The 55,779-nt window shown below is 70.4% G+C and carries 56 protein-coding genes, 1 tRNA gene and 1 riboswitch (2 of these 58 only partly in view); of the genes, 21 read left to right on the top strand and 36 right to left on the bottom strand.

Annotated features, from left to right (window positions below; all coding sequences use genetic code 11):
* Positions 1-359, top strand: partial view of an acyltransferase family protein gene (locus ACWGDX_RS03315; protein WP_453621724.1) — the final stretch only. It extends 859 nt beyond the left edge of the window; only the last 359 of its 1,218 coding nucleotides appear in the window; its start codon lies beyond the left edge, outside the window; its stop codon occupies positions 357-359.
* Between the two features lie 238 nt (positions 360-597).
* Complete coding sequence (locus ACWGDX_RS03310; RefSeq protein WP_453621842.1) at positions 598-1,314, top strand: HNH endonuclease family protein; 717 nt, start codon at positions 598-600, stop codon at positions 1,312-1,314.
* A gap of 152 nt (positions 1,315-1,466) precedes the next feature.
* On the opposite strand, the gene ACWGDX_RS03305 is transcribed toward ACWGDX_RS03310, so the two are convergent.
* Together ACWGDX_RS03305 and ACWGDX_RS03300 are read right to left on the bottom strand one after the other, a co-directional pair.
* Positions 1,467-2,282, bottom strand: a complete 816-nt coding sequence (locus ACWGDX_RS03305) for a hypothetical protein (RefSeq protein ID WP_453621722.1) — start codon at positions 2,280-2,282, stop codon at positions 1,467-1,469.
* 115 nt (positions 2,283-2,397) lie between these two features.
* Positions 2,398-3,285 (bottom strand): DUF4352 domain-containing protein, encoded by an 888-nt coding sequence (locus tag ACWGDX_RS03300; RefSeq protein ID WP_453621721.1) that lies wholly within the window; start codon positions 3,283-3,285, stop codon positions 2,398-2,400.
* 286 nt (positions 3,286-3,571) lie between these two features.
* Between ACWGDX_RS03300 and ACWGDX_RS03295 the strand changes: the two genes are divergently transcribed.
* From ACWGDX_RS03295 to ACWGDX_RS03285, 3 genes are all read left to right on the top strand, one after another.
* Positions 3,572-5,857 carry an N-6 DNA methylase gene (locus tag ACWGDX_RS03295; protein WP_453621719.1) on the top strand — a complete coding sequence of 762 codons (2,286 nt, stop codon included), beginning with the start codon at positions 3,572-3,574 and terminating at the stop codon, positions 5,855-5,857.
* Positions 5,858-5,967: 110 nt separating this feature from the next.
* Positions 5,968-6,585 carry a hypothetical protein gene (locus tag ACWGDX_RS03290; protein ID WP_453621718.1) on the top strand — a complete coding sequence of 206 codons (618 nt, stop codon included), beginning with the start codon at positions 5,968-5,970 and terminating at the stop codon, positions 6,583-6,585.
* Positions 6,582-8,114, top strand: a complete 1,533-nt coding sequence (locus tag ACWGDX_RS03285; RefSeq protein WP_453621716.1) for a protein kinase domain-containing protein — start codon at positions 6,582-6,584, stop codon at positions 8,112-8,114. Before ACWGDX_RS03290 ends, ACWGDX_RS03285 begins: the two co-directional genes overlap by 4 nt.
* Before the next feature lie 146 nt (positions 8,115-8,260).
* Here ACWGDX_RS03285 and ACWGDX_RS03280 read toward each other — a convergent pair whose 3' ends face one another.
* Positions 8,261-9,316 carry a chitinase gene (locus tag ACWGDX_RS03280; protein WP_453621714.1) on the bottom strand — a complete coding sequence of 352 codons (1,056 nt, stop codon included), beginning with the start codon at positions 9,314-9,316 and terminating at the stop codon, positions 8,261-8,263.
* 357 nt (positions 9,317-9,673) lie between these two features.
* Between ACWGDX_RS03280 and ACWGDX_RS03275 the strand changes: the two genes are divergently transcribed.
* Positions 9,674-10,177: a GtrA family protein gene (locus ACWGDX_RS03275; RefSeq protein ID WP_453621712.1), complete on the top strand. Its 504-nt coding sequence runs from the start codon at positions 9,674-9,676 to the stop codon at positions 10,175-10,177.
* Positions 10,178-10,313: 136 nt separating this feature from the next.
* Here the strand turns inward: ACWGDX_RS03275 and ACWGDX_RS03270 are convergent, their stop codons facing one another.
* Complete coding sequence (locus ACWGDX_RS03270) at positions 10,314-11,495, bottom strand: acyltransferase family protein (protein ID WP_453621710.1); 1,182 nt, start codon at positions 11,493-11,495, stop codon at positions 10,314-10,316.
* A 627-nt stretch (positions 11,496-12,122) separates the two neighbouring features.
* Between ACWGDX_RS03270 and ACWGDX_RS03265 the strand changes: the two genes are divergently transcribed.
* The 11 genes from ACWGDX_RS03265 to ACWGDX_RS03215 all read left to right on the top strand — a co-directional run bounded on the left by ACWGDX_RS03265 (position 12,123) and on the right by ACWGDX_RS03215 (position 25,449).
* A complete protein-coding gene (locus ACWGDX_RS03265) occupies positions 12,123-12,779 on the top strand; it encodes a SurA N-terminal domain-containing protein (RefSeq protein ID WP_453621708.1) in 657 nt (218 codons plus the stop codon).
* Between the two features lie 127 nt (positions 12,780-12,906).
* The gene (locus tag ACWGDX_RS03260; RefSeq protein WP_453621706.1) at positions 12,907-13,962 is read left to right on the top strand and encodes a nucleoside triphosphate pyrophosphohydrolase; all 1,056 of its coding nucleotides are present in this window, start codon (positions 12,907-12,909) and stop codon (positions 13,960-13,962) included.
* A 111-nt stretch (positions 13,963-14,073) separates the two neighbouring features.
* Positions 14,074-15,426 (top strand): cytochrome P450, encoded by a 1,353-nt coding sequence (locus tag ACWGDX_RS03255; RefSeq protein ID WP_453621704.1) that lies wholly within the window; start codon positions 14,074-14,076, stop codon positions 15,424-15,426.
* 225 nt (positions 15,427-15,651) lie between these two features.
* On the top strand, positions 15,652-16,527 hold the full coding sequence (locus ACWGDX_RS03250; protein ID WP_453621702.1) for a transglycosylase family protein: 876 nt from the start codon (positions 15,652-15,654) through the stop codon (positions 16,525-16,527).
* 567 nt (positions 16,528-17,094) lie between these two features.
* A riboswitch (cyclic di-AMP (ydaO/yuaA leader) is annotated at positions 17,095-17,267 on the top strand.
* A gap of 2 nt (positions 17,268-17,269) precedes the next feature.
* The gene (locus tag ACWGDX_RS03245) at positions 17,270-18,043 is read left to right on the top strand and encodes a transglycosylase family protein (RefSeq protein WP_453621700.1); all 774 of its coding nucleotides are present in this window, start codon (positions 17,270-17,272) and stop codon (positions 18,041-18,043) included.
* A gap of 302 nt (positions 18,044-18,345) precedes the next feature.
* Positions 18,346-19,635, top strand: coding sequence for a phosphopyruvate hydratase (gene eno, locus ACWGDX_RS03240; protein WP_363079433.1), 1,290 nt, complete (start codon positions 18,346-18,348; stop codon positions 19,633-19,635).
* Between the two features lie 125 nt (positions 19,636-19,760).
* The gene (locus ACWGDX_RS03235) at positions 19,761-20,234 is read left to right on the top strand and encodes an FtsB family cell division protein (RefSeq protein WP_453621697.1); all 474 of its coding nucleotides are present in this window, start codon (positions 19,761-19,763) and stop codon (positions 20,232-20,234) included.
* 134 nt (positions 20,235-20,368) lie between these two features.
* A complete protein-coding gene (locus ACWGDX_RS03230) occupies positions 20,369-20,956 on the top strand; it encodes a DUF501 domain-containing protein (protein ID WP_453621695.1) in 588 nt (195 codons plus the stop codon).
* A complete protein-coding gene (locus tag ACWGDX_RS03225) occupies positions 20,953-21,915 on the top strand; it encodes a Ppx/GppA phosphatase family protein (RefSeq protein ID WP_453621693.1) in 963 nt (320 codons plus the stop codon). The genes ACWGDX_RS03230 and ACWGDX_RS03225 overlap by 4 nt, the downstream gene beginning before the upstream one ends.
* 427 nt (positions 21,916-22,342) lie before the next feature.
* Positions 22,343-23,731 (top strand): NAD(P)/FAD-dependent oxidoreductase, encoded by a 1,389-nt coding sequence (locus tag ACWGDX_RS03220; RefSeq protein ID WP_453621691.1) that lies wholly within the window; start codon positions 22,343-22,345, stop codon positions 23,729-23,731.
* Between the two features lie 419 nt (positions 23,732-24,150).
* Positions 24,151-25,449, top strand: a complete 1,299-nt coding sequence (locus ACWGDX_RS03215; RefSeq protein WP_453621689.1) for a class I SAM-dependent methyltransferase — start codon at positions 24,151-24,153, stop codon at positions 25,447-25,449.
* 125 nt (positions 25,450-25,574) lie between these two features.
* Here ACWGDX_RS03215 and ACWGDX_RS03210 read toward each other — a convergent pair whose 3' ends face one another.
* Together ACWGDX_RS03210 and ACWGDX_RS03205 are read right to left on the bottom strand one after the other, a co-directional pair.
* A complete protein-coding gene (locus ACWGDX_RS03210) occupies positions 25,575-28,121 on the bottom strand; it encodes an ABC transporter permease (RefSeq protein WP_453621687.1) in 2,547 nt (848 codons plus the stop codon).
* Positions 28,122-28,587: 466 nt separating this feature from the next.
* Positions 28,588-29,400, bottom strand: a complete 813-nt coding sequence (locus ACWGDX_RS03205; RefSeq protein ID WP_453621685.1) for an ABC transporter ATP-binding protein — start codon at positions 29,398-29,400, stop codon at positions 28,588-28,590.
* 353 nt (positions 29,401-29,753) lie between these two features.
* On the opposite strand from ACWGDX_RS03205, the gene ACWGDX_RS03200 reads away from it, so the two are divergent.
* Both ACWGDX_RS03200 and ACWGDX_RS03195 read left to right on the top strand, forming a co-directional pair.
* A tRNA-Leu gene (locus ACWGDX_RS03200) sits at positions 29,754-29,836 on the top strand.
* Between the two features lie 103 nt (positions 29,837-29,939).
* Complete coding sequence (locus ACWGDX_RS03195; protein WP_453621683.1) at positions 29,940-31,769, top strand: tyrosine-type recombinase/integrase; 1,830 nt, start codon at positions 29,940-29,942, stop codon at positions 31,767-31,769.
* A 75-nt stretch (positions 31,770-31,844) separates the two neighbouring features.
* Here the strand turns inward: ACWGDX_RS03195 and ACWGDX_RS03190 are convergent, their stop codons facing one another.
* Positions 31,845-32,033: a hypothetical protein gene (locus ACWGDX_RS03190; RefSeq protein WP_453621681.1), complete on the bottom strand. Its 189-nt coding sequence runs from the start codon at positions 32,031-32,033 to the stop codon at positions 31,845-31,847.
* 76 nt (positions 32,034-32,109) lie between these two features.
* A complete protein-coding gene (locus ACWGDX_RS03185; protein WP_453621679.1) occupies positions 32,110-32,283 on the bottom strand; it encodes a hypothetical protein in 174 nt (57 codons plus the stop codon).
* A 130-nt stretch (positions 32,284-32,413) separates the two neighbouring features.
* Between ACWGDX_RS03185 and ACWGDX_RS03180 the strand changes: the two genes are divergently transcribed.
* Together ACWGDX_RS03180 and ACWGDX_RS03175 are read left to right on the top strand one after the other, a co-directional pair.
* On the top strand, positions 32,414-33,376 hold the full coding sequence (locus ACWGDX_RS03180; protein WP_453621677.1) for a hypothetical protein: 963 nt from the start codon (positions 32,414-32,416) through the stop codon (positions 33,374-33,376).
* A 342-nt stretch (positions 33,377-33,718) separates the two neighbouring features.
* Positions 33,719-34,003, top strand: coding sequence for a helix-turn-helix transcriptional regulator (locus ACWGDX_RS03175; protein ID WP_453621675.1), 285 nt, complete (start codon positions 33,719-33,721; stop codon positions 34,001-34,003).
* A 277-nt stretch (positions 34,004-34,280) separates the two neighbouring features.
* On the opposite strand, the gene ACWGDX_RS03170 is transcribed toward ACWGDX_RS03175, so the two are convergent.
* The 28 genes from ACWGDX_RS03170 to ACWGDX_RS03035 all read right to left on the bottom strand — a co-directional run.
* On the bottom strand, positions 34,281-34,778 hold the full coding sequence (locus ACWGDX_RS03170) for a hypothetical protein (RefSeq protein ID WP_453621673.1): 498 nt from the start codon (positions 34,776-34,778) through the stop codon (positions 34,281-34,283).
* A gap of 128 nt (positions 34,779-34,906) precedes the next feature.
* A complete protein-coding gene (locus ACWGDX_RS03165; protein WP_453621671.1) occupies positions 34,907-35,098 on the bottom strand; it encodes a hypothetical protein in 192 nt (63 codons plus the stop codon).
* An 88-nt stretch (positions 35,099-35,186) separates the two neighbouring features.
* Positions 35,187-35,441 carry a hypothetical protein gene (locus ACWGDX_RS03160; protein WP_453621669.1) on the bottom strand — a complete coding sequence of 85 codons (255 nt, stop codon included), beginning with the start codon at positions 35,439-35,441 and terminating at the stop codon, positions 35,187-35,189.
* Between the two features lie 15 nt (positions 35,442-35,456).
* Complete coding sequence (locus ACWGDX_RS03155; RefSeq protein WP_453621667.1) at positions 35,457-35,618, bottom strand: hypothetical protein; 162 nt, start codon at positions 35,616-35,618, stop codon at positions 35,457-35,459.
* Positions 35,615-35,953, bottom strand: a complete 339-nt coding sequence (locus tag ACWGDX_RS03150; RefSeq protein WP_453621665.1) for a hypothetical protein — start codon at positions 35,951-35,953, stop codon at positions 35,615-35,617. The genes ACWGDX_RS03155 and ACWGDX_RS03150 overlap by 4 nt, the downstream gene beginning before the upstream one ends.
* Before the next feature lie 254 nt (positions 35,954-36,207).
* The gene (locus tag ACWGDX_RS03145) at positions 36,208-37,428 is read right to left on the bottom strand and encodes a helix-turn-helix domain-containing protein (RefSeq protein WP_453621663.1); all 1,221 of its coding nucleotides are present in this window, start codon (positions 37,426-37,428) and stop codon (positions 36,208-36,210) included.
* Between the two features lie 876 nt (positions 37,429-38,304).
* On the bottom strand, positions 38,305-38,670 hold the full coding sequence (locus ACWGDX_RS03140; protein WP_453621661.1) for a hypothetical protein: 366 nt from the start codon (positions 38,668-38,670) through the stop codon (positions 38,305-38,307).
* A complete protein-coding gene (locus ACWGDX_RS03135; protein WP_453621659.1) occupies positions 38,663-39,091 on the bottom strand; it encodes a hypothetical protein in 429 nt (142 codons plus the stop codon). Before ACWGDX_RS03135 ends, ACWGDX_RS03140 begins: the two co-directional genes overlap by 8 nt.
* Positions 39,091-39,273 (bottom strand): hypothetical protein, encoded by a 183-nt coding sequence (locus ACWGDX_RS03130; RefSeq protein ID WP_453621657.1) that lies wholly within the window; start codon positions 39,271-39,273, stop codon positions 39,091-39,093. The genes ACWGDX_RS03135 and ACWGDX_RS03130 overlap by 1 nt, the downstream gene beginning before the upstream one ends.
* A gap of 87 nt (positions 39,274-39,360) precedes the next feature.
* A complete protein-coding gene (locus ACWGDX_RS03125; RefSeq protein WP_453621655.1) occupies positions 39,361-40,170 on the bottom strand; it encodes a hypothetical protein in 810 nt (269 codons plus the stop codon).
* 63 nt (positions 40,171-40,233) lie between these two features.
* Positions 40,234-40,560 carry a hypothetical protein gene (locus ACWGDX_RS03120; protein WP_453621653.1) on the bottom strand — a complete coding sequence of 109 codons (327 nt, stop codon included), beginning with the start codon at positions 40,558-40,560 and terminating at the stop codon, positions 40,234-40,236.
* A 9-nt stretch (positions 40,561-40,569) separates the two neighbouring features.
* Positions 40,570-41,652 (bottom strand): hypothetical protein, encoded by a 1,083-nt coding sequence (locus ACWGDX_RS03115; protein WP_453621651.1) that lies wholly within the window; start codon positions 41,650-41,652, stop codon positions 40,570-40,572.
* A 1-nt stretch (position 41,653) separates the two neighbouring features.
* Positions 41,654-42,766 carry a hypothetical protein gene (locus tag ACWGDX_RS03110; protein ID WP_453621649.1) on the bottom strand — a complete coding sequence of 371 codons (1,113 nt, stop codon included), beginning with the start codon at positions 42,764-42,766 and terminating at the stop codon, positions 41,654-41,656.
* An 11-nt stretch (positions 42,767-42,777) separates the two neighbouring features.
* Positions 42,778-43,797 carry a hypothetical protein gene (locus ACWGDX_RS03105; RefSeq protein ID WP_453621647.1) on the bottom strand — a complete coding sequence of 340 codons (1,020 nt, stop codon included), beginning with the start codon at positions 43,795-43,797 and terminating at the stop codon, positions 42,778-42,780.
* A gap of 13 nt (positions 43,798-43,810) precedes the next feature.
* Positions 43,811-44,674: a phage distal tail protein gene (locus tag ACWGDX_RS03100; protein WP_453621645.1), complete on the bottom strand. Its 864-nt coding sequence runs from the start codon at positions 44,672-44,674 to the stop codon at positions 43,811-43,813.
* 16 nt (positions 44,675-44,690) lie between these two features.
* Positions 44,691-49,421: a phage tail tape measure protein gene (locus ACWGDX_RS03095; protein WP_453621643.1), complete on the bottom strand. Its 4,731-nt coding sequence runs from the start codon at positions 49,419-49,421 to the stop codon at positions 44,691-44,693.
* A 5-nt stretch (positions 49,422-49,426) separates the two neighbouring features.
* Positions 49,427-49,684, bottom strand: a complete 258-nt coding sequence (locus ACWGDX_RS03090; protein WP_453621641.1) for a hypothetical protein — start codon at positions 49,682-49,684, stop codon at positions 49,427-49,429.
* Positions 49,685-49,734: 50 nt separating this feature from the next.
* Positions 49,735-50,253 carry a hypothetical protein gene (locus ACWGDX_RS03085; protein ID WP_453621639.1) on the bottom strand — a complete coding sequence of 173 codons (519 nt, stop codon included), beginning with the start codon at positions 50,251-50,253 and terminating at the stop codon, positions 49,735-49,737.
* Positions 50,253-50,732 carry a phage tail tube protein gene (locus ACWGDX_RS03080; RefSeq protein WP_453621637.1) on the bottom strand — a complete coding sequence of 160 codons (480 nt, stop codon included), beginning with the start codon at positions 50,730-50,732 and terminating at the stop codon, positions 50,253-50,255. Before ACWGDX_RS03080 ends, ACWGDX_RS03085 begins: the two co-directional genes overlap by 1 nt.
* Positions 50,733-50,791: 59 nt before the next feature.
* Positions 50,792-51,121, bottom strand: coding sequence for a hypothetical protein (locus tag ACWGDX_RS03075; RefSeq protein ID WP_453621635.1), 330 nt, complete (start codon positions 51,119-51,121; stop codon positions 50,792-50,794).
* Between the two features lie 15 nt (positions 51,122-51,136).
* Positions 51,137-51,541 (bottom strand): hypothetical protein, encoded by a 405-nt coding sequence (locus tag ACWGDX_RS03070; protein ID WP_453621633.1) that lies wholly within the window; start codon positions 51,539-51,541, stop codon positions 51,137-51,139.
* On the bottom strand, positions 51,538-51,924 hold the full coding sequence (locus ACWGDX_RS03065; protein WP_453621631.1) for a hypothetical protein: 387 nt from the start codon (positions 51,922-51,924) through the stop codon (positions 51,538-51,540). Before ACWGDX_RS03065 ends, ACWGDX_RS03070 begins: the two co-directional genes overlap by 4 nt.
* Complete coding sequence (locus ACWGDX_RS03060; RefSeq protein WP_453621629.1) at positions 51,921-52,322, bottom strand: DUF6093 family protein; 402 nt, start codon at positions 52,320-52,322, stop codon at positions 51,921-51,923. Before ACWGDX_RS03060 ends, ACWGDX_RS03065 begins: the two co-directional genes overlap by 4 nt.
* Positions 52,322-52,702, bottom strand: coding sequence for a hypothetical protein (locus ACWGDX_RS03055; RefSeq protein ID WP_453621627.1), 381 nt, complete (start codon positions 52,700-52,702; stop codon positions 52,322-52,324). The genes ACWGDX_RS03060 and ACWGDX_RS03055 overlap by 1 nt, the downstream gene beginning before the upstream one ends.
* Positions 52,703-52,719: 17 nt before the next feature.
* A complete protein-coding gene (locus tag ACWGDX_RS03050) occupies positions 52,720-53,034 on the bottom strand; it encodes a hypothetical protein (RefSeq protein ID WP_453621625.1) in 315 nt (104 codons plus the stop codon).
* A gap of 10 nt (positions 53,035-53,044) precedes the next feature.
* Positions 53,045-54,022, bottom strand: a complete 978-nt coding sequence (locus ACWGDX_RS03045; protein WP_453621623.1) for an SU10 major capsid protein — start codon at positions 54,020-54,022, stop codon at positions 53,045-53,047.
* A gap of 52 nt (positions 54,023-54,074) precedes the next feature.
* Positions 54,075-54,743 carry a hypothetical protein gene (locus tag ACWGDX_RS03040; RefSeq protein ID WP_453621621.1) on the bottom strand — a complete coding sequence of 223 codons (669 nt, stop codon included), beginning with the start codon at positions 54,741-54,743 and terminating at the stop codon, positions 54,075-54,077.
* A gap of 46 nt (positions 54,744-54,789) precedes the next feature.
* Positions 54,790-55,779, bottom strand: partial view of a hypothetical protein gene (locus ACWGDX_RS03035; RefSeq protein ID WP_453621620.1) — the 3' portion only. It continues 12 nt past the right edge of the window; only the last 990 of its 1,002 coding nucleotides appear in the window; its start codon lies beyond the right edge, outside the window — the gene reads right to left on this strand; the stop codon is at positions 54,790-54,792.

The following is a 55,779-nucleotide window of genomic DNA, read 5'->3' as shown; positions in this document are numbered from 1 at the left end:
TCGAGGACGTGTCGACCTGGAAGGGCTCGCTGATCCTCTACACGCTCTTCCTGATCTTCATGGCGGGCGTCGCGCTGGGCCTGACCGACAGGATCCGGTGGAAGTGGCTGACCACGGCGGGCGCCCTGACGTATCCGCTCTATCTGATGCACTACGCGGCCGGCGTCGCGGTGATCCACCACCTGCGCGACCGCGTCGACGCGCGGCTGCTGGTGGCCGGGCTGATCGTCGGGATGCTGGTGCTGAGCTGGCTCGTCCACCGGTTCGTCGAGCGGCCCTTGTCCAAGTTCCTGAAGAAGGGACTGACCGGAGCGTTCTCCCGGCTGGGCACCCCACCCGAGCGCGCCACCCGGGGCTGAGCCGCGCGCCGGTACGAACCGGGGCGGAGCCGCGGACGACCGCCGTACCGGGTGCCGGTGTCCATGAGACGGTGTCTCCTGCGGATCAGGCGGATCGGGTGATCTGGCGGATCAGGCGGATCGGGCCGGAACTGCCTGCCCGGCGGAGCCGGTTGGCAGGAAGGCGGGCGAAGTGGGGGGTCGCGGAGTGCGTGCGTCTCGTGGACGGGCGGTCGGCGGTGTCGTGCTGGTGCTCGGGATGGTGCTGGCGGGCTGCGACGGGCAGCTGGGAGTGGACCCGTCGGCCACGGCCACCTCGGCACCGGGGGCACCGGGCGGCGGGAGCGGGGCCGGGCCGCTCGGGAATCCGGACGGTACGGAGCCGGGGCTCGCGCCGGTCGTGTCCGAGTCCGACCGGCGGACCGCGCGGCAGCTCATCGAGACCGTGCGCACCGCCGGGCGCGGCCCCAGGACGGGGTACGAGCGGGACAAGTTCGGCTACGCCTGGATGGACACGGCGGACGGGGTGCCCCTGGCGCGGAACGGCTGCGACACCAGGAACGACCTCCTGGCCAGGGACGGACAGGAGGTCCGTCTCCGCTCCGGGTCCGACTGCGTCGTGGTGTCGATGACGCTGAGCGACCCGTACACCGGCAAGGACATCGACTGGAAGAAGCAGAAGGCGACGGCCGTCCAGATAGACCACATGGTGCCGCTCTCGTACGCCTGGCAGCTGGGCGCCGCCCGGTGGAACGAGGAGAAGCGCGAGCGGCTCGCCAACGATCCGCTCAATCTGCTTCCGGTGGACGGTCCGGCCAACAGCTCCAAGGGCGACTCCGGTCCGGCGTCCTGGCTGCCTCCGGACAGAAAGATCCGGTGTGCCTACGCGGTGCGGTTCGCGCAGGTGGCGCTCAAGTACGAACTGCCCGTCACGGCCCCGGACAAGAGGACCATGCTCGCGCAGTGCGGCGGCTGACCGCTTGCTGACGCCGGGCTGACCGCCGACCGGCTGACCCGTCGGCAGCGGGGGAGGCCGAAGGGGAGTTGGGGGCATGCCGAGAGGGGGAGGCCACTCCCCTGTGGTGGCCTCCCCCCTCGTCCCCCTCCCCCGTACGACGAGCCGGTGTGTCAGCCGCCGATGCCGTCCAGGTCCACGATGTCCTTGTCGGCGGGGACCTTGGCGGGGACGGGCTTGTCGAAGTCCGTGAAGATCATGGTGCCCGCGTCCTTGCCCTTGACGACGATCTTCAGCAGATACGGCTCGCCCTCGGTGGCGACGTACATGGTGTAGTCGGACGTGCCGTCGGTCTCGGTGAGCGTGATCGCCTGCTGCCCGTCCACAGTGCTGAGCGGTCCCTTGCGCGCGAAACTGTCGCCGTTCTCGAATTCGCCGAGCAGCTCGTCGAGATCGCAGAAACCCACGAAGTCCTTGGCGTCCGGGGCCTTGGCGTCGGTCTTCACCCAGCGGTCGGCCAGCATGTCGACCACGGCGTCGGTCTCCGCCTTGGGCTGTCCCTTGCCCTGGGCCCGCAGCATCTTCTCGTCGAACTTCATATAGACGGTCGGGCCGAGCTTGGACACCGTCGCGGTGCCCTCGCCGTTCATCGACATCGTGCCCGCGCAGTCGCCCTTCCTGTTGAGGGCCATGTCGGTGAGGACGGTCCCCGTGTCCTCCTTCGTATCGGCATGGAGGGTCAGGGAGGAGGCGGCGCGGATGGCGGTGAAGGATTTCTCGACGATCTCGGGGCCCGAGAGATCCGCGAACGGCTCGGGCTTCCCGCTCGGGCGGTCGCTCCCCTCGGACGTGGAAGCGCCGGACTTCTTCGTGCCGGGGTCCTTGCCGTCCGAGCCCGTCGCTCCGCAGGCCGGGAGCGTCAGGACGGCGACGGTGCAGAGGGCGGCGAGGGCGCCACGACGGATTCGGGGAGCGGTGGTGACAGTCATAACGGTTCTCCGGTAGCTGCGACGAGCTGTGATCTGGCGACGAGCTGTGGTCTGGCGGAAGCGGGTAGCGGGCGCGGGCCGAGGGGAAGCGGGCGCGGACCGAGGGGGAGGGGGCTCAGAGCTTCAGGTCCCACTGGGACGAGTCGTGCAGAATGCCGGGGCTGACCTCGACCGTGAGCGTCTTGGCGGCGGCCGGTGTGTCGAACGCGAACAGGACCGTGGCCTTCTTGCCGGGCAGGACCGTGCCGCTGAAACCGATCCCGGTGGCGTCGTCGTAGATCGGCTCCGCGTCGACACCGTTCTCACCGGCCCGCGCCGTGACGGTCGCCAGTCCGGCGTCGAACTTCTTCTCGCCGGCGTTCTCGATCACCACCGTCACCTTGTAGGCCTTGTTGCCCTTGGTGTGGCCGACCGCGTACTCACCGGGTGTGTAGGCGCTGGGCTCCGAGACCGTGACGGTCAGATCGTCGTCGTAGACGGCGGAGTCGCCGCCCCCGAGCGTCTTGCCCTTGGCCCCGTCCTTCGCCTCGCCCGCCCCGGCGGCCGTGCCGTCGCCCGCGCCGTCGCCCTTCTTGCCGTCCGTACCGCCCGCGGTCTTGGGGGCGGCGCCGACCGAGGACGTCGCCTCGTCCAGTTCCTTCACCGCGTCACCCACGATCTTGAAGGTGAGGAACGCGCCGACCACCGCGAGGACCAGGGCGAGCAGACCGAGGACGACACCCGAGGTGGCCACCCCTCTGTTCGTCGCCTCGCCGCGTCTGGCCCTGCCCCGTCCGGCCAGCCCGAGGATCAGCCCGATCAGACCGAGGAGACCCGCCAGCCAGAAGAGGAACGGGATCACACCCGCGACGGCACCGATGATCCCGAGGACCAGCGAGGCGATGCCGAGACCGTTACGGGCGGCCACGGGAGCGCCGTGTCCCGGCGGTACCGGGGCCTGCGGATACGGCGACGCCTGCGGGTGCTGCGGGTACTGCTGCGAATCCTGCGAGGACTGCGACATGGGTTGCCTCCGGGTGCGGCGGGGTGAGGTACGGCGAGGTGGAGTACGGCGCCATCAGGTGCGTGGCGATGTGAAACGCGGCGAACCGGCACACGAGTGTGATCGGAACTTCGGTGCCCTCCTGTGTAGCGATGCGTCAATAACAGCAGAGCCTGTGAATCGAGTCAACACTGTTCACGGTGCTTGGGTCGGTCTACGCTGTGAATCGGATCGTCCGTCTACGCCGCCGCTATGCTCAGCGCTCAGCAGGACCACAGCGGAGCCGCAGGGTGAGGGAGGCAGCCAGGTGCCGGAGAACGCAGCAGAGGTGACGGCCGCGGGAATCGCCCGGCTCGCGGGGGTGGGACGCGCCGCCGTGAGCAACTGGCGCCGTCGGCACGCCGACTTCCCCCAGCCCGTCGGCGGCACCGAGACCAGCCCGTCCTTCGCCTTGAGCCAGGTCGAGCGGTGGCTGCGCGACCAGGGGAAACTCGCCGAGGTGCCGCTGCGTGAACGGGTCTGGCAGGAGCTGGCGAGCGACAGTGCCACCGCCGCCACCGCGCTTGTCCGCGCCGGCTGCGTCCTGCTGCTCGTACAGGACAGGCCGGCCCTGTGGCGGCAGCTGGCCGCCGCCCCGGACGCCCAGCTCGCGGAACTGCTGCCGGTGGTGCTCGGAGAGGTGCTCGCCCCGCACTTCGGCGCGCCGGTGGAGAGCGCCGTTCACCCCCCGGGCCCGCGTGAACTGCTTCCTTCCGTCCCGCTGTTGCGGGGCGTCGCCGAACTGGCGGCGGAGCTGGGTCCCCGTGACACCTTCGAGTTCCTGCTCGGCCGCCATCTCGACGCCAATCCGCGCCAGTACACGCCGACCCCGCCCGAAGCCGCCGCGCTGATGGCCGCGCTGGCGGCCCCGTCCGCCCCGGCCCCCTCCGATCCGGGCCCGGCCCCGTCCGCACCGGCTCCCTCCGCCGAGAACGTGACCGTCCTCGACCCCGCCTGCGGCACCGGCACGCTGCTGTGCGCCGTACCGCACCCGGCCGTCCTGTACGCCCAGGACGCCGCCCCCGAACTGGCCGCGCTCGCCGGACTGCGTCTCGCCCTCCACGCGGGCGCCACAGGCGCCACAGGCAGCGCAGGCGGAACAGGCAGCGCAGGCGGCACGGGGCACTCCGACCGTACGGATCACGCGGGCCGTACGGGTCACAGGGACGCCGAGGTCCGGGCGCGCGCCGGGGACACACTGCGCGCCGACGCCTTCCCCCGGCTCGCCGTCGACATCGTGCTCTGCCACCCGCCGTTCAACGAGCGCAACTGGGGCCATGACGAACTGGCCTACGATCCGCGCTGGGAGTACGGATTCCCGGCCCGCACGGAATCCGAACTGGCCTGGGCCCAGCACGCGCTGGCCCGGCTGCGCCCCGGCGGCACCGCCGTCCTGCTGATGCCGCCCGCTGTCGCGTCCCGCCGCTCCGGCCGTCGTGTCCGCGCCGATCTGCTGCGCCGCGGTGCCCTGCGCGCCGTGGTCGCCCTGCCCGCCGGAGCCGCGCCTCCCTATGGCATTCCGCTCCATCTCTGGGTCCTGCGCAAGCCCGTCGCGGGCGAACGCCCTTCCCCCGAGCTGCTGTTGGTCGACACCGCCGAACTCTCCGCGGCGGGCGGCCGGGACTCGGGCGGCGGCCGGGACAACGTCGACTGGACGACCGTCCACACCACCGTGCTCGACGCCTGGCACCCCTTCGACCGGCTGGGCACGGCCGAGGAGAGACCAGGTGTCAGCCGGGCGGTGCCGGTCGTCGAACTCCTCGACGACGACGTGGATCTGACCCCCGCCCGCCATCTCCCGCTCCCGGCCGCCGCGGGCGGTACGGCCGAACTGGCCCTCGTACGCGAGCGGCTGGCCGACACGCTCCGGCTGACGGCCGAACTCACCCCGCGGCCCCACGGCCGTGATGCCCATGACTCCCGCGATGCCCGCGACGCCCGCGGTGCCCGGCCGTCCGGAGCTGCGGAACCGGCCGCGCCCCTCCACCGGCCCACCACCACCGTCGGTGAACTCGCCCGCGCCGGCGCCCTCGTGCTGTACGCCGGAGGTTCGGGCGCCACCGCCGATGTCACGGCCGTCCCGGTGCTCACCGAGCACGACGTGCTCGCGGGCCGCGCCCCCTCCGGCGTACTTCCCGAGGGAGTGGCCGCCGAGGAGGCCGTACGGATCCAGGAGGGCGATGTGGTCGTACCCGTCCTCGGCGGCGGCGCGGTCGCCCGGGTCGTGGACGCCGCACTGGCGGGCGCGGCGCTCGGCCGCAACCTCCAGCTCCTGCGGCCCGACCCGGCCGCCCTCGACCCGTGGTTCCTGGCCGGATTCCTGCGCGGCACCGCCAACGCCCGCCGGGCCAGCAGCTATGCCTCCACCGCGACCCGGCTCGATGTGCGCAGGCTCCAGCTTCCCCGGCTGCCGCTCGCCGACCAGCGCCGGTACGGTGAACACTTCCGCGCGCTGGCCGCGTTCGAGGACGCGCTGAGGCTGGCGGGACAGCTGGGGGAGCAGCTCGTACAGGGGCTGTACGACGGTCTGGCGGACGGCAGCGTTCCGATGTGATCAGCTCGACAACGGTTCGGCGCAACCCGTAACCCGTTGTCCGTGTCGGTGTATACGCTCGGATCCGTATTCCTATGCGAGCCCAGTCCACCAGGCACCCAGGAGCAGTCATGTTCGGCCCCGGCTTCGCGCCGACGCCCCCGCGGCGACCGCACACCGCCGTGCTCATCCTCCTGCGGGTGCTGTTCGTGGCTCTCACGGTGCTGAGCTTCGGTTTTCTGAGCTGGGCGGCGATGCTGAGGATCGCGGTCGTGCGCAAGCGCCCGGTCGACTGGGTGCTGTTCTGCGCCACCGTGGTGGTGGCCTTCGGCTCGTTGATGTACATCGGTACGGGCCAGACGGAGGAACCGCGTTCCTCGGACATGGCCCTGCTGATCGTCCTCGTCCTGATGGCGGTCGGGATCACGACGTACTTCCTGGTCTTCGACATCAGGCACTTCTCCCGTGAGCGCCGGGCGGCGGCGGTCGCGTACGGGCCGTCGCCCGTGTCGCCGTCGCCCGTGTCGTCGACGCCGGTGCCGCAGCCGTACGGTTACGCCTATCCGCCCCCGTACGCCGTGCCGGCCCAGCCGCAGCCCCACCTCCAGCCCCCGATACGCCCGCAGTCGGCGCCGTCGCAGACTCCGCCCCGTATCGACCAGGTCCGCGCCGAGCTGGACGAGTTGAGCGACATCCTGCGCAAGGGGCAGGAAGGCCAGGAGGGCCGGGAAGGCCGGAACGACCGGTGAACGGACGTGTCATCGCCGGTCGTTACGAGCTGTCCACGCTCATCGGCCAGGGCGGAATGGGCCAGGTCTGGACGGGGTACGACCAGCGGCTCGACCGCCGGGTCGCGGTGAAGCTGCTCCGTCCCGACCGGATGGCCGCCGCGACGGCCGCCGAGGAGATGCGGCGGCGCTTCGTGCGCGAATGCCGGGTCACCGCCCGGGTCGACCATCCCGGGCTGGTCACCGTCCATGACGCGGGCAGCGACGACGAGGACCTCTATCTCGTCATGCAGTACGTCGAGGGCGCGGACCTCGCCGACCATCTCGCGGAGCACGATCCCTACCCCTGGCCCTGGGCGGCCTCGGTCGCCGCCCAGCTCTGTGCCGTACTGGCCGCCGTGCACGCCGTGCCGATCGTCCACCGCGACCTCAAGCCGCGCAATGTGATGGTCAGACCGGACGGCACGGTCACCGTCCTGGACCTGGGCGTCGCCTCCGTCATCGACAGCGACACCACCCGGCTCACCCACACCGGCTCGCCCATCGGCAGTCCCGCCTATATGGCCCCCGAGCAGGCCATGGGCGGCGCGGTCGGCCCGTACACCGATCTGTACGCACTCGGCGTGCTCCTCCATGAACTCCTCAGCGGGGGCGTCCCGTTCGCGGGCACCACCGCCCTCGGGGTGCTGCACCGCCATCTCTACGAGGCGCCGCTGCCGGTCCGCAGGATCAGACCCGAGATACCCGAGGCGCTGGAGGCGCTCGTACTGCGGCTGCTCGCCAAGGATCCGCAGCACCGGCCGACCGGGGCGCAGGAGGTGTACGAACAGCTCATCCCACTGCTGCCACTGCGCCACGGCTCGACGACGGGACCGCTCGATCCGACCCGCCCCTTTCTGCGGCCGCACGCCCCCTGGCCGGACCGTGTCAGCACACCGCCGACCGCGCCCGCGCCGCGCAGGCCTCCGGTCCCGGCGCGGCGGCCCGACATCGCCGCCGCGGTCGACGAGGTCAAACGGCTGCTCGGCGAGGGAAGCATCGCGCAGGCCGTGGACATCCTCGGCGACATCCTCCCGGCGGCGGCCGAGGAGCACGGCGAGCACTCCCCGGTCGTCCGTATCCTGCGCAAGCAGTACGCCTCGACGCTGATGGACGACGGCCAGTACCGCCGCGCGCTCCCCGAGCTGCGCAGACTCGCCGACGACCGTACGGCGGAGGCCGGCCCCGGCGATCCGCAGACGCTCCAGTTCCGTTACGACGCCGCGCAGTGTCTGGAGCAGCTCGGCGAGGCGTCCGCCGCGCTGGCCGAGTACCGCGCGGTCCTTCCGTACTACGAGAGCGGGCAGCCGGGCGCCGCCACCGACCCGGGCCGTGCCTTCGACATCCGGCACCGCGTCGCCAATCTGCTGCTCGCGGTGGGCGATCACACGGCGGCCCGGCAGCAGTTGCAGAATCTGCTCTGGGACACCGAGCGCGCCTACGGCGCCTATCACGCGCTCCCGTTGGAACTGCGGCGCACGCTGGAGCGCCAGCAGAAGTTCCGGGCGTAGGGCGGCGTCGGCCCAAGTACGGGCGGGGCCCCGGGCGTTGAACACCCGGGGCCCTTGACACCACCCATGACGATCGACGGGAGAAGGCCGACCGGAGAAGACCGACCCGACAGGACCGACCGGACAGGACCCAGCGGCCCTGGAGACTAGCGTCCCTGGAGCGACTTGACGTTGTTGCCGAACGTCCAGCCCTTCGAGCCGTCCCAGTTGACCGACCAGGTCATCAGACCCTTCAGGGCGCCGTTGTACCGGGTCCACGCCTGCGAGACGAGGTTCGGCGCCATATAGCCGCCCCCGGCGCCTGTCTGCGCCGGCAGCCCCGGGACCTGCTTGTCGTAGGGGACCTTGATCGTGGTGCCCTGGATGACCAGGCCCCTGTTCAGGCAGTCCGTCTGCGCGGTGAAGCCCGCGACCGTGCCGGCGGAGTACGAGTCGCCCGAGCAGCCGTACATGCTGCCGTTGTAGTACTGCATGTTCAGCCACCAGAGGCGGCCGTTGTCCGCGTACTTCTTCACGATGGGCAGATACGCGCCCCAGATCGAGCCGTACGCCACGCTGCCCCCGGTGACATACGCCGTCTCGGGCGCCATCGTCAGGCCGAAGTTCGAGGGCATCTGGGCGAGTACGCCGTCGATGATGCGGATGAGATTGGCCTGCGAGGGCGACAGTGTGGTGATGCTGCCGCTGCCGACGAGGCCGGTCTCGATGTCGATGTCGATCCCGTCGAAGTTGTACTTCTTCAGGATGGGCACCACCGTCGCCACGAACCGGTCGGCGACCGCGCTCGAACTGAGGTCGATACCGGCCGTGGCACCGCCGATCGACAGCAGTGTCGTGAGCCCGGAGGCCTTCGCCTGGCACATCTCGGCCGGGGTCGCGACCTTCACCGTCGAGTCCATCCCGTCCTCCCAGAGGACGGTGCCGTCCGAGCGGATGACCGGGAACGCCGCGTTGATCACGTTGTAGCCGTGCTCACGGATACGGCTGTCGGTGATCGGGATCCAGCCGAGCGGCGGATGCACACCGTTGGCGGCGCCGTCCCAGTTCTCCCAGTACCCCTGGAGCACCTTGCCCGTGGGCTTCGACTTGACCGCGCAGGTGACGTCCTGCGCCGCGCCCACCGCACGGGGCGCGCCGGGGGCCGCGGCGATCAGCCCTTGCAGAACGAAGGCCAGGGCGAGACCGGCCCCCAGCAGCCGCACTGTCCGGAGCCGTGCCGTCCGGAGCCGCACTGTCCGGAGCCGTGCCGTTCGAAGCCGTGCCGTTCGAAGCCGTGATGTCCGAGGTGGTGCGGTCCGAGGCCGTACCGTCCGAGCGATCATGCTGTGCTCCCTTCGCGCCCCTGGCCCGCCGGGATTGTGGGGGGACCCGGAGACATACGCGGTGCGATGCGACGCGCTCAACGTAAAGTTGGTCCAGACCATTCGTCAATGGGTCCGGACCGATGCGAGCTGTCGGGTGCACGTCAGGCGGCGTCCGGGCAATCCGGCTGTGCCACACTCCAGAGGGCCGGTCGACGAGTACACCGGCCGCATCCAGTCAGGGAGAGCCGGTACAAGATGACGGTTCGCGGCCAGCTAGTCAGATTCGCCATGGTGGGCGTGGTGAACACCGGCACGTACTACGCCTGCTATCTGGTGCTGCTGAACCGGCTCACCTATGTCGTCTCGCACGTCCTGGCGTTTCTGCTGAGCATGACCGGCTCCTTCTTCCTCAACAGCCGATTCACCTACCGGACGCGCCCCACCTGGCGGAAGTTCCTGCTCTTCCCGCTCACCAACGCCGCGAACTTCGTGATCACCACGACCGGGGTCTATCTGCTCGTGGACATGCTGCATCTCAGCAGCCGCTACGCCCCGCTGTTCGCCGCGGCGACGGCCGTACCGGTCACCTTCGTGGTCTCCCGTACGATCATGCTCCGCCCGGACCGGGCCCGTACGGCGGACACCCGGCGGAGCGCCGACCGCGGTCCGGCGGCCGGCACTCCTTGCGACGCGCATCTCGGCGGGTCGTCCGAGGGCTGTCTCAGCGCGTCGGGGGAGCCGACGGCGAACGGCCTCTGAAGGCGGCGGCCTCGGCCCGGACTTGGCGCGTACCCGGACCGAGCGTCCGGGTACGCGGTGCCGTTTCCCGTCTCCCGAGGCGCGGTCGGCCGACGGGCGGTCGGCGGTCGGCGGTAAGGCGGCGGTCAGGCGGCGGTCAGGCGTGGGCCCGGCTCCGTACCCGGTCCGCCTGCCGCTTCATCGTGCGCTTCAGACGCGGCCCGAACGGCTTCTCCACCAGCCGGTGGATCAGCCAGGCGAGCGTCAGCATCAGCAGGACCGTGGCCACGAGGGTCAGCCTCGGCTCCAGGCCGAAGTGGCGGTGCAGAACACTGATCGTGAACCAGCCGATGTGTTCGTGGACCAGATAGAAGGGGTACGTGAGCACGCCCGCGAACGTCAGCCAGCGCCAGTTCGCCCAGCGCAGCCAGCCCAGGGCCACGGCCGCGACCGCCGCGAAGGCGACGGTGACGATCAGCAGGATGACGTGCGGGGAGCGCGGCTGGAAGACATCGGTCGCCTCGGGGTTCCACAGCCCGATCGTCGCGTAGCGCTGGCCGAGCAGCCAGCTCACGCCGACGATGCCCCAGAGCAGCAGATCGCTGCCGTACCGGTGGATCAGATAGAGCGCGAGTCCGCCGACGAAGAACGGCGCGTAGTCCGGCATCACGATCTCGTTGGTGAGCGGGAGGTCGCCGACCCGGGCCACCACCCCCGCCACCGTCCACAGGCAGCAGAAGATCACGACCCTGCGGTACGTGACGCCCTTCCACACCACGAACAGCGCGAAGAGCAGATAGAAGCGCGCCTCGACCCAGAGGGTCCAGCACACCCCCAGCACCCGGCCCACACCCGCGGGCTGCTGGAGCATGGTCAGATTCACCAGCACCTCGTTGAGGCGCAGCGGTTCGACGACCGAGGGCAGTACGACGGCCGCGGCGGTGGTGACCACGATGGCGGCCCAGTACGCCGGATAGAGCCGGGAGACGCGCGAGCGGAAGAAGTCCCCGAGCGACCGGCCCCAACTGCTCATACAGATGACGAAGCCGCTGATGATGAAGAAGAACTGGACGCCCAGGGGGCCGTAGACGGCGATCGCCGACAGATCCGGGAACAGCTCCTTCGGCGACTGGCCCCAGGAGCGGGTGATCTGACCGCCTCTGCCCGAGTAGTGGTAGAAGCAGACCATGAGCGCCGCCACGATGCGCAGTCCGTCGAGGGCCCGCATACGGTCGTGCCTGGGCGCCGAGGAGTCCTTCGGCGGGGCTGAGGCGCTCCCCGGCCCGGGTACCGGCTCCGGATCCGGACCGGGTGCCCGAGTCAGTGTCGCTTGAGTCATTCCGTCTGTTCCGTTCGTTCCAGTTACGACGGCGGGATGGGGCGGGAGCCGCGCGGCCGAGGACGGTACGGGCGTTCGTCACGCGCACACCGACCGGCCGGGGCCCGACGACGCCGGGTGCTGTTCGTACGGCCGGTCCATCGGGCTCGGGCGGGGCTCGGAAGGCCTGAAGAGCGGCGGTGCGAACAGCACGGCGGCGTGACAGCCCTCAACGGAGTCACACTAGGCGGCACGCGGTGAACGGTGCGGCGTCCGCGGGGTGAACAGGACGGTCGGACAGGCGGCGGTCAAATGAACTGCTGGTGAAGATCTCGGGGCAGGGGCAGGGGTGGGGGCGCCGGGCGGTGCGCCGGGACCCTCTTCACGCCGGCGCCCCGGTTGTGCTTACGTGCACATGCGTTGACCGCGTACCGGACCCGTGCCGGCCGCGTACCCGACCCGTAGGGAAGCCGTACCGGACCCGTACGGGACCCGAATCGGACCCGCACCGGCCCATGGCGCGGCGCACGTGCCTCAATCTCCCCGTGAATCGTTGGTCGAACCAGTGGCCCAGGCCACGTCCACTGCCTACCATCGATCACTGCAAGGCCTTGTGCATCGCCGCACAATCACGCCGGGAGGCCCACTTTGCACCGCCGCCGTCGCACCGCGCTCTCCGTCTCCGTCGCGCTCCTCGCCGCGGCCCCCCTGCTCACCGCCTGCGGCAACGAGGCCCATCCCGGAGCCGCGGCGGTCGTCGGGGGGCACCGGATCGAGGTGTCCACGATCCAGGCCCAGGTACGGGACGTCCGGGACGCGCAGGAGTCCGCGCCGGACGGCGCGCAGCTCGTCAAGAACACCGGGCAGCTCAGTCAGGCCAAGCTGAATAGTCTGATCTTCGACCGGATCCTTCAGCGGGCCGCCGACGATGCCGGGGTGAAGATCAATCGCAAGGAGATCCAGGCCACCCGGCAGCAGGCCGCCGCGCAGTCGGGCGGCGAGAAGCAGTTCGCCGCGATGCTGCTCCAGCAGGGCGGGCTCTCGGCGGGGCAGATCGACGCCGCGATCCGCCGTGAGGTCCTGCTGAACAAGCTGGCCCAGGCGCTCGGCGCGAACACCATGACCCCCGAGGGCCAGCAGGTCGTGCTCGCCGATCTGACCAAGACGTCGGAGAAGCTGGGGATCGACGTCAATCCGCGCTACGGAAGCTGGGACTACAAGCAGGTCCGGCTCGGCGAGGCCAAGCTGCCGTGGATCACGCAGGTCACCCGCCAGGCACCGGAGCAGGAGCCGACGGACGCGTGACGGCCGGGCCGACGGACGCGTGACGGCCGGGCCGCCTCGGTCCCGGACCCGCCACGCCCCCTTCCCGGTCCCGGTGCGGCTGACGGGCGGGGTCCGGCCGCAGGCGGGCCGGAGGTAGGTTCAAGTGGTGACAGACGAAGCTCCCGCCACCCCCGGCCGTATCGTCCTGCTGACCGTCAGCCACCGGGTCGCGCCCGGACTCCTGTCCTGGCCCGCCTGGCAGACGCTGCGCGCCGCCGACCGTGTGCTGTGCGCCGACGGCGCCCATCCGCTGCTGCCGTATCTGCGCGAGGCCGGCATCACCGTGGAGAGCGGCATCACCGGGGAGGCCGGAGCGCCGGCGCCCGCGCCCGCCGCGCTCACGGCGCGGGATCTGGTCGACGAATGCGCCGGCGGCCGTACGGTCGTGGTCATCCCGTCCGGCGGCGGTGACGGTGAGGCCGCGGGCGAAGGGGCCCTGACCGACGGCCTGGCCCGGCTGGCCGGCTCCGGCCGCGTACAGATGCCCGACCTGGAGCTGCTCCCCGGTTCGTACGATCTGCCCGGCGCCCGGCTTCTCGATCTCGTCCATGTCATGGACCGGATCCGGCGCGAATGCCCGTGGTCGTCGACCCAGACGCACAAGGGGCTCGCCAAGTACGGCATCGAGGAGGCGTACGAACTCGTCGAGGCGATCGAGGACGGCGACGGCGACGAACTCCGCGAGGAGCTGGGTGACGTACTCCTCCAGGTCGTCTTCCACGCCCGTATCGCGCAGGACGGCCTGGAGGAGGAAGAGGGCAGGGAACCCTTCTCCATCGACGATGTCGCCGCCACGATCGTGGAGAAGCTGATCCACCGCCATCCCCATGTCTTCGGCGACGAGACGGCGGAGACCCCCGAGGACGTCAAGGCGCACTGGCTCCGTACCAAAGCGGTCGAGAAGCAGCGCGACTCGGTCACCGACGGCGTCCCGCTGGGGCAGCCGGGTCTCGCGCTCGCCTCCAAACTCGCGGGCCGCGTCCGTACGGCGGGCCTGGACGTCGCGCTTCCGTCGGGCGACGGGATCGGGTACGAACTGCTCGCCATGGCCGTACGGGCGGAAGAGGCGGGCGTCGACCCGGAAACCGCCCTGCGCGCGGCGGCCCGCACCTACCGGGACGCGATCCGCACGGCGGAAACGGGCGGCGCCGCCACCGAGTGACGGGGCGAGGCCGGCCAGGGGGTACGCCAAGGCCGCCGAGCCGAGCCGAGCCGAGCCGGGACGCGCCCCCGCCCCGGCCGCCCCCGAGGTCTGTCCCGATACCGTCGACCGGTGACCGAAAAGCCCCCCGCCCCCGAGCCGGGCCTCGCCCCCGAGCCGGCCCCTGAGACCGCCCCCGAGCCGAGCCTCGCCCCCGCCCCCGAGACCGCGCCCGGCCCCGCCCCCGAGACTGCCCCCGTTCCCGAACTCTTCACCTGGGAGTTCGCCACCGATCCCTACCCCGCCTACGCCTGGCTGCGCGAGCACGCGCCCGTGTACCGGGCCCAGTTGCCCAGCGGGGTCGAGGCGTGGCTCGTGACGCGGTACGGGGACGCCAGGGCGGCGCTCGCCGACGCCCGGCTCTCCAAGAACCCCGTTCATCACGCGGAGGCGGCGCACGCCAAGGGCAAGACCGGGATTCCCGGGGAGCGCGGCGCGGACCTCATGACGCATCTGCTGAACATCGATCCGCCCGACCACACCCGGCTGCGCCGGCTCGTGTCCAAGGCGTTCACGCCCCGGCGCGTCGCGGAATTCGCTCCCCGGGTCCAGCAGCTCACCGACCGGCTCATCGACGGTTTCGCGGCGAAGGGGGAGGCGGATCTGATCCATGACTTCGCCTTCCCGCTCCCCATCTACGCGATCTGCGATCTGCTCGGGGTGCCGGCCGAGGACCAGGACGACTTCCGCGACTGGGCCGGGATGATGATCCGGCACGGCGGCGGACCGCGTGGCGGAGTGGCGCGGTCGGTCAAGAAGATCCGGGCGTATCTGGCCGAACTCATCCACCGCAAAAGGGAGAACCCGGGCGACGATCTGATCTCCGGTCTCGTGCGGGCCAGTGACGACGGCGAGCATCTCAGCGAGAACGAGGCCGCGGCGATGGCCTTCATCATCCTTTTTGCCGGTTTCGAGACAACCGTGAATCTGATCGGCAACGGCGTCCATACGCTGATGCGCCACCCGGAGCAGCACGCCCGGCTCCAGCGTTCGCTCGACGCGGGGGAGACGGAACTGCTCGCGACGGGTGTCGAGGAACTGCTGCGCCACGACGGTCCGGTGGAGCTGGCCACCTGGCGGTACGCCACCGAGCCGGTGACGCTCGGCGGGCAGCGGATAGCGGTGGGCGATCCCGTACTGGTCGTCCTCGCCGCGGCGAACCGTGACCCCGAGCGGTTCGCGTCGCCCGACACGCCCGATCTCGCGCGGCGTGACAATCAGCACCTCGGCTACGGGCACGGCATCCACTACTGCCTCGGCGCGCCCCTCGCCCGCCTTGAGGGACAGACCGCTCTCGCGTCTCTGCTGACCCGTCTGCCCGATGTGCGACTTGCTGTGGATCCTGCCGATTTGCGCTGGCGCGGCGGGCTCATCATGCGTGGATTGCGCACACTTCCGGTGCAGTTCACGCCATTGTCCGGCTGATGAGCCACTGACGGATTCGGCGGCGGACGGCCGCCGTACCGCCATGGGACCGGCGCCGATCACTGTCGGATCGTCACTCCATAACTGACGGACCGTCAGTAATGTGACTTTCACGTGATCTCCGCTGCATCGACTTGTGACAGACGTTCGAGTACCGCTACGTTCACCGACGACTCAGCTGCAACACGCCGTAGTCGAAACGACAGTCACACGGAAGGCAAGCGCATGCGCTCCGCGAACGGCCGACACCGCAGACCACGCCAGGCCCCCGCTCTGATCGTCGCCGCGGGGGTGACCGGGTCGGCGATCGCCATCCCGCTGTTCGCCGCCTCGGGCGCCAGCGCGGCGGACGCCTCCACCTGGGACCGTGTCGCGGAATGCGAGAGCGGCGGCATGTGGAGCGCGGACCTCGGCAACGGCCACTACGGCGGCCTCCAGCTCACCCAGGAGACCTGGGACGCCTTCGGCGGCGGGGAGTACGCGGCCCGCGCCGACCTCGCCAGCCGCTCCCAGCAGATAGCCGTGGCGGAGAAGGTGCTCGCGGCGCAGGGCGTGAAGGCCTGGTCGAGCTGCGCGCCGGTCTCCGGGCTCACGGGCGCCGTGCTGGACGGTGTCGGTCTCGGGGGCGGCTCCGGCTCGGCGGGAGCCGCGCAGGACGACCGGAGCGACGGTCCCGCGGACGCTCCCTCCGGCGCTCCGGACGCCACGCCCTCCGCCCCCTCCGACGGGAAGACGCTGCCCGGAGAGCCGGTCCCCTCCGGTTCGGCCACCACGCCCGCACCGGGAGCCTCCGCTTCCGTGGACGGCCGCGAGGGCACTGAAGGCCTCAGCTCCGACGGCCTCGGTGGCACCGCCGCCGGCGGTGCGGAGTCGGCCAAGGGCAAGCACCGCGGTGAAGCCGCCCAGGACGATGCCGTAACGGGCAATTCGGATGAAGGGCTTGAATACGGCCGTCATGCCTCACGGGGTGACGGACTGTCGCGCAGTACGGACGGCCTGACGGATCGTACGGAATCGCCCGCTCCGGCGGAGGCCGACCGGCCCGTCGAGCGCAACTGGCTGATCGCCGACGGGCAGAAGGTGCTCGGCGGCTGGCTCTGAGGCGAACGGGCCGGCGGCTCCGGGCCGTCGGCGCGGTGGCTGTGAGGTGAACGGGGGGCGGCCGGTGTGCCGCCCCCTGGTGCGCCCGGTGCTTCCGGGCGGGTCATGGTGCTTCCTGGTGTGCCCCGGTGCTTCCGGGTGCGCCTCGGTGTCTCCGGGTGCGTCGCGGCGTGCCATGGGGGTGTCCTCCCTGGCCGCGGCCCTGATCCCTCCCCGGCTCCCCCTGTGTCTCCCTCTCCGCCTCCCTCTCGGTCTCCTTCTTGATCCCGTCCTTGAAGTGCCGTGAAGTGGCACGGATTCAAGGGTAGTTCGCCGCCCTATGTCCACTTCTGTGCAAGTGAGACAAGGGTCTCTTTGCTGCAACTAGGGACTTTTGACCCGCGGGTTGCCCCGCTTTCCGCTCTCACCAGGGGAAATGCGTAAACCTGGAGGGTGGGTAAGGGCGTTATTTCCCTGATGTTCTCCTTTGAAGAACCGGCGGGCCTGTGATTACGGTCTGAACCGCTCGCACCGCGGGCCTCGTCGACCGTCACGCCGAATCCTGCCGTCGGTCGGGGGGAGTAGTCGTCGCGTCATGCGCCGAAGGCAGGAGCGGGGGACCCAAGGTTTGTGCCGGCCCCGGCCGTCGAGAGACGGCCGGCGACCGGCTCGGGGTGGAGCCGGGTGCGCGAGCACCCGGCCGGGCAACTCACTTGGCCCGAACCCGACAGCTCACCTCGTAGGCGTCGGTGAGGAGAGTTCCATGCCGCGTTCCAGCAAGGGTTCCAGCAAGGGCAGGCACCGCCGTCCCTCCCGCTCCGTGACCGCCCGCTACGCCACGCTCGCCGGCATCACCGGCGCCGCTGTCGCGGTCCCGCTGATCGGCGCCACCTCCGCGTCCGCCGCGACCGCCTCCGAGTGGGACCAGGTCGCCCAGTGCGAGTCCGGCGGCAACTGGTCCATCAACACCGGCAACGGGTACTACGGCGGACTCCAGTTCAGCGGCTCCACCTGGGCCGCCTACGGAGGCACCGCCTACGCGGCCAGGGCCGACCTCGCCTCGAAGTCCCAGCAGATCGCCGTCGCCGAGAAGGTCCTGGCGGGCCAGGGCAAGGGCGCGTGGCCCACCTGCGGGGTGAACCTCTCCGGCGCCGCGTACGACGGTGGCTCGGCGGGCTCCGGCTCGGGCTCCGGCTCGGGCTCCGGTTCCGGTTCCGCTTCGAATTCAGGCTCCGGCTCGGGATCCGCCTCCGCCTCCGGCTCCGGTACGGGGGAACAGGCCGCCCCGCGGCAGATCCGGCCGGCGCAGCCGAAGCGGGAGCAGGCGCAGCCCGCCTCGCGCGGTGAGACCCGCGCCGCCACGGCCACGATCGAGAAGGGCGACGGCGAGTACAAGGTCAAGCCCGGCGACAGCCTCTCCAAGATCGCCGCCGCGCGGCAGGTGAAGGGCGGCTGGAAGAAGCTCTTCGACCTCAACAAGGACATCGTCCGCGACGCCGATCTGATCTACCCGGGCCAGCAGCTCCACCTGCGCTGATCCGCCCGCCCCCGATCCCCCCGGCCCGGCGCGTGATCCCCCGTACGCGCCGGGCCGGGGTCTGCCCTCTTCCGGGCGTACCTTCCGGGCGTACGGAGGGGGCACTCGGGGAGTACGGAGGGAGTACTCGGGGCGGCGCTCACGGCGGTGCGCACGACGGTGCTCATGGGTGCGCCGAAGCGCTCGGGTGCTTGATCCGTCCCAGCGGGCGGGCACCGGGCGGCCGACGTCTCCGAGCCGGTTAGGCTCTTGCCGCAAGGCCAATGAGACCCTGCACTCCAAGCGTCACATCCCAGAAGGAGATGCTCGTGCCGTCCATCGACGTCGTCGTAGCCCGGGAAATCCTGGACTCCCGAGGCAACCCCACGGTCGAGGTCGAGGTCGGCCTCGACGACGGCAGCACCGGCCGTGCTGCTGTCCCCTCCGGTGCCTCCACCGGTGCGTTCGAGGCCGTGGAACTCCGTGACGGAGACCCCGACCGCTACCTGGGCAAGGGTGTCGAGAAGGCCGTACTCGCCGTCATCGAGCAGCTCGGCCCGGAGCTCGTCGGCTACGACGCCACCGAGCAGCGCCTGATCGACCAGGCCATGATCGACCTGGACGCCACCGAGAACAAGGGCTCGCTGGGCGCCAACGCCATCCTCGGTGTCTCCCTCGCCGTCGCGCACGCCGCCTCCGAGGCCTCGGACCTCCCGCTCTTCCGCTACCTGGGCGGCCCGAACGCGCATCTGCTGCCCGTTCCGATGATGAACATCCTGAACGGCGGCTCGCACGCCGACTCCAATGTGGACATCCAGGAGTTCATGATCGCCCCGATCGGCGCGGAGTCCTTCTCCGAGGCGCTGCGCTGGGGCGCCGAGGTCTACCACACCCTCAAGAAGGTCCTGAAGCAGAAGGGGCTCTCCACCGGCCTCGGTGACGAGGGCGGCTTCGCGCCGAACCTGGAGTCCAACCGCGCCGCGCTGGACCTGATCCTCGAAGCCATCAAGGAAGCCGGCTATGTGCCGGGCCGCGACATCGCGCTCGCGCTCGACGTCGCCGCCTCCGAGTTCTACAAGGACGGCTCGTACGAGTTCGAGGGCAAGTCCCGCTCGGCCGCCGAGATGACCGAGTACTACGAGGAGCTGGTCGCCGCCTACCCGCTCGTCTCCATCGAGGACCCGCTCTTCGAGGACGACTGGGCCGGCTGGAAGGTCGTCACCGACAAGCTCGGCTCCAAGGTGCAGATCGTCGGCGACGACCTGTTCGTCACCAACCCGGAGCGGCTGGCCCGTGGCATCGAGGAGGGCTCCGCCAACGCCCTGCTGGTCAAGGTCAACCAGATCGGTTCGCTGACCGAGACCCTGGACGCCGTCGAGCTGGCCCAGCGCAACGGCTTCAAGTGCATGATGTCCCACCGCTCCGGCGAGACCGAGGACGTCACCATCGCCGACCTCGCCGTCGCGGTGAACTGCGGTCAGATCAAGACCGGCGCCCCGGCCCGCTCGGACCGTGTCGCCAAGTACAACCAGCTGCTGCGTATCGAGGAGATCCTCGACGACGCGGCGGTGTACGCGGGCCGCAGCGCGTTCCCGCGGTTCCGCTCCGCCTGAGCGTGAGCGGCGGGGCCGGGCCGGCCGTCGGGTGAGGCCGCCCGTCCCGCCCGTCGTCCGTACGTCCCCGGCCCCGGTCCCGTACCGTGTCCGGGGACGTACGCACGTAACAGGGGAGGCGAGCCATGGCCGGGAACCGGGACCGGTTCTCCACCGCGACCAGGCTGCGGCTGCTCGGCGAGCAGACCGCCGCGCGCGTCTACCGCTCGCAGAACCGCCGCCAGGACCGCCGCTCCCGTCTCACCGGCCGGGCGGCCTTTCTCGCCCTGGTCGTGTGCACACTGGTGGTGGCGCTCGCGTATCCGATGCGGCAGTACGTGTCGCAGCGGAACGAGATCGCCGAGCAGGAGCGGCAGGCGCGGGAGGCGAGGCAGCGGGTCGAGGAACTGCGCGACGAGAAGGCGCGGCTCCAGGACGACGCCTACATCCAGCGGCTGGCCCGCGAGCATCTCCACTATGTGAGGCCCGGGGAGAGCGGCTACACCATGATCGACCCGGACGCGGTGCGCGAGCGCCGTGAGGAGCGGGAGGCGACGGACCGCCCCTGGTACTCGAACGTCCTGGACGGCGTGGACAGCGCGGACCGCACGGACCGGTAGGGACGCGCGGGGACGGGCGGTACCGGTGGACCGGCACGACCCCGTACCAGCGGCACGACCCCGTACCAGCGGCGCGTCCGTACCAGGCAGACAGAACCGTCATCAGGCACGCAGAACGTAGAACCAAGGCAGGCATGGAAACCCCCCCTCCGCAGACCGAACGCACCGAGCCCACCGAGGCGGACGTGGCCGCGTTCCAGGAACAGCTCGGCCGTCCCCCGCGCGGACTGCGCGCCATCGCGCACCGCTGCCCCTGCGGACAGCCCGATGTCGTGGAGACCGCCCCGCGGCTCCCCGACGGCACGCCCTTCCCGACGACGTACTACCTGACCTGCCCGCGCGCGGCCTCGGCCATCGGCACGCTGGAGGCGAACGGTGTCATGAAGGAGATGACCGAGCGCCTCGCGGCCGACCCCGGACTGGCCGCCGCCTACCGCGCGGCGCACGAGGACTATCTCGCGCGCCGTGACGCCATCGAGGTGCTGGAGGGCTTTCCCAGCGCGGGCGGTATGCCGGACCGGGTGAAGTGTCTGCACGTCCTGGTCGGCCACTCGCTGGCGGCGGGTCCCGGGGTGAACCCGCTGGGCGACGAGGCGCTGGCGATGCTGCCGGAGTGGTGGGCGAAGGGCCCCTGTGTGACCTCGTGTGCGCCCGCGGAGGAGAAGCCCGCGGAGGAGAAGGAAGAGAACGGGCGCCGGGACCAGAACGAGGAGCGCGTATGACCCGGGTCGCCGCCATCGACTGCGGTACGAACTCCATCCGTCTGCTGGTCGCCGATGTGACGTTGCCCGACAGCGGCCCCGGCGCGGGGTCCACGGGCGAACTGGTCGATCTCGACCGGCGGATGAGGATCGTCCGGCTCGGCCAGGACGTGGACAGGACCGGCCGGCTGGCGCCCGAGGCGCTGGAGCGGACCTTCGAGGCGTGCCGTGAGTACGCCGCCGTCATCAAGGAGCACGGCGCCGAGCGGGTCCTCTTCATGGCCACCTCCGCCTCGCGCGACGCGGAGAACCGCGACGAGTTCGTCCGGGGGGTGCTGGACATCCTGGGCGTGGAGCCCGAGGTGATCAGCGGCGAGCAGGAGGCGGAGTTCTCCTTCACCGGCGCCACCAAGGAACTGCCGGGCCGGGACAGTTGTCTGGTCGTGGACATCGGCGGCGGTTCGACCGAGTTCGTCGTCGGTGACGACCGGGTACGGGCCGCCCGCTCCGTGGACATCGGGTGTGTACGGCTGACCGAGCGGCATCTCGTCAAGGACGGCGTCGTCAGCGATCCGCCCGGCGCCGCCGGGATCGCCGCGATGCGCGCGGACATCGAGGCGGCCCTCGACCTCGCCGAGCGGACGGTCCCGCTGCGCGAGCCCCGCACCCTGGTCGGGCTCGCCGGTTCCGTGACCACGCTGGCCGGTATCGCGCTGGGCCTGGACGCGTACGACTCCACCGCGATCCACCACTCCCGTATCTCCCGCGCCCAGGTCGCGGAGATCACGGAGCGGCTGCTGACGGCCACCCACGCCGAACGCGCCGCGATCCCGGTCATGCATCCGGGCCGCGTCGATGTCATCGGCGCGGGTGCCCTGATTCTGCTGGCGATCATGGAACGCACCGACGCGGCCGAGGTGGTCGTCAGCGAACACGACATCCTGGACGGCATCGCCTGGAGAGCCGCGCGGGAAGGGTGAGCGATGGCGGGGCCGCGCACCGGTCCCGCCCGCTCCGTTCGCCCGGCTCGACGGGCGTCGCGGCCCCCGTTCAGGCCTTCGCCGGGGTCCTCGCGAGAAAGTTCGTGAAGTTCTTCACAAGGAATTCGATCCTCTTGGGTGCCGTCGCGGTTCGATCGCGTCGGCGGAGGCCCCCGGCAGGCCTTCGGCTCCTTATACCGGGCGGTTCCGGACGCGTTACGGGCGCATGAACCAGACGGGTGGTTCGGGCGGTGGCGAGGGCGGAGGGCCAGCTCACAAGGGGTGGGCAACGACCGGCCCAACCCCCTGGTTCCCTGCGGGGATCGTGATTTCGATCATGTGGGCCGCGCAGTGTAGCACCATAGGGGGTAGACCTTGTGAAGGGGCTCACGAGCACCCCCTCCGAGGGGGGTGGATACTCGATGGCATGAGCACCACGGAGCGTCCCAGGATCCTCGTTGTAGGCGGTGGGTACGTAGGCCTGTACGCAGCTCGTCGCATTCTGAAGAAGATGCGCTACGGGGAGGCGACCGTCACGGTCGTCGACCCGCGCTCGTACATGACGTACCAGCCCTTCCTCCCCGAAGCCGCCGCCGGCAGCATTTCGCCTCGGCATGTCGTCGTACCGCTGCGACGCGTGCTGCCCAAGGCTGAGGTGCTCACCGGCCGAGTCACCACCATCGATCAGGACCGCAAGGTCGCCACGGTCGCGCCGCTCGTCGGCGAGGCCTACGAGCTGCCCTTCGACTATCTGATCGTGGCCCTCGGCGCGGTCTCCCGTACCTTCCCGATCCCCGGCCTCGCCGAGCAGGGCATCGGTATGAAGGGCATCGAGGAGGCCATCGGCCTGCGCAACCATGTGCTCGAACAGCTCGACAAGGCCGACTCGACCACCGACGAGGCCGTCCGCCGCAAGGCACTGACCTTCGTCTTCGTGGGCGGCGGCTTCGCCGGTGCGGAGACCATCGGTGAGGTCGAGGACCTGGCGCGCGACGCGGCCAAGTACTACACGAGCGTCAAGCGCGAGGACATGCGCTTCGTCCTCGTCGATGTCGCCGACAAGATCCTTCCCGAGGTCGGCCCGAAGCTGGGCGCCTGGGGCAAGGAGCACCTGGAGAGCCGCGGCGTCGAGGTCTACCTCAAGACCGGTATGGACTCCTGCGTCGACGGACACGTGGTGCTGAACAACGGCCTCGAGGTCGACTCCAACACCATCGTCTGGACGGCCGGCGTCAAGCCGAACCCGGCCCTCGCCCGCTACGGCCTGCCGCTGGGTCCCCGGGGGCATGTGGACACCGGCGAGAAGCTCCAGGTGCGGGGCACCGACTACATCTGGGCCGCCGGCGACAACGCCCAGGTCCCGGACATGGCCGCCCGCCGGGCCGGTGTCGAGAACGCCTGGTGCCCGCCGAACGCCCAGCACGCGCTGCGCCAGGCACGGCTGCTCGGTGACAACGTCATCTCCGGTATGCGGGGCTTCCCGCAGAAGGAGTACAGCCACGCCAACAAGGGTGCCGTCGCCGGTCTGGGACTGCACAAGGGCGTCGCGATGATCGTCATGGGCAAGGTGAAGATCAGGCTCAGGGGCCGGCTCGCCTGGTACATGCACCGCAGCTACCACGGTCTGGCCATGCCGACCTGGAACCGCAAGATCCGTGTCTTCGCCGACTGGACCCTGGCGATGTTCCTCAAGCGCGAGGTCGTCTCCCTCGGCGCGATGGAGACACCGCGCGAGGAGTTCTACGAGGCCGCCAAGCCCAACCCGCCGGCCGTGGCCGCCGTCGCGCAGACGCCGGAGAGGGCCAAGGCCTCCTGACCCGGGGAGGCGGGCACCGACGGCCGCGGGACAGCGGGCCACCGGTGCGACGCGACGGACACAACTGGCAGGACCGACAGACGAGAAGGGCCGCTCGCCATCCGTGGTGCGAGCGGCCCTTCTCGTGCCCTCGCGTGCCCCCTCGCGCCCGTCACACTCGCCTCTCGCGCCCGCCCCTCGTGCCTGCCCGTCACGCCCGCCGATCGCCCTGACGGCCTATGCTCCGGCCGCCGCCGTACGGCCGCCCCCGACCCGCCCACGGACGGCGACCGGGGAGGAAAGGCGCACACCGTCAGGAAAGTGTGTGGCGGGTGCAGGCATTTTGCCGGTCCATTGCGAGCCACAGGGACTGCAACCCCACCCGTCCGGTGTTTACGTGGTGTTGAGCATCCGTATCCGCCACCACGGAGGTGTGCGCCATGGCCGACGCCGCGCTGCGGCTGACCACTCTTGCCGAGGAGATGCTGGGAGTCCCGCTCCCGGTCCGTATCCGTGCCTGGGACGGGAGCGAATCGGGTCCCCCCGGCGCCCCGACCCTGATCATCCGTAACCGGCGCGCCCTGCGCCGACTCCTGTGGAAACCGGGCGAGATGGGTCTCGCGCGGGCCTGGGTGGCCGGCGAGATCGATGTGGACGGCGATCTGTACGCGGTCCTCGACCGGCTCGCCGGATTCATCTGGGAGCGCGGCGCCGACGCCAAGGACCCGGTCCATCCCGTGCGCGACCCCCGTATGCGGGCCGCCGCCGCCGCGTTCCTGCGGATCGCGGGACCCTGGCCGCCGCCCGCCCCGCCCGCCGAGGAGGTACGACGGCGGTACGGCACGCTGCACACCAAGCGCCGGGACAAGGAGGCGATCAGCCACCACTACGACGTGGGCAACGACTTCTACGGGCTGGTGCTCGGCCCGTCCATGGTCTACTCCTGCGCGTACTGGGAGGGCGACGCCGGATTCAGCCTCGAAGACGCACAGCGCGACAAGCTCGATCTGATCTGCCGCAAGCTCGCGCTCAAGGAGGGCGAGCGGCTTCTCGACGTCGGCTGCGGCTGGGGCTCGATGGCCATCCACGCCGCCCGTGAGTACGGCGCCCGGGTCACCGGGGTCACCCTCTCCAGGGAACAGGCCACGTACGCGCGCAAGCGCATCGCGGAGGAGGGGCTCGCCGACCGCGTCGAGATCCGGGTCCAGGACTACCGGGACGTCAGGGACGGTCCGTACGACGCGATCTCCTCCATCGGGATGGCCGAACACGTCGGGTCCGTGCGCTACCGCGAGTACGCCGACGATCTCTACGCCCTGCTCAAGCCGGGCGGACGGCTGCTCAACCACCAGATCGCCCGGCGCCCCGAGCGCGACGAGAACCAGTACCGCATCGACCCGTTCATCGACGCGTACGTCTTCCCCGACGGCGAACTGGCCCCGCTCGGCCGGACCGTCGCCACGCTGGAGGAGGCGGGCTTCGAGGCCCGTGACGTGGAGTCGATCCGGGAGCACTACGCGCTGACCCTGCGCCACTGGGTGGCGAACCTGGAGAAGCACTGGGACGAGGCGGTACGGGCCACCTCCCCGGGCCGCGCCCGGGTCTGGCGGCTGTACATGGCGGCGTCCGCGGTCTCCTTCGAGCGCAACAGGATCGGTGTCAACCAGATCCTGGCCGTGAGGACCCCGGAGACCGGGGCCTCCGGGATGCCGTGGCGCGCCCGCGCCTGGGGCGTCTGACGGAGCCGTGAGGGCCTGACGAGCCGGAAGGGCCGGACCTCCGTCGTGTCGGGAGATCCGGCCCTTCTCCGTATGCGCGCGGTGTGCGCGAGGTACGCGAGGTACGCGCCACGCGGGACGTACGGCTATTCGGTCTTGATCGCCGTCAGCATGTTCAGCTTCGCGGCGCTGCGGGCCGGCCAGAGCGCGGCCAGCACCCCCACCAGTCCGGCCAGCGCCAGGAAGATCCCGATCCGGTCCCACGGGACGACCAGGGCGTAACCCGGGATCGAGGACTTGATCGTCTCGCCGATCGCCCAGGCCAGGAAGGTCCCGAGCCCCACCCCGATCACCGCGCCGAAGACCGAGATCACCACGGCCTCCAGCCGGATCATCAGCTTGACCTTGCGGCGGTCCAGACCGATCGCCCGCAGCATGCCGATCTCCTGCTGCCGCTCGAAGACCGACATCGCCAGGGTGTTGACGACTCCGAGGACCGCGATGATCAGAGCCATCGCCAGCAGTCCGTACATGATGTTCAGCGCGGTGTTGATGAAGCCGCCGAAGGTGTTCCTGATGTCCTGCCGGTCCTTGAAGTCGATGCCCGGGTTGTCACCCAGCGCGTCGACCAGCGCCTGCTCATGGGCGGCGCTCGCACCGCCGTCCATCTTCACCCAGACCTCGGGGATGTACGGCTTGGACTCGTGCGGGGTGACCAGGTCCCTGGAGATCAGCAGCGGCGAGAGGAACTCGTTCGCCGTGTAGACCGCGCCGACCTTCAGCCGGGCGGACTCGCCGTCGGGGTAGGTCACCTCGACGGTGTCACCGGGCTTCCAGCCGTTGGACTCCGCCGTCTTGTCGGCGACCGCGATCCCGCCCTGGCCCAGTGTGTCCAGCGAACCGGAGACACCGCCGAGGCTGAAGACCTTCTCGATGTCCCCGGGGGTGACCGCGGAGGCGGAGCGCAACTCGCCCTTGATCTTCAGGGAGGTGGCCTGCTGCGGGGAGAGGGCGCTCACCCCGGGCACCTTCTCCAGCGCGGTCAGGGCCGACTCGTCCAGCGGACCGCCGCTCGCCATGGTGACCATGTAGTCGGCCCTGATGTTGTCCGTGGTCATCCGGTCCACGGCCTGGCCTATCGTCACACCGATCACCGTGAGGCCGGTGACGAGGGTGAGCCCGATGGCCAGCGCGGAGGCGGTGGCTCCGGTACGGCGCGGATTGCGGACGGCGTTCTGTCCCGCCAGCTTGCCCGCGACCCCGAACACCCGCTGGAGGGCGGGCCGTACGAGCGCGATGACCGGCCGCGAGAGCAGCGGGATCAGCACGATGACACCGATCATCGTCAGGAACGCGCCCACGCCGATCAGCAGCCGGCCGTCGTCGGCGCCGGCGGCGGCGCCCGCGACGATCACCGCGGCGCCGGTCAGGGCCATCACCGCGCCGATGGAGTTGCGTACGACCAGCGACCTGGTGGTGGCCACCGCGTGCACACTGCTCATCGCCGCCACCGGCGGGATCTTCGCGGCCCTGCGGGCGGGCAGCCAGGCGGCGATCACGGTGATCAGCACACCGACACCGAAGGCGGCGCCGACCGCGGTCGGTGAGACCACCAGCGGTCCGGCGGGCATCCGCGCGCCGAACGCGCCCATCGCGGAGCGCAGTCCGGTCGCGAGACCGAGGCCGAGCACGAAGCCGACCACCGAGGCGATGGCGCCGACGACCGCGGCCTCGGCCAGCACCGAGCGCTTCACCTGGCGGCGCGAGGCGCCCACGGCGCGCATCAGCGCCAGTTCCCTGGTGCGCTGGGCGACCAGCATGGTGAAGGTGTTCGAGATCAGGAACACCCCGACGAACAGGGCGATGGCGGCGAAGGCCAGCAGCATCTGGTTGAGCGCGGAGACGCTCGACTCGATGTCCGAGGCCTGCCGGTCGGCGAGCTGCTTGCCGGTCTGCGCCTCGGCGTTGTCCCCGATCAGCCCCTTGACGGCGGTCAGGATCGTACGGTCCGAGGCGCCGGGCGCCGCGGTGACGGTGACGTCCATGAAGTAGCCGGGCTCCAGATAGAGCTTCTGGGCGACGGCGGTGTCGAAGAGGACCAGGCTGCCGCCCGCGTTGACCGCGCCGTCCTCGGTGGTGAAGACACCGGAGAGGGTGTACTCCTTCACCGGTCCGTTGGTGGCGACGCGCACCTGGTCGCCGACTTGGTAACCGCCCTTGGCGGCCGAGGACTTGTCGAGCGCGATCCGGTCGTCGCCCGTGGGGCCCGAGCCGTCGGTGAAGGTGTAGGCGGCGTCCTCGCCGTTCGCGCCCGGCGCGAAGTTGGCACCGGTGTTGGACCAGCCGTTGCCGATGAGCTTGCCGTCCGCGTCGGCGATCCCGGCGAAGCCGCTGACCCGGCCGGTGACGGAGGCGACACCGTCGACGGCCCCGATCCTCTCGACGGTCCCCCGGCTGATGCCAGGGGTTTTCCCGCCTTCCTTCCTCGCGCCGTTGTCACGGTTGTCGTGGGAGGTGACGGCGACGGCGACGTCCTTGTAGCTCTTGGCCGACTGGTTGCGGAAGGCGTTGCCGATGGTGTCGGTGAAGACCAGGGTGCCGGAGACGAAGGCCACGCCGAGCATGACGGCGAGCACGGTCATCAGCAGCCTGGCCTTGTGCGCGAGCACGGTGCGCAGGGCGGTACGGAACATGGTGGGAGTCCTGGTGGAATGGGATGGGCCTGGCGGCGGGATGCGCGGGCGGGATGCACGCGGTGGGCACGGGAAGCGCGGTCGGCGCGGGTGCGGTCGGTCCGGTTACGGAGTGACCCGGTGCGGAGAGCGGCGTACGGATGGCCGCCGGGACCGGTCCATGGGTCGGCGGGCCGGAGGAGCCGGCGGGAGGGCCGGCGGAGGGAGTGTCAGCCCGGGGTCTGCCCGGTGTGCGCTCCGTATCCGCTGAGGTCCGCTGGGACCTGCTGCGGTGAGGACCTGCTGTGGTGGTGAGGACCTGCTGTGGAGGTGAGTCCGGTGCGGTCTGCTGGGTGCTGTCCGACGTCGGCTCGATGTCTGCTCGACGTCCGCTTGACGTCCGCTCGACATCTGCTCGATGTCCGCGGGGGATCGGCCTGACGTGAGCCCGGCGCGACCCCGGTCGGAGCCCGGTCCGAGTCCGGCGTCAGCTCGTACGGCCCTTGGCGTCGAAGGCCTTCATCCGGTCGAGTACACCGTCGGCGGTGGGGTGCAGCATCTCGTCGACGATCTGGCCGTCGGCGAGGAAGATGACGCGGTCCGCGTAGGAGGCGGCCACCGGGTCGTGCGTCACCATGACGACCGTCTGCCCCAACTCCCTCACGGAGTTGCGCAGAAAGCCCAGCACCTCGGCGCCGGAGCGCGAGTCCAGGTTCCCGGTGGGCTCGTCGCCGAAGATGATCTCGGGCTGGGAGGCCAGCGCGCGGGCGACGGCCACCCGCTGCTGCTGACCGCCGGAGAGCTGGGTGGGCCGGTGGCCGAGCCGGTCGGCCAGACCGATCATCGCGATCACCTGGTCCAGCCATTGCTGGTCGGGCTTGCGGCCCGCGATGTCCATGGGGAGCGTGATGTTCTCCAGGGCCGTCAGGGTGGGCAGCAGATTGAACGCCTGGAAGATGAAGCCGATCTTGTCCCGGCGCAACTGTGTGAGCTGCTTGTCCTTGAGTGTGGAGAGTTCGGTCTCCCCTATTCTCACGGACCCGCCGCTGAAGGTGTCGAGGCCGGCGACACAGTGCATCAGGGTGGACTTGCCGGAGCCGGAAGGCCCCATGATCGCGGTGAACTCGCCCTGGCGGAAGTCCACGGTGACCCGGTCGAGGGCGACCACCTGGGTCTCGCCCATTCCATAGACCTTCGACAGTTCGGAGGCGCGCGCGGCCACCGCGGTGGCGCGGTGGGCGATCTGGGTGGTGGTCACGGGAGGAACTCCTGTCGGACGCTTCGGTGGGAACGACTCCATCCTTCCGTGCCGCCCCGGCGCGGGTCGTCCGTCCCGATGCCCGTTCGCGGGGCCCTCTTGGGTCTGACCGCCGGGCGCCGCCCTCCTCCTCCGGTATGACACCGCCCCCGAGGGACGTCCACCCGGGGCGGAGAGGCCGCGCGTTGTGCCGAATGAGTGACCGGGCGGCGACTTTTCGTCATTCCTGTACGCCTGGGTACGAGATGACCACCCGCGCCCGGCATGTGCGGATGGCTCGGTACGTGCCCTGACGCACCCTCAGACGTCAATAAAATAAGACAACATCGGGTTGCCGCTCGGCTGTTCGAGTGGTGTGTCCCGATAGGCTCATGTGCCAACGCGGCGTCGCGCGTGCCCGGATGGTGGAATGCAGACACGGCGAGCTTAAACCTCGCTGCCCCTCGGGGGCGTACCGGTTCAAGTCCGGTTCCGGGCACATCACACCGCACGTGCGCTGACCAGCAGAAACGGCGGGATCATGCCGTGATCATCTGCCCGTCTGGGAACACGACGGGAACACGCGCCCCTATGGTCCTCTCATGGCATCCATACATCCGCGGGAAAACGCTGACGGTGAGGTCACCAGCTACCAGGTGAAATGGCGGCTCGGCGGCGGCCGGGGCGCGCCCTGGCAGACCGAGAAGTTCGACGACGAGGACTCCGCCGGGGTCTTCAAGGACGCGGTCGACGACGCGGGGCAGCACTGGCCCCCCGGCTGGGTGAAGGGGCGGGGGTACATCGACCCGACGGCCGGCGACGACGCGGCGTACGTCTTCGAGGCGTACGCGCGCGAGTGCATCAAGAACAAGACCGGCGTCGAGGAACGCTACCGGCGCGACTGCGTGCGGGAGCTGGAGACCTATCTCCTGCCGACCTTCGGCAACTGCGACGTACGCAGCACCGAACACTTCAGCAAGGCGACCATCTCGGCTTGGGTCAACCTGATGGCCAAGACCAAGGTCTACCGCGGGTCGAAGCACAAGGTCATGAGCCCCAAGACCCTGAAGAACCTCGTCGCCCTGCTCTCGTCCATCCTGAACGACGCGGTCACGGCCGAGCCGCCGCTCCGCGACCGGAACCCGTGCCGCCTCGTGAACCTGCCGCGCACCGACGACGACGGCGTGGAGGACGACGAGAGCGAGGACATGGAGTTCATGACCCCGGACGAGGTCGCCGGGATCGTGGAATGCCTGCCCCGCCCCGAGGACAGGGTGTTCGTCCGGATCGCGTACGGGACCGGCATGCGATGGGGGGAGATCACCGCGCTCGCCAAGCGGCACGCGCGCACCCCGTCCGCCGGCGAGTACGAGCTGCGCGTGACCCGGGCCTGGAAGACCCGGCCGGTAGACGAGACCGGGGAGCTGCCCACCCAGTACCTGGGCATCCCGAAGTCCCGCGCATCGCGGCGCACCGTCGAGATCAGCGCCGGCCTCTGGCGGGAATTGCAGGACTACGGCCTGGGCGGGATGGCGGACGGGGCGCTGATCTTCCACAACGGCCGGGGTGAGCGACTGGTCTACAGCACGTTCTATGACCGGTGGCGTGCGGCCGTCGCCCTCGCCAAGGAGCTCGGCCACCTGCCCGAGTGGAAACTCCCGACCTTCCACGACCTCCGCCACAGCCACGTCGCGGCCCTGCTGTCCGACCGGCACAGCCTGACGTACGTGCAGCGCAGACTCGGCCACTCGTCGATCAAAACGACGTCGGACAAGTACGGCCACCTCCTCAAGGAAGCCAGCGTCGGCGCGCTGTCGACCCTCGACCGCGCGCTGGGCATCGGACCCACGACCGACCAGCACGGGGACCAGGACGAGGAGCACGCGGCCCGTACGCCCCTCAGGGACCCGGGACGGGCCTTGTACGTGGCGCACGTCGGCGGCTCCAAGCTTCTGGGCTTCTGGCATCCCGAGCACGCCGAGGAGACCGCGGAGCGGTGGGCCCGCGACCGCGGCGGGGCCGTGCGCGTCGAGAAGTGGTCGACGGACTGGTGGATCAGGTCGACCGGCGGCCGGATGGGCGAGGACAACGGCCTCAAGGCCATTCGCAGTGAGCTGCCACACCGGGCCTACATCTGGTCGATGGGGCCGGCCGTCTACGGAGCCGACGGTACGGAACGCATCGTCGCCCTGGACGCACACGAGCCGCGCGGCCGGTGGGTGTGGGACTGGGAAGACGACTACACCGAGGAGCCCGCGCACTCGGCGACACAGTGGCGGCCGGGGCCGGAGGCCGAGACCGAGGCGCGCGCCTGGGGGTCACACGGGGACGCGGTCAGGTCCGCGTTCGCCAGGGCCAGGGGGGACGCGTTGCGGACGTGCGGCCTCCATCCGGACCGGACAAATACGCCGGGCCGGGAAGCAGTCTCCTGACACCAGCGCCGGCTGGGGTACGAGTCGATCATGAGTAGGTCGGACAGCGGCCCCAGCTTCGGCGCGTGGTGAGCTCTACCGGGGTGCCTCCTTCTTGTCCGCCCCGGGCTGGGCGAGTACGCCCTCAATGCGGGCCATAGCGATCTCCTCACGTAGGTCATCGACCTGCGCGCGGAGATCGCCGATCTGCCTCCTCAGCGACTGGTGCAGCACCAGCGCGGCAGCCGCGCAGGCCGCGGCCGCGGTAATCGTTCTGATGAGCATTGGTGGATCCCCCCACTGCGTGGTAAGTGCGGAACCCGGCGGCCGACGCCGCCGGGTCCCTGGTAGTGCGGAGGCATTAGCCCCAACCGAGATCGCCCTGGACGGCGTCCTGTACGTCTGCGGGCTCGGTTCCCCAACCGAGATCCCCGGGGACGGTGATAGGCGGCGGAGGTTCCTCCGCCGCTGCGACCGGCGCGAGCGTGATGGCGGCGGCGAGCGCCAGCATCACTGCCCCTATCGATCTCCGCATGCTGTTCCTCTCAGTCTGATTCGAACGCGTATCCGCGTGACTGAGAGCAGCGTTACATGTGTGATTGGTGAGGTCCAGGCTTTCGGGAGGCCAGATCCAGCCCGTGCAAGAATCGGTATGAAGATGAGCCGTGAACGACTGGGAGGTCTGCGTGGCCGATGAACTGCCCCTGGCGCAGGAGGAGATCGAGGCGTATCGCTCGATCGCCGCAGGTGAGGCACCCGCGGACGGGCCGCTTGACAGGCTGCTGTCGCTGGGACTCATCACGCCTCACCCGCACAAACCCGAAGAGTACTTTGCGATCGATCCGCGTGCGGCGGCACACCAGCTGATGATCGATGCGCAGGCCGACCTCGCCCGCACGGTGGAGCGGATGGGACACGTCGGCGCGATTGAGAGTCTCGGCCGGTTCTACGATCCGTTCCGGTTCTACGGCGGTCCGGGATCCGAGCTGCTGGACCGTGAGGCCATGAACGTGCGCATCAGCGCGGTGTCGCGCGCAGCGAAAGGCGAGATCCTCACGGCGCAGCCGGGAGAGCCGGCGGATCGCGATCCGGAGATACATCGCGAAGGGGTCGCCCGGGTATGTGAGGCACTCGGACGCCGCGTCATGGTCCGCACCCTCTACAGCTCGGTGGCCCGGAGTCACGAGCCGACGCGTCGGTATGTAGAGGAGATCTCGGCGGCGGGGGCGGAGGTCCGCTTTCACAGCGGTGAGTTCCCGCGGATGATGGTCATTGATGGCGCACATGCTTTCGTGGACGATTTTGTTGTAGGGCGCGAGCGGGACAGTGGATGGCACGTGGGTGACCCGGGGGCAGTCATGTGGGCCAGGAACATCTACCTGACTCACTGGGGCCAGGGCATCCACTGGGCCGACTTCTACCGGTCGCCTGCCAGCATCCTGACGGGACGCCAGGAGGCCATCCTCAAGCAACTGGCGGCAGGACTCTCCCAGCCCCAGGTAAGCACGCGGTTGGGACACGCCGAGCGCACCATCGGCAAGGAACTCGCCGCGGTGCGCTCGGCCATCGGCGCCACGACCCTCAACGAGGTCATGTACTGGTGGGGGAAGGTCTCTCGTCCTGACTGAGCGCCGAGGCCACCTCCGTCGGCGTAGCGGGCCTCGTGCTGGACGTTGGCGCAGTCCACTCCAGACCGCCCGCTACCGGGCGCATTTCCACGACGCCGTCACGTTCGAGGCCCAGGTACCCAACCGCGCCCGTGCTGGTATCGACGGCCACTCGCTGGCTCCATCGGGTACGCCAGTCTGAATCATCGGTCATTCGAGCCTCCAGGCCGTTGGCGGTCGTGCTGACCGTCGTTCAGATGGTTTCTGCTGCGCACCCGCCTTGGAGCACAGTAAGCGTCCGTTATCAAGATGGCGACAACTTAGGTACTGACGTGTGATCGCTGGGCTAACAGCGTTTATCGGATGCCTCGCCGCCGCACTCCGCGACCCGCATGGGTCGTCGCCCGACAACGAGCCCTCGGCCATCGGATCGCGGTGCTGCGCGGCGCGCTTGGGCTCAGCCAGGACCAGCTTGCTGACCGCGCCGGGCTGGAGCGCCGCTCCATCCAGCGCTACGAGGGCGCCATTACGGATCCCCAGTTCTCCGACCTTGTGCTGATCGCGGCGGGGCTGGGCATCCCGATCGAGGACCTCGTACGGGAAGAGCCCCGGCCGGGTGCTGGGGACATGGACCGGCCGGGGCGGTAGGGCGGACGGGTCAGGAGATGGGTCGGCCCTGCCTGGCGGTATACGGGGTAAGAGTCGCGGTGTCGACCACGACCACGTACGGGTCGCCGTACGGTCGTCGTCCCCACCCGCGGCGCCGCGCAGGCTCGGCGGGCTTCAGCGCCATGTACCGGATGATCGCGTCGGCGTATCGCGGATCGGTCCACTCGCGCATGTCAGCCTCGTCTCGTTGTGCCCGTTCCCCCAACGACGGTAGAGCCGCCGGGGGAACGGGCGCCAGGGCGCGTACCGGGGTGTGTCAGTTCGGCCCAGTGTTGGAGCAGTCGCCCGAGCACGTGCCCTCGGGCGGCGGCGGGGAGTGCTCGCAGTCCGCCGCGACGGGGATGCTGGTGTCACTCGGGCCGACCCACATCGCGGGCACGGGCTCGTACCCGGCGGCCTCGATCGCGGCCTGGGTGCGCGCCAGGGCGTCCGGGTCGTGGCGGCCGGTGTCGGGAGCCTCGGGCACGTGATGCACGAAGACACCCAGCGACGTGGCGAGCCGGGCCTTGATGCGGGTGTGGAGGATGAGCGCGTGCCAGCCCTCATCGACCACACGGGACGGCTTCAGCCGGGCGGTGGGGTTGAAGGCGCAGGCCGCCTCGAACTTCAGCGCTTCCGCGGTGATCGCTTCGGCGACGGCGGTGGACATCCCGAGGTTGTTCTGCTGGACCGTCGCGGCGACGGCCGTGAACTCGCCGGGACTCAGCAGGGCTCGGGCGTCGCGTGTGGCGGGCGCCTGAGTGGTGATACTCATAGGTGCCTCCTGTTCTCGGATGGGTGGTGACCCGCCCCGGTCGGGGTTTCCTGGCTGGGATATGTCCGGCCGGGGCGGGGGTTCGTTGGTGCGACCCTGACTCGATGGTCGTCACGGGGTGGCGCTGATCAGGTGCCAGTGGTGTTGTCCGCCTGCGGCGGGTTCGGGTTGTTGTCCCAGTCGCGAGCCGCCTCCGTCGTGTGTTGGTTGACGTATCGGTCGACCAGCGCCCCCTGGTTGCGGTGAGCCTTCTTGGTGTCCTTGACGTCGCGCTTGACGACGTCTTTTGCCTTCTTGACGGTGTCGCGCTTCTTGGTCACTCTGCGGGAGCCCTCCTGTGTTCGGGTGGGTGGTGGAACCCGCCCCGGCCGGGGTTGCCTGGCCGGGTGCGTCCGGCCGGGGCGGGGGTCAGTGGGGGTGGTGCAGACCGGGCCTGACGTACGGTCGGGCCGGGCTGGTCTGTGCCTCGGTGTGTCGGGCCAGCAGTGCCTGTTCGCAGGCGCGGCAGACGAAGATCGGGGTTTCGCCGGTGATCGCACCGGGTCCGCCGGGACTGGTGATCACTCCGGCGCGGATGGTCTGGAGCCCGGTGCGATCGCAGCGGAAGCAGTCCCCCATCACAGAGGCGCCAGTGCCGAGGCTGAGGCTGAATCCGATGTTCATAGCGCCGCCTCGCGGTCACCGCACATCGAGGTAACGCCGCCTCACGGTCTGGCCGGCGGCACACAGCTCGCTGCCGGAGCAGCGCTCGCAGTTGACCACGTGGGTCAGGTACTGGCGGTAGCGGCGGAGGAGTCGGCCCGCACCGCCCAGGACGAGGCGGAGCGCGTCCGCGCTCACGGCGCGCTCGTGCCGTCGAGTCGAGTCTGTCCGTCGGCCAGCAGCTCGGCCACGGCCTCCGGGTCGCACAGGCCGGCCGTGTTGGCGAGGGGGACGGCCCAGTACACGCCCGGACCGGACGGGTCGGTGCGGTCTGTCGACGGGATGCCCAGCCAGCTCCCCCGGCCGCGGATCTCGGCGAGGGGAGAGGTCCACGTGGTGCCGCGCGGTACGAGCGCGTAGTACCACGCTACCGGGTCGGCGATCACCAGGCCGCCAAGACGGGCAGCCAGGACACGGGCCACAGCCTCCGGCTCGGCGCTCTCCACCGCAGCGTGTACCAGCGTGGCCGGCATGCGTACGGCGTCATACCGGACGCCCGTGCGGAGGATGGCCGGGCGCCCATTCTCCCAGTCGGACCGGGCGATTGACGGGACTTCGGACGAGGACTCCAGCCATCGGGCGATGGCATTTTCGTTACGGGCGGTGGGCGTCATGGTTCGGCTCCATGTACGGGGTGTGTGCTGACCGGTACATCGTGCCGACATGCCAAGGCTCCGATTTCCCCAAGGTGGGGACACCGGAGCCTTGACATTCAGTATCTAGACGGCTACACGCCGCTCCATAGTGCGAACTCCCGCAGCCGATCACTCGGGCGCTGCCGCGCACGCAGCAACGTGCCCACCGTCTCGTGCACCTCCGGGTGGTACCGCGTCAACTGCGGCGCCTTCTCACGCGCCGTCTCCAGCGACTCAAGTGCGGCGTCATGATGCGCCGTCCACGCCTCCGCGCTCGCCTTCCGAATCAGGAAACCCGCAACGCGTGTCGGCTGATAGGTCTCCGGCAGCCGCACCCCGGACGCCACGCGCAGTGCCTCTTCGTGATCATCCTGGTACATCGCCACATCAAGGCGGCCCAGTGCCACGTTCAACTCACCGAAAGCGAGGGCGTACCGCGTGCCGGGTGGGGTCGCCGCCGCGTCCGCCGCCGCTCCGGCCGCCGCAAGTTCAGTTGCCTGCCCGAGCCACTCGCCGGCGGCGGTGTGGTCTTTCTGTACGGCGGACAGGGCCGAGGCGCGCAGGAGCAGGGTGCCCCGCACGGCCATGGTTGAGGGGTCCCCGTCGTCGTCCAAGTCGCGCAGGGCCTGCCGCATCAGAGCCACGCCCCGGTCGGGGCGCGAGGTTTCGGCGTGGGTGATGACGGCGCGCTCGTACCGTTCGACGGCGACCTGGCGGGGATCTCCGGACTGGGGCGCTGCTACAGCCATACGGGCGAGGGCGAGCCGGGCGAGGTCCATGTAGCCGAGCCTGTAGGCGACGATCGCCGTGGTGCGTGCGACCTCCGCCTGTACGTCGTGTGCTCGCTCGCGGTCCCGGCCGGCCGCTGTGTAGGTCTGCACGGCGGTAGCTGTATCGGTGATGAGTCCCGGGAGAGCATCCGCTACTGCGCCGAACTCGCCCTGGGCTCGCTGCGCCGAGATGGCCCGTGTGTCCGCTGCGATGTCATCCAGTGAGCGCAGAGGCAGGTCATCCTCCGGCGGGATGTCCCACGCGTCCAGGGCGCTGCTGATCGGCGCGAGCAGCCGGTCGAGCTGGTCCTTCTGGAGCATGTGAATGTAGGGCTGGCCGTGCAGGACGGAGAGCGTGACGTCCAGAGCGCGAGCGACGGCCGCGAGGATCGACGGGCTGGCCGGCTGATCGCCAGTCTCGACCCTGGACAACTGGCTGGTGGATACGTGGGCGCGGCGGCCCAGTTCGGCGAGAGAGAAATCTCGGATGGCGCGGAACTCGCGGATACGGGCGCCAATGTGATTGTCGGTGGTCTCGGGCATAATGACTCCCATTGCGTGCTGACACTCGCAATGTACCTCCGGTCGGCTCCGGCGGTACGGCCGAACGGCCCCCACTTCACTGTGGGGGCCGTCGTGCTGTACGGACACGTCTCAGCGCATGACGAAAGCGCCCCCTGTCCAGCCGTGTGGGCCGGACAGGGGGCGCGGGCGGTCAGGCGCCCGGAGTTCGGGATCGAGCCTTCTCCTGTCGGCACTCCGGGCACCGACACCCGTGCCGCCGGTACGCGGTGAGAGTGCCGTGATCCAGCCCCGGATCCCGCCCTTCCATCAGCGCGGCGTCCAGATCCGTGGCCCAGCTCTCCTCGAACGCTCTCCAGCCGAAAACGCGTTGCGGCGTCACGTTCAGGTCCTTACACACCACTCTCAGCGGAGACCCGCTCCGAAGCTCCTCCACGAGGGAGGCCCGCACGTCGGCGGGGAACGCCGCCTCCGCGAGCTGCCGCTTGCGCTCGTGGTCGTAGGGCGCTCGTACGACGCGGCAGCGTGCGCAGCGCGCGCCGTTGACCGTCACTGTGGTGCCGCAGTTGGGGCAGCGGCGTGGCGCTGCCCTGCCCTTGAGGCGAGCACATCTCCGGCAGGAGCGCCGTGTCCGCCACCGGCCGCAGCTCTCGCAACGGGTTGTCATGGATCCGTGATACCACCCCCGCCCGCGCGGGGACAAAATGAGCGGACGGACAGCGGGCCGCGAGCCCGGTACCGTATGACCAGAAAGTCTTCTCCTCGCAAGCGCGGGGGTGGCCCCCTGCAAGGGCCCAGCCGGACGCTGCCTGGTCCCCGCATCGGCGGGGATGACGAAGAGCCCCTGCTCTCCTCCGGGAGAGCAGGGGCTCTCCCGGAGGAGAGCGGGGCGCGGTGTCACTGGTCGATGAGGTGCTGGTCGCCCGGATCCGGCTCGGGGACGGGGAGGCCGGCCTGTCTGATGGTGGTCTGGAGGATCCGGATGTACCGGCCGAGCGCGGCGAGCCGGTCGCGGGTGCCTGCCTGCTCGCCCTCCAGATGGGAGATTTTCTGCTCCTGGGCGGTCAGCTTCTGCGACTGCCGCGACACCACCGTGGCGATCCCGGCCAGCGTCGTCAGGTCCGCGCCCACCAGCTCGGCCGGTGACTCCTCGGACATCTGGACCTCCTGCCGGCGGCCCCGGCCGACCCACGCCGTGATCACTCCCCCCGCCGTGGTGATGACGAGCGCGAGCACCGCGTACCAGCTACTCGGACTATCCATGCGTCACCACCGGTATCAGGCGCCGAGGACGGGTCACCCGGGCGATGATCGCGATCAGGATCGCATGCGACCCCCAGGGCGCGACGGCCCCCCACGCGGTCGGGCTCGCACCGAGCGCGCCGCCCATCGCGTAGGCGACACTCCACAGCAGCGCGGGCGCCATCGCCGCGGCGAGCCCCACGCCGTCCCGGCCGGCGGGCACGACGCTGTAGGCGAGACAGACGAGCCCACAGCCGATCCAGCCCCAGCCCCACGCCTGCATCGGCATCAGATCCAGCAGCACCGAGATCCCCCTCACCGTCCCGTACCGGGGCTGAACCGTCAGACTCGCCCCGTAGCTGACCCAGGCGATCCCGGAGATGAGCAGGGCCAGGCCGCGCCAGCCCAGCCGCATCCACATCCGGGCTGGCGCGGCCCTCATCAGGCGCCCGAGTGCTGCTTGTTGGGGACGACGTAGGTGATGCCGAGCGCGCCGAGGACAGCGAGGGCGACGGTGACGCCCTCCCCTGTGGTGAGGACGCCGTCCTGGACGGCGGTGGCGACGGCGGCGGACCCGGCGGCGAAGGCGGCTGCGACGGCCTTGGCGACGCTGGAGACTCTCATGATGGTCCTTTCATCGAACTGGCAGATTATGACGGGGAGTCACTGAATCGGGCGGAACTCCACCCCAGTCGGTGACCGTGAGTGCAGTCAGGCGTCGAGCTTCCGCCGGATCGCGGCGGTGTCCGCGCTGATGCGGCGGACGCGGGTGACGAGGTCGTTGAAGACGGCCCGCCCCGACCATGTGCTGCGGGGGCCGGTGGGCTCGTAGTCGGCGGCATCCTTCGGCGCGGTGAAGACATCCTTGGACAGGATCCGGTCCACGACCTTGTCGGCGATCTGGTCCATCTGCTCTTCGGTCACGATGTCCTCCCTGGTGGTGAATGCGGGCCAACTCAGCGGGTCCGCGTGGTCGTTTTCCGGGACGTCGGCGTGCGCGTACCAGCCCGGCCGGGCAGCCCAGTTGGCCGCGTTGCGGTTCGACTTGGCCGTGGGCGCCCCGTTCGGCCAGGCGTCCGGCACACCCCAGGAGCGGACCCAGGCGTTCAGCTCGGCCCACCCCTTGCACGGGGTGTCGGCCAGCCGGGCGTAGGCCTTGCCGCCTACGACGCAGTACGGGAAGAAGAGCGCCTCGACCTGGATGACGACGCTGCCCGCGCGGTTGGTCCTGGTGCCGCCCGCCTTGTCGGCCAACGACTTGGAGCGGGACGTCGCCGGGAGGAACTGGGTGACGCGCCCGGTGAACGGGTCCCACAGCACGTGCGGTGCGACCGCGCGCCCCGCCGAGTTCTTCCCGAAGTAGTCCCGCAGCCGCTCATACGGAACGAGAGCCTTCGGCTTCGCGGCCGTCGCGTTCTCGTCCCAGGTGATGTGGCCGATGGCCTTGGCGGGGCCGCCGTCGGTCGGCGCGTGGTCGCCTATGTCGAGCCGGGTGGCGCCCGGCATCCAAAGATCAGGCACGGTACCTCCAGGGCATGCGAAAGCCCCGGCCGGGAGCGGCTCGGGGCTCGGGGTGGGTGGGTGTCAGGTGGTGGGGCGTGCCCAGGTGCCGGGGCCGGTGCCCTCCGGGCGCAGCAGCGCGAGGAAGCTGAGCGTGCCCTCGCTGTCGAGGAACACTTGCAGTGTGATGAGGCCGCCGCCTGAGGTTTCGGTGACGGTCCCGGGCCGCTCCGTGCCCTCGGCCAGGTCATCGAGTGGGATCTCGGGGTCGCGTTGGGTGGCGATCAGGTCCAGGTCTGCCGCGCTGAGCGTGTAGAGGACCGTGGCCCCGATCTCGGGGAGAGGGACGGTCGGCTCGGCCGGCTCGTCAGGCACGGGGATGGGGATGATGGGCGGTGGGATGAAGGGCACGGGGTCTCCTTATGTGAGGTTGCCGAGGGGGAATTTGCCGTCCAGCCACACCTGGGTGCCGGACGCGACGCTGTAGCCGGAGATGCTCGCGCCGACAGCGATGGCGCCGGCCTCGGTGACCTGCGCCCACCCGGTCACCGGCACGCTGGAGCCGGAGGAGAAGTACGCGCGCAGTAGCGCCCGCTTGTTGGTGGGCGGCCGGTAGCCGACGGGGAGAGTGGCAATGGTGGTGCCGGTGCCGGAGGACACCGCGGCGCCGATTACCCACACCTCGTCCTCGGCGGTGCGGCGGAACTGGAGTCCCCTGAAGGTCGAGTTGCCTCCGAGGTTGCCCCCCGTGGCCCAGGTGGCGGCGAAGGACGGGTTCTGCCAGGTCGCGCCGGTTTTCGTGACGGCGCCGCCGACGTCCAGGTCCTGCGCCGTGACCTGTCCGGCGAACGTCGCGGCCCCCGCCGTGTTCACGGTGGCGATGGTCGAGCCGTTGTGGGTGAGGGTGAATACGGTCCCGGTGTGTCCGGCGGCCGTCGCGACGGTGAGTCCGGGGGAAGCGCTGGCCAGTGGCGCTACACGCATGCGGACGCGGTCGAAGACGGCCGATCCGGAACCGATCTGGAGGATCTCGTGCGCGCCGGCCGCGGTGTCGATGGTGCCGAACTGGACGGCGCCGGCGCCGAGGTAGAGCCAGCCGCCGAGCTGCCGGTTGACGTCGGAGTCCTGGAATCGGGCGGTGACGAAGTTGTCCCCCGCGCTCGCCGCGCCGCCGAAGGTGACCCACCGCCAGTCAGGGGCGATGTCATCCGGGATGAGCCCGGACGACAGGTTGTAGCCGGGCCTGCCCGTTTCCCCGGTCGTGTTGAGGGCGGCCATCTCGGCGCCCTCCGGGTCCCGGAAGTAGATGATCGGCAGCTCGCTGCTGGGGTCGAGGATGAGCTCCCAGCCGGACGCGCCGATGAACCGTGTGGACCCGGTGGTGACGGTGGTGTGGGCGGCGCGGCGGGCGGCGCGAAGCTCACGGACCTCGCGTTCCAGCGCGGCCACGCGGCGGGCCATGTCGGTGGGGCCGACGGGAAGGTGGTCTCCGGCCGTGGGCATGTCAGTCCTCCTCGATGAGGATCGGGCGGATTCGGTCGGCGCCGGGGTCGAGCTCCCAGGACCAGGCGCGCGCCACGGTCTCTGTCCCGTCGGGGTGGCGGGGTGAGTGCTCCACGGCGATACGGACGGTGTCTCCGAGTCCCCAGTCGCGGCCCAGGCGCGGCGCGGCCGAGGCCACGGCCTCGATGGTCCAGGCCCGGGAGCCGGTGGCCATGAGGGTGAGGGCCTGGGCGGCGTGGGCGGTGAGCTGGTCGGGGTCGGTGATGCCGGTGGCCGGGGTGAAGCGGTAGGCGTAGCGGGGCCAGCCTCCGGCCTCCAGCGCGGTGGCGGTCTGCGGTGCGCTGGTCAGCCGGGAGTCGCCTTCACCCTCGCCACGCGCCTGGACGACGGTGGCACCGCGGCCGGACTCGTAGGACTCGGCCAGGGTGTAGCTGACGACGCAGCCCGGGGTGTCGAAGACGGCTTCCGGCTGGGCTGACTGGACGCCGATCTTCGGACGGACACGAACGGGCAACAGAAAGCCGGTGTGTGAGGCGTCGGACCATACGACGTCAATCGTCCACTCCGGGCCGCCTTCCGCGCCCATGACCTCCTGGAGGGCGGACAGGATGGTCCGGTCATCCGAGTCGAGAACCGTGAAGTCCGTGAGCCGGCCGGTTGGCGGTGCGTCCATGACGAACGGGGGGCCGCCGGTGAGCGCGGCGTCCATCAGGTTCGTGACCACGTCGGCCTGGTCCTGCTGGATGAGGATCTGGTCGCCGGTGTAGCGGCGGTCCAGATATGCCTCCGGGGTCGCGGCGCCGAGCGTGACGGTCTGGGCGGATCCGCCCTCGCGGGTGAGGACGATCCCGGACCACACCGGCTGGTCGGTGAGCATGTCGACCCCGACCAGGAGTGTCCGGCCCTGGTCCGTTGCCGCCTCCCACCCGGAGGGTGCCCCGCCGAGGGCCAGCTCGAAGCCGGTGGACGTCGATGCGCCCAGCCGGTGGGTCAGGGCTCCGGTGGGCCGCAGGGACGGAAGGTCCTCAACGATCTGGCCGGTGCGCAGGTCGCAGCCGTACCAGGCCAGCGTCACCGGCTCCAACTGGCCAGCGCTGGCGGGCTGGGCGGTCATGACGGGTGATGTCATACGGCGCCCAGCGGCTCGACACTGAGCTGCCCGTCCTCCGCGCGGGTCGCCGAACTGGCGCCGACGCTGGTGAAGTTGTACTGGGGGATGACGGTCAGAGACGCCCCGGGGGTGAGGCCGGAGCGGATGACGCGGCGGGTGCCGTAGACGCGGCCTCCCATGGTCGACACCGCGTTCTTCTCGGTGATGGCCTCGACCAGGGCGCCGGTCGAGCGCCATCCGCACCAGCCGGTCGACGTACTGGTGTTGGTGTTGGCGAGGGCGCTGCCGATGCTGATGGCCACGATCCCGCTGGGTGGCACGGTGGTGGTGATCGGCGGCCACTGTCCGCTGGTGAAGTCGGTCGCGGCGCCGGAGACGTAGGTGGCGGGGCTGCTCACCTGGTCGGACACGACCGGTGTGGACGGGCTGACCGTCCGCCAGGCGGACCCGTTCCAGCGCTGGAGGCCCGTGCCGTTGTCGCGGTACTGGCCGGTGTAGTAGCCGGTCGCTGCGGGGTCGGGCAGGATCCCGCCAGGCGCGACGGTCACCGGCAGCGCATTGTTCACGGACGGGGAGCCGCCGCCGGACGCGGGCACGGAGATGGTGGCGAGCGGCAGGTAGATCTGGGTCCCGGCCGGCACCGGCGCGGACGGGGTGGAGGACGCGACGCCGGGCAGGTAGACCGCATCCGCCTTGTTGAGCCCGGAGGCGTCGACGGCGGTGTCCCACACCCGCAGGTACACCAGGTCGATCCTGGGGAGGGTGGCGTGCGCGGCCTGCAAGGTGGCTGTAGCTCCGGAGCTGAGCGACACCCCGTACATGCCCTGCCCCGCCTGATACACCCAGGCCGTGCCCGAGCCCACATTGATCGTGCTGCCCGCGAGTGATGTGGACAGCCCGCCCGAGCCAGGGAGCACCCCGGGTCGGCCGCCGAGTGCTGTCCCGTTCGTCATGACCTGTAGTGCCTGGACGCGGCGCAGTTCCAGCGCGTCCATGGCAATCCCATTGATCCACTGCGGGTCTACGGCAACCATCCGTGTCGTCTCCTTACATCCATGCCGAGCGCCAGGTGACGGTCAGCAGCGCGGCGGGGTCGTAGGTGTCGGCGAGGAACTGAAAGGTCACCGTGGATTCGGCGGGGATCTCGGGCCATCGCGGCGCGGACAGAAAGCGGCGTCGGCTCGCGGTGCCGTTGAGGACCGCGGCCTTGGCGTCGACGTCGATGACGAGGTATTCGCCGGCGCCGATGGTCTCGGCGTAGGTGAGGAGCCGGACGGAGCCGTCCTGGTACTGCGCGGCCACGGTGGGCGCGGTCACGGGACCGTCGATCCGCAGCACAGGCCGGGTACTGAATTTCCCGGTGTTGGCGGCGTTGATTTGCCCGGCGACGGTGGTGGCGTCCACGGTGACCGGCGGGGTGACCGGCGGGGCCAGACCACCACTCGACATCGGCAGACCGGTGGTGGCGGACTGCTGGTCCACGCTGTACCGGCGCGCGTCGGCCGCCGTCACCATCAGGCTGAAGGACGCCATGGTGTCGGTGACGTACTGAAGGATCGGCCGGCCGGAGCGCCGCACGACTGCCTGTTTGGGCACGGTCTCCCACACCACCAGCAGGGTGTCCGTCAGCGCCGCCGCGGCACGGGCCTCCTCCATGGCCTGGTCCAGTGCGGCCCGGTCCGGGGCAACGATCAGACCGGCGAGCGTGATGGGCCGCTCGCTGAGGTAGACCGGAGTGAACCACGCCCCGTGATCGGCCTCGCGCTGCTGGACCTCGCTGCGGGAGTCCGAGGAGTCCCAGCCCTCCAGCGTCTGGAGGACCCAGGCGACCCCGGAGGCGTCCACCCCTCCCAGAGGCACGCTCCCGAGGTCCGCCCGCAGGCCGTCCAGATCACTGCCCGGCACGTACATACCGCCCGCCCCTCTCTCAGCCGATGAGCTGCATGTGCCGGGCCACGTCCATCGCCTGCTCCGCCGACGTCTGCTTCGCGCCGTTGAGATAGACATTGGCGATGCGGTCGCCCTCACGGACCACCGGCCGGCCGCCCGCCGGAGCCGACCCGTACCGTGATGCCGGGGTGAGCTGGTAGCCCATGGCCGCAGCCGAGCGGGCCAGCAGCCCTCGCGACCGGCTGGATCCGTCGAACGGGATCCACGCCTCCGGCACTCCCGCCTCTCCGCCGAGCACGGCTGTCGGGCGGGTGAGGATTCCGCCCCGGGCCATCGCGGTGACGCCGCCCTGGCCTGCGTACTGGGACAGGAACTTCGTCCTGTTCGCAGAGGGCAGGGCGTTGATCTGCGCGAGCATCTTCGGTACCAGCGCCCGGATGACGCTGGTGTCCAGCCCGGCCGCGATCAGCTCCGCATACCCGGCCCCCGGCGTGGACCGGAGCGTGGTGAGCAGGGTGAGGGCGTTCGCCAGGTCCTCGCCGGACAGCGTGCCGGTGTTCGCCTTCACCGCGGCGTTCGCCGCGGCGACGTCCTTCGTGCTGCCGGTAGCCGCCTGCCGCGCCAGGTCCATCGCGGCCTGGTCGCCCTGCGCGGCCAGGGCCTGGGCGAGATCCCCGTACCCGCGGGTGGCCAGGGCCTGAAGGTCGGCCGCGAACTGGGCTCCTCCCTTGGTGGCCGCGCCGAGCTGCTTGGTGAAGTCGGCCAGGCTCGCCTTCGCGACCTCGCCCGTCTTCAGCAACTTCGACGTGATGTCCTTGAACTGCTTGTCGCTCGCGCCCGCCAACGCGTTGACCAGCGAGTATCCCTCCTCGCCCATGGCCTCCAGGAGTGCCTGAACCTCCGCCCCTCCGCGCCTCCCGATTTTCGCGAGGTTGGTACGCCACTTCTCCGTCGCCGCCAACGACGCACCGAGCTGCTTCTGATAGGCCGCAAGGTTGAGCGTCGTCGGGGCCTTCGCCCCGGCCGGCAGACCCAACGCCTTGTCGAGGGCCTTCACATCGGCGTACTCGTCACGGACGCGCTTCTCGGCCGCCGCCCGCTGCGCCCGGGTCGACTTCTTGTCCTTGCGGACCTTGTCCAGCTCCTTGCGGGCCGCGTTGTACTCGGCCCACGCGTCCCGCAGCCGCGCCACCAGGTCATCGAACCTCTGCCGCGCGTCCGACGGCCCGCCCAAGGCGGGCGTGGACGTCGGGGCGTAGGTGAAACCGGCGAGGCCGCCGGAGGCGTACCGCATGGCGTTGAGCCGGTCGAACATGGCCACGCCGTACTTGCGTACCGCAGCGGATTTCACGACGTACTCGCCGTTGGAGACCAGCGCGGGGATGGAGTCGGACGTGCCGGTGCCGGGCCCGTAGACCGGTCCGCCGACAGGCCAGCTCTGTACGACGTCGCCGCCGTCGGCGTAGCGGCGGATGATCCCGCCGTTCGCCCGCGCGTTCACCCCTCGACCGCCCTGCCCGGTGTTGATCACCCTGTTCTCGGTCAAGTTGACGTAGTGGCTGGTGATGGTGACGCGCTTGTCCCGGAGCATGTCCAACTGCCGCGCGAGGGCCTGGGCGTTGGCTACCGCCGACCCGGTGGGTGCGGTGATCAAGACCTTCTTGCTGCCGGGGATCTTCTTCACGCTGTACCCGGCGGCCTCCAGCGCCTGGACCACCTTGGCAGTCGGCGCCTTGACCGTGATGGACTTCCCCGGAGGGATCGCCATCACCTTCTCCCGCAGGTCCGCAAGATCGGCGGCAGCCTTCCGCGCGCCTGGTGAGGTCACCGTGGTCTGCGCGGTGCCGGGGAGCTGGGCGTAGGAGTCGGTGAGTTCACGGATCTGCTTGTCGGTGAACCCGGCCTGGTGCATCGTCCGCTTGAGGATCGCGATGTCCTGCTCCAGGACCGCCTGCCCGGCCTCGATCGTCCCCGACTGCTCGGCCACCGCCTCGGCATGGGAGGCGGCGGCCTTGGCCGCGTCGAGGAATGCGGACTTGACCGCTCGGCCCTTCTCCGTGGTCACGTCCAGGCTGTGCCCGTTGTCCTTCACCGCTTCGTTCAGATCCGCGAGGCTGCTGCGGAAGCTGATCTCGCCCTCGGCCGAGCTGATGGCCGCGCCGTTCAAGGCCTTGAGCGCGTCGGTGAGCTTCTCGGCCTCGGTCCGCTGCTCCTGGATCTCCTCGTTGGTCGTGGCCGTCGCGTCGCCCAGGGCACCCTGGGAGCCGGCGGTGAGCTTTCCCTGGGTGTCGGTGGCGGCCAGGGCGTCGGTGTACCGGGGCAGAAGACTCGTGAACTTCTCCGTCGAGGTTCCGCTCTTCTCCGCCTCAGCGGCGAAGAACTGGAAGTTCGCGGCGGCTTCCTCCGCCGCACCCGAGGACACCAGGCTGGCGAGCCCCTCATCGATGGACGCGATCTTGTCGCGGGCCTCGGTCAGCTTGATGGGGTCGGCCATGCCGAGGGTGAAGATCTCGTCCATCGCGTTGTTGAACCGCTGCATACCGGTGGGATGGGCGATCTGCTGGACGGCCTCGCCGAGCCCGTCAAGGTCCTTGCCGAAGACCCGGGACATCTCACCAACCGCCTTGCCCGACGAGGCGAAGTCGACCATCGCGTTGGTCATCTTCGCCACGCTCGGCGGGGCGTCGGAGAACTTCTTCGCCAGGGACTGCACAGCCGTACCGACCAGCGCCATCGCCCCGAGGACGAGGCTGACCTTGCCCAGGGTCATCAGCATGGCGCGGGTACGTGCCGCGGTGATACCGAGTGCGGTCAGTTCCCGGCGGACCGCCATGATGCGGGGCAGCACCAGCAGCATCGCCGTGGCGAGCAGACCCCCGACACCGACCAGCCCGGTCATCACGGTGACCGATGACTGCACCTCGGGCGGTAGCTGCGAGTACCAGTTGACGACGTTGGTCAGCCACCGGGCCATGTCCCGGAGCATGGAGTTCGCGCTGGTGCCGGAGGTGATGAGCGCCGTCTCCAGAGCGCCCGCCAGCCGCTCCACGTCACCAGCCAGGTTGTCCGTCATCGTTGCCGCACCGCGGGTGGCGTAGCCGGCGTCCGTGACGGACGTGCGCCACGCATCGACCCCCTCAGCGCCCTGCTGGTAAAGAATCGTGGCGGCGCGGACCGCGTCGCTGCCGAAAATGGTTCCCAGAGCGGCGTTACGGGCCTCGGGGGTAAGACCGGAGAACGAGGCGTGGAGCCGGTCGGCCATTTCGCTCGCGCCGACGAAGTTCCCCGCCGCGTCGTAGGCGGAAAACCCGATCTTGTCCATGATGGCCTGGGCCTCTTTGGACTGCGGCACCAGCCGCTGCAACATCACCTTCAGCGACGTACCGGCATCCGAACCGGTCAGAGCGCCCTGGGCGAACATGCCGAGGATCGCAGCCGTGTCCTCCAGCGACAGGCCCGTCTGACTGGCAACGATGGCCGACTGGCGAAACGCCATGCCCATGTCGTGAACATTCGTGGCGCTCTTGCCGGCCGCAGCGGAGATGACGTCCGCGATGTGGGGGACGTCCTTCCCCTCCATCTTGAAGCTGTTCATGGCCTGCGCGGAGATGATCGCGGACTCGGCCAGGTCGAGCTGTCCCGAAGCGGCCAGGTCGAGACTGCCGCGCAGTGCACCGCCCACGATGTCCGCCGTGCTGATGCCCGCACGGGCCAGTTCCGCCTCGGCGGTGGCTGCCTCGGTGGCGGAGTACGAGGTGGCCTGGCCCGCTTCCAGCGCCGCCTCGCGGAGCTTGTTCATGTCTCCGACCGAACCGCCGGTCGCAGCCCGCACGTTCGACATGGACTTCTCAAACCTTGCCGCTGCGAACGCGGCGAGGCCGAACGCCGCGACCAGCCCCAGACTCGCCGTACGGGCCGCTTCCAGCGCCTTGCGTCCGCCGGTCGCGGCGGCGAGCATGCCCGCGCCGGCGGCGAACGCGGCCAGCCGCATCGCGCCGAACGAGCGGCCGACCGCCGCGGCGGCGGCCGTCCAGCGGGCAGCGACCGCCCCGGCCGCGGCCCCCGCCGCTGTCCGGGCGCCGGCCATCGCCCCCGACACCGTGGCGCCGGCAGCCGACCACCGGGACGACACGGCCCCCGCAGCCGTCGACCAGCGTGCCGCTACCCATCCGGCCGCCGTTCCGGCTCCCGCACGCACGGCCGCGCCGCCGGCCGAGACGCGCGCCCAGGTCGCCGACCAGCGGGCCGACACAGCCGACCCGGCCGCCGACCAGCGCGAGGACACCACCCCGGCGGCAGCGCCCGCGCGGACCCCCGCGCGCACCACCGCGTTGCCCGCCCGTACCGCTGCCGCAGGCATCGCCGAACCGATCGTGGCCGTTGTACGGGCCGCCTCCGCCCGCAGCGTCCGCATGGCCGCCGTGCCACGCTGCGACAGCCGCGTGTACGCGGCCCCCGCCCGTGCGGTCAGGGCGGGCACGGGTGCCAGTGCGGCACGGTTAGCCGCCGCGACACGGGTGGCCATACGGGTCATGTCCGCGCCCGCGCGGGCCGCCATGGTCCGCACCGCCGTACCCGCCCGCAGGGCCTGCGCCTGGGTACCGCGCGCCATGGCGGTCATCGACGCCTGGACTCGCACCGACGTCTGACGCATCGTCGTCGTGATGGTGCGCGCCGTGGTGGTGGTCGTCCTGGCGGCCGTGCGCATCGCGCTGGTGTAGGGCGTGACGGTGCCGGTCAGAACGACACGGACGGTGCGGACTGCCACGGCGCTCACCCCCTTTTGCTGATGGCGACGTGAATGCCGCGGGCGTCACCGCCCGACTTTTGATGTGCGTGCGCGCTGCGGGCGCCGGCCGCGCACGCGTGGCAGCGCAGCAGTTCGGCCTCGTACGCGTACTCGTTTTCGATCTTCGATGCCTCGGACCAGGGCTGGCCGCAGTCCGGACACCGGTCGCGCTCGACCTCGGTGAGGGCGAGTGCCCAGGCCCGGTCCTCGTCCAGCCAGAGCGGCTCGCCCGGCCCTGGCATGGGGCGCCCCAGGAAGATGGACCTCGGGACGCCCCAGGCTCGCGCGGTCTCTACTTCTCGCCGGTGAGGGAGTTGAAGATCGCGGAGGCGCTCACAGAGAAAGGGAGGCTGGTGGCCTCGGCGTTCACGTCGTAGGCGGCCTGCATCAACTCCGTCCTCTGGCCTTCGTTGAGGACCTCGAAGAGCTGGTCCGCCTGTTCCGGTGTCATCACCGGGTCGACGCAGCAAGCGGATACGAGCGCGCGTGGGAACGTCTGCGGATCCCAGCCCTCGTTCGGATTCTTCGACGGGTGCGCGGCGACGAGATCGGACCAGGCCCGCGCGCCGATGGCACGGAACCGGAACTCGGTCTCGGCCTTCTGCATCTGCTCGCGAAGCGCCTTGATCTTCTTGGCGATCTTCTCACCGGGGTTGCTGGACGCCAGTGACTCGGGCTTCCAGGTGTCGGACAGCCCGGCCAACTCACGCTCCAGCCGGTCGACCTCGGCGAGCACATCGCCCGCCAGGCACATGTATGCGGACTTCTCGCGCGGCTTGGCGCGCTTGAGGATCTCGGAGATGTCGGGCATCAGGCAGCCACCACCGCGTTCGTCTCCGGCGGCGAGTAGACCTTCACCGGCGAGATGAACTTCATGACCTCGTTGGCGGCAGGGGCAACGTTCGCGCGCTCACCACACACCATCGGATATGTCTCGACCTGCTGCCCGGCCGCCCACGCGATCTCGGCATCGATGCCGCGGCGGACGATGAGGACGCCGTGCACGCCGTACGTGAGGTTCTGGTAGGGCCAGTCCTCTTGCGGGGTGGTACCCCGCTTGAACGTGATCTGCGTTTCGAAGCCGATCCTGCCCACTTCCTTGGTGTCGAACTTGGACCGGAGGGATCCGGTGTCGACATCGGCGGTCGTCGGGTCGATCCCCAGGCCGTCCGGGGTGATGCGGTCGGTCAGCTCCTGCGCCGCGTTGCATTCGGCGACGGATGGAGCGGCGAGATTGGCAAGCGATACGGCCCAGGCTGCCCGGGTCTTGCCATCACTGATCAGGTCCATGAGAGCCCCCTTCAGGGCATGAAAAAGCCCCTGCCGGGGCGGAACGAGCGGAGAACAGGTCAGATGCGCAGGGCGGCGACCGTGACGGTGGTGGCGGAGCTGTAGCCGATGGCCACCAGGCCGTCGGACGGGGACGCGAGGAGATCGCCGGGCAGCGGCCCGATCATCCGCTCACCCGAAGCCGGCACGGACACGGTCAGGTTGGCGACGGACTGTCCGCGCACCGTCGCGGTCGCGGTCAGCGTCACCGTGATCGGGGCGCCGGCGCCGTTCTTGACGTGGATGAACGTCCTTTCGCCGGGGGCGACCTTGTCGCCGCCGGACGCGGCTGCGGCGTACGTGGGATTGATACCGGCCAGGGTTACGGCCTGCGGGGTCAGGACTGCCATGGGGACCCTCCGGGGTCAGGATGTGGACTGGAGCCGGTACTGCACCGGCAGGTAGAAGAGGGGCGGCGAGACGTCGTCGTCGCGCTGGACCGGCGGGCCGCCGAGTTCCTCGGGCCGCCAGGTCGCCCGGCCCGCGACGGTGAGCCGGCCGAAGAGCGCGAGGCGCACCCTCTGAGCGACCCACAGGCATTTCGTCTGCGTGGGGCCCACGCACGTCACCTGGAAACCCAGGACAAGCATGGTGCGCCGGTCCCCGAGTGACTCGGTCAGGGCCTGGCCCGGGTCGAAGTACACCGCGGCATACATCCGGCTCGCGGGCACCGGGACGGGTGCTCCGCCTTCGCCGACCGTCAGGCCCTGACCGGTCAGGGCCTCGGTCACCGCGGTGATGTGGGGGCCGATGTCCGGGGGCGTGGTCACAGCCGCCCCAGCCGCGCGGTGAGCGCCACCACATGGGCCTCGAAGCGTGGCAGCTCGTTGAGCAGCGCCCGGCCGCCGTCGTTGTGCCCGGCCTGCCGGCTGGTCCCGTATTCCAGGATGTTGCCGAGAGGACCCTGCGGCCGGCCTTTGTCCGGGCCGATCTCGGCCGACGCGCCGCCCGGCATGGGCAGCGGGTCGTAGGAGATCGTGTACGGGTAGAGCCGGGCATGGCGGCCAGCCGACGCCTGGGCGTTGGCGCGCCATTGGTTCTTCACGTTCAGCGCGCCCCGCATGACGATGCCCGTCATCTGAGCCTCAGCCTCGCGCACGTTCCAGGCCATCGCGTTGGCGAGCTGGTGCAGCTCTCGGGTGTCTGCGCTCATGACCGGTCCTCCGCACTGATCCGCCACGCTGTGGCTGCGTCCCCGTACTCGACCCCGGTGACCCAGAGGGTCAGGCCCACGAACCGTGCGTCGCGCGAGGCAGTCACCTTGACGACCGCGCCCGGGGCGATCCGCTGGGTGGGCGGGGGTGTCGCCCAGGGCACGGACACCACGAACTCCCGCAGCGTCACGTTCTGCTCGCCCGCCTCGACCTCTTCCCCGGTCCGGGCCACGGACTTGATCCGGGCCCGGCCCTCGTAGAGGACGACCTCCGAGCCGGGGGTATCCGTACCGGTCTCCCAGTCGAAGCCATCCTCGCCCGGCCAGGTGATGGTGATCTCGTCGAGCATCCGCCGCTCGGCTGCCTCCCGGCCCCGGGCCAGTACGGTCCCGTCCATCAAGGCACCGCCGGGGCGCCCGGAACGATGCTGAACGCCGTGCTGCGCGGGTTCGGGGGCTTGAGGGCGTCTTCGATCTCTTCTGCCTCAGTGTCGGACAGGTAGATCTCGCCGGTCGACCGGGAGGAGTCGATGACGTACCGGTAGTCGTCGATCGACTCTTCCCGCTTGCCCTCGGGGTTGGTCAGGACCCGCAGGACCATGGCGCAGCAGACGGTGAGGACGATGGCTGGCGGCGGGTCCGGAAGGGCGGGGAAGCGGCCACGGATGATGACCGAGGCGTCCGTCAGATGCGCGGCGGCCTTCCGCTGCTCGGACTCGTCGGCCAGGTCCCGGCCCAGCCGGTCTTCCAGGTCTGCGATGGTCGCGAAGTCGGCCACGGCCGGGGCCCCCTCTCCTACTTCGGCGGTCCGTACTGGTCCGCGAGCGCATCCCGGGTCAGGGCCTCGGCCGCGGCCTGGTCTGCGCCCTGGGATACGGCATAGGCGACCCAGTCCGCCTTGGACGCGGCCCGGTTGGGGGCCTTCGGACCGCTGGCACCCTCGGCCGGCGTGGTCTCGCTGATGCCGTAGTCGGCGTAGGCGTCGTCGGTGGCGAACTTCCGGAGCTGGGCGACAGCCGCCTTGTCGGTGGTCGTGCACTGCCCATCGGTGAATGCGGCGATACTGCCGACGCGGAGCTGCGGGTAGCGCGAGCTGGTGAACGTAGCCATGCCGGGTACCTCAGCTCGTGGTCAGGTTGGTGATCTTGCCGTGAGAGGTCTCCGGGCCGTACTTCAGGCCGACCTCGCCGTAGAGCATCACGCGCTCCTTCGCGCCAGTCTTGGCCAGCGGATCGGCGAAGAAGTGCCCCTTGCCGGGGATCTCCTGGTACACCGGCATGCAGTGTTCCAGCGAGGCGACCACGAGACTCCCGGCGGGCATGTGCCGGTCGAGCATGATGTTCAGTGTGCCGAAGTCCGTCTCGATCGTCTGGACGCGGACACCGCCGACCGTGCGGGACGACTCCTGGTAGTCCTTGTCCGTGATGAAGATCTTCGTCAGCATCCGCTTCTGGAAGCTGTTGCACAGCAGCGTCGCGGTGTCGGACTCGGTGATACCGCCGTTGTCCCAGACCATCTGGAGCAGGTCCAGGACGAGGTCCTCGGTCAGTGCGGACGGCTGGGTGCCGCCGGTGCCGGCGTCGCCGTCGGGTGCCGCGATGACGTTGGTGGTGATGGCCGCGATCAGCCCGCGGGTCTTCCGGGGCGTGGTGTTGTCCGCGGGCTTCTGGTAGGTGCCCTGAAGGAAGCTGAACTCGACGTCGCGGACCATCTGCTTGAGCATCTGCTCGGTCTGCCAGTCCAGCTCGTTGAGGACCGGGTTGGCATCGGCGTTGTTGATGCCGGCCTTCGCCTGCGTGGCGGCCAGCTTGGTGTAGCTGACGCCCACGGTCTCCTGGTGGACCTGGCAGATGTTGGAGACGTTGGCGCGCACCCGCCCGGAATCGGTCGGGGCGTCGGCGCCTTCCAGGGCGACGTTCTGCCCTGCGGCGCGCAGGTCGTATGCCTGCCACTCGAACTCGATGGCGTTGGTCTGCCCGCCCCCGGTCAGGCCGCCGATGGCGGAGAAGAACGGGGTGTCGCTCGGCGTGAGCTGGTGGAGGATTCCGGTGTAGTTGGGCAGGTTGTAGGTGGTGCCCAGGGCGGTGATCCCTGCCATGGCGGGGTCTCCTTACGGTGCTCGGGCGCGGCGTCCTGCCTGCCCTCGGTGGCTACTTGGTGGGGCTCGCGGGGGTGGCGAGCTTGCTGTTCTGGAGGCGCATCACGGTCCGCCAGTCGCCCTTCGAGTGGGCTTCCTTGATTTGCTCCTCGATCCCGCCGGGCGTGCCGCCAGGGCGGGCGCCCTGCCCGGGGTCCGGCTTCGGCGTCCGGGGGCCGACCGCTTTCGCCCAGTGCGGCTTGCGCTCCAGCAGCGCGGCCAGCTCGGTCTTGATGGCGTCGGTGTTGATCGCCCCGGCGTCGTCGATGAACTTGGCCGGGTCGAGCGAGGCGATCGCGTCCTCGGGGTCCTCGAACGTGGTCGCGGCCAGGGCCTCGACCTTCGCGGCCACTGCCAGCCGGGTCGCCGTTGCGGCGCGCTCCTCGGCGTCGGTCGCCCGCTCGGTGAGCTTCTGGGCGTCGGTCTTGTCGCGGTCCTCGAATTCCTTGAGCCGGGCCGCCTGGTCCTTGGCCTGCTGCTCGGCGTCCTTGGCCCGCTTCTTCCATTCGGCCAGGGCCTTCTCGCCCTCGGGGCCGAGGGGCGGATTGTCGCCGCCCTCCGGGGGCTTCGCCGGGTCCTGACCGCCCGGCGGTACGGCCGCCGGGGTGGGCGGGACGTTCGGGTCGACCTGCGGCGGCGGGTTGCCCGCAGCCGGGGGCGTCGGGACGGGGGGTGTGCTCATCGGTGCTCCCGTTGCAGGAGGTGGGGACCGCGGCGTTGCGCCGGGGTCAGGTCAGGTAGCCGAAGCGCCGCAGCATGGCAATGGCCTCTGCGCGGCTGCCGGCGATTCGGTAGATCTCCTCCGGCAGCAGCCGGGGGGTCATGAGGCGGAAGCCGCGCCCCGAGCGGGGCACCAGGCCCCGCTGGATCGCGCGCTGGCGCTCCTGCCGGAAGAAGGCCCCGCGGCGGGTCGTGCTGTCGCGGGTGGCCCGTACCCGGGTGCCGTAGGCGTCGGCCGTGTACATGCCGCGCCGGGCGTTGACCACGCTGGTAAGGCTCGCCCCGTCCCGCACGGCCTGGGCCCCGGCCCGGGTGAAGATCTTGTCCTGTTCCCGCTGCGACAGCGAGTTGAAGTACGCCGTGGGGCTGAATGCACCCCGGTGGTGGCGCCCGCGGGCGATGAGGGTGGCGGGCATGTGGACGCAGTCGCACTTCGGATGGCGCTGGAAACCGGCGTTCCAGCCGTACTCGACCCCGGCCAAAATGATGCACCGCGCGCACGCGGGCGGGTTCACGACCCGGATGTAGCCCTGGATCGTCCGGTTCCCCGCGATCGACGCCCCCGCAGCGGTACGGCCCGCGTCGGCCGCCTCGGTGGCTGCGGCCCTCAGCAGGGCGTTCAGCCCCGACAGCAGCGACTCCCGGGCCATGACGCCCTGCGACATGTTCCATTTCACGTCGATGAGGGGCTCGTAGAACAGCGACCGCAGGGGCCTGCCGTCAGCGGCCGTACCGGCGAAGGCAGCCGGGTTCACCTTCCCCTCGGCCTGCGACTCGGCGCCGTCCGCCGCGAGGACGGCCGCCACATACTCGTCCGCTGTCGCGGCCGTGTCCTGCTGCCCTTCGGTCACCGCGGCGGTCAGCCCTGCGGCGATGGCCGCCCAGGACATGTCCAGGTCGCGCGGATCGAGCTGGCGCCACAGGCTCTGGGCCCGGTCCGCGGTGCGCCGCACGACCGTCTGCTGGCTCCGGTAGTGCCGGAGCGCCACCTCGGCGGC

The sequence above is a fragment of the Streptomyces sp. NPDC055025 genome, assembly GCF_053608565.1.
This window is presented reverse-complemented; position numbering and strand designations above follow the sequence as displayed.

What these genes read in the sequence shown, in the direction of transcription:
- ACWGDX_RS03310 (WP_453621842.1), top strand. Translation starts at nt 598, where the DNA reads ATGGTGCTGGCGGGCTGCGACGGGCAGCTGGGAGTGGACCCGTCGGCC.
- ACWGDX_RS03305 (WP_453621722.1), bottom strand. Translation starts at nt 2,282, where the DNA reads ATGACTGTCACCACCGCTCCCCGAATCCGTCGTGGCGCCCTCGCCGCC.
- ACWGDX_RS03300 (WP_453621721.1), bottom strand. Translation starts at nt 3,285, where the DNA reads ATGTCGCAGTCCTCGCAGGATTCGCAGCAGTACCCGCAGCACCCGCAG.
- ACWGDX_RS03290 (WP_453621718.1), top strand. Translation starts at nt 5,968, where the DNA reads ATGTTCGGCCCCGGCTTCGCGCCGACGCCCCCGCGGCGACCGCACACC.
- ACWGDX_RS03275 (WP_453621712.1), top strand. Translation starts at nt 9,674, where the DNA reads ATGACGGTTCGCGGCCAGCTAGTCAGATTCGCCATGGTGGGCGTGGTG.
- ACWGDX_RS03270 (WP_453621710.1), bottom strand. Translation starts at nt 11,495, where the DNA reads ATGACTCAAGCGACACTGACTCGGGCACCCGGTCCGGATCCGGAGCCG.
- ACWGDX_RS03250 (WP_453621702.1), top strand. Translation starts at nt 15,652, where the DNA reads ATGCGCTCCGCGAACGGCCGACACCGCAGACCACGCCAGGCCCCCGCT.
- ACWGDX_RS03245 (WP_453621700.1), top strand. Translation starts at nt 17,270, where the DNA reads ATGCCGCGTTCCAGCAAGGGTTCCAGCAAGGGCAGGCACCGCCGTCCC.
- eno (WP_363079433.1), top strand. Translation starts at nt 18,346, where the DNA reads ATGCTCGTGCCGTCCATCGACGTCGTCGTAGCCCGGGAAATCCTGGAC.
- ACWGDX_RS03235 (WP_453621697.1), top strand. Translation starts at nt 19,761, where the DNA reads ATGGCCGGGAACCGGGACCGGTTCTCCACCGCGACCAGGCTGCGGCTG.
- ACWGDX_RS03230 (WP_453621695.1), top strand. Translation starts at nt 20,369, where the DNA reads ATGGAAACCCCCCCTCCGCAGACCGAACGCACCGAGCCCACCGAGGCG.
- ACWGDX_RS03225 (WP_453621693.1), top strand. Translation starts at nt 20,953, where the DNA reads ATGACCCGGGTCGCCGCCATCGACTGCGGTACGAACTCCATCCGTCTG.
- ACWGDX_RS03220 (WP_453621691.1), top strand. Translation starts at nt 22,343, where the DNA reads ATGAGCACCACGGAGCGTCCCAGGATCCTCGTTGTAGGCGGTGGGTAC.
- ACWGDX_RS03215 (WP_453621689.1), top strand. Translation starts at nt 24,151, where the DNA reads ATGGCCGACGCCGCGCTGCGGCTGACCACTCTTGCCGAGGAGATGCTG.
- ACWGDX_RS03210 (WP_453621687.1), bottom strand. Translation starts at nt 28,121, where the DNA reads ATGTTCCGTACCGCCCTGCGCACCGTGCTCGCGCACAAGGCCAGGCTG.
- ACWGDX_RS03205 (WP_453621685.1), bottom strand. Translation starts at nt 29,400, where the DNA reads ATGGAGTCGTTCCCACCGAAGCGTCCGACAGGAGTTCCTCCCGTGACC.
- ACWGDX_RS03195 (WP_453621683.1), top strand. Translation starts at nt 29,940, where the DNA reads ATGGCATCCATACATCCGCGGGAAAACGCTGACGGTGAGGTCACCAGC.
- ACWGDX_RS03190 (WP_453621681.1), bottom strand. Translation starts at nt 32,033, where the DNA reads ATGCTCATCAGAACGATTACCGCGGCCGCGGCCTGCGCGGCTGCCGCG.
- ACWGDX_RS03185 (WP_453621679.1), bottom strand. Translation starts at nt 32,283, where the DNA reads ATGCGGAGATCGATAGGGGCAGTGATGCTGGCGCTCGCCGCCGCCATC.
- ACWGDX_RS03175 (WP_453621675.1), top strand. Translation starts at nt 33,719, where the DNA reads ATGCCTCGCCGCCGCACTCCGCGACCCGCATGGGTCGTCGCCCGACAA.
- ACWGDX_RS03170 (WP_453621673.1), bottom strand. Translation starts at nt 34,778, where the DNA reads ATGAGTATCACCACTCAGGCGCCCGCCACACGCGACGCCCGAGCCCTG.
- ACWGDX_RS03160 (WP_453621669.1), bottom strand. Translation starts at nt 35,441, where the DNA reads ATGAACATCGGATTCAGCCTCAGCCTCGGCACTGGCGCCTCTGTGATG.
- ACWGDX_RS03150 (WP_453621665.1), bottom strand. Translation starts at nt 35,953, where the DNA reads ATGCCGGCCACGCTGGTACACGCTGCGGTGGAGAGCGCCGAGCCGGAG.
- ACWGDX_RS03145 (WP_453621663.1), bottom strand. Translation starts at nt 37,428, where the DNA reads ATGCCCGAGACCACCGACAATCACATTGGCGCCCGTATCCGCGAGTTC.
- ACWGDX_RS03140 (WP_453621661.1), bottom strand. Translation starts at nt 38,670, where the DNA reads ATGGATAGTCCGAGTAGCTGGTACGCGGTGCTCGCGCTCGTCATCACC.
- ACWGDX_RS03135 (WP_453621659.1), bottom strand. Translation starts at nt 39,091, where the DNA reads ATGAGGGCCGCGCCAGCCCGGATGTGGATGCGGCTGGGCTGGCGCGGC.
- ACWGDX_RS03130 (WP_453621657.1), bottom strand. Translation starts at nt 39,273, where the DNA reads ATGAGAGTCTCCAGCGTCGCCAAGGCCGTCGCAGCCGCCTTCGCCGCC.
- ACWGDX_RS03115 (WP_453621651.1), bottom strand. Translation starts at nt 41,652, where the DNA reads ATGCCCACGGCCGGAGACCACCTTCCCGTCGGCCCCACCGACATGGCC.
- ACWGDX_RS03110 (WP_453621649.1), bottom strand. Translation starts at nt 42,766, where the DNA reads ATGACCGCCCAGCCCGCCAGCGCTGGCCAGTTGGAGCCGGTGACGCTG.
- ACWGDX_RS03105 (WP_453621647.1), bottom strand. Translation starts at nt 43,797, where the DNA reads ATGGTTGCCGTAGACCCGCAGTGGATCAATGGGATTGCCATGGACGCG.
- ACWGDX_RS03100 (WP_453621645.1), bottom strand. Translation starts at nt 44,674, where the DNA reads ATGTACGTGCCGGGCAGTGATCTGGACGGCCTGCGGGCGGACCTCGGG.
- ACWGDX_RS03090 (WP_453621641.1), bottom strand. Translation starts at nt 49,684, where the DNA reads ATGCCAGGGCCGGGCGAGCCGCTCTGGCTGGACGAGGACCGGGCCTGG.
- ACWGDX_RS03085 (WP_453621639.1), bottom strand. Translation starts at nt 50,253, where the DNA reads ATGCCCGACATCTCCGAGATCCTCAAGCGCGCCAAGCCGCGCGAGAAG.
- ACWGDX_RS03080 (WP_453621637.1), bottom strand. Translation starts at nt 50,732, where the DNA reads ATGGACCTGATCAGTGATGGCAAGACCCGGGCAGCCTGGGCCGTATCG.
- ACWGDX_RS03075 (WP_453621635.1), bottom strand. Translation starts at nt 51,121, where the DNA reads ATGGCAGTCCTGACCCCGCAGGCCGTAACCCTGGCCGGTATCAATCCC.
- ACWGDX_RS03065 (WP_453621631.1), bottom strand. Translation starts at nt 51,924, where the DNA reads ATGAGCGCAGACACCCGAGAGCTGCACCAGCTCGCCAACGCGATGGCC.
- ACWGDX_RS03060 (WP_453621629.1), bottom strand. Translation starts at nt 52,322, where the DNA reads ATGGACGGGACCGTACTGGCCCGGGGCCGGGAGGCAGCCGAGCGGCGG.
- ACWGDX_RS03050 (WP_453621625.1), bottom strand. Translation starts at nt 53,034, where the DNA reads ATGGCTACGTTCACCAGCTCGCGCTACCCGCAGCTCCGCGTCGGCAGT.
- ACWGDX_RS03045 (WP_453621623.1), bottom strand. Translation starts at nt 54,022, where the DNA reads ATGGCAGGGATCACCGCCCTGGGCACCACCTACAACCTGCCCAACTAC.
- ACWGDX_RS03040 (WP_453621621.1), bottom strand. Translation starts at nt 54,743, where the DNA reads ATGAGCACACCCCCCGTCCCGACGCCCCCGGCTGCGGGCAACCCGCCG.